This is a genomic window from Stenotrophomonas sp. 116085_Sma (assembly GCF_056479585.1).
Map to the genome: position 1 here is coordinate 4106504 of NZ_CM151057.1, position 56451 is coordinate 4162954.

General features: G+C 66.9%; 51 protein-coding genes (2 of these 51 only partly in view). 24 read left to right on the forward strand and 27 right to left on the reverse strand.

Annotation, left to right across the window (positions count from 1 at the left end; translation table 11 throughout):
* From fghA to ACZK0Z_RS19030, 4 genes are all read right to left on the reverse strand, one after another.
* On the reverse strand, positions 1–175 hold the 5' portion of the coding sequence (gene fghA, locus ACZK0Z_RS19015) for an S-formylglutathione hydrolase (RefSeq protein ID WP_197633249.1). 656 nt of this gene lie to the left of the window's left edge; the window shows 175 of its 831 coding nt (coding positions 1–175); its start codon is at positions 173–175; the stop codon falls past the left edge of the window.
* A gap of 49 nt (positions 176–224) precedes the next feature.
* The gene (locus ACZK0Z_RS19020) at positions 225–1334 is read right to left on the reverse strand and encodes an S-(hydroxymethyl)glutathione dehydrogenase/class III alcohol dehydrogenase (RefSeq protein WP_197633248.1); all 1110 of its coding nucleotides are present in this window, start codon (positions 1332–1334) and stop codon (positions 225–227) included.
* Between the two features lie 58 nt (positions 1335–1392).
* Positions 1393–1668, reverse strand: a complete 276-nt coding sequence (gene frmR / locus ACZK0Z_RS19025) for a formaldehyde-responsive transcriptional repressor FrmR (protein WP_005411009.1) — start codon at positions 1666–1668, stop codon at positions 1393–1395.
* A 71-nt stretch (positions 1669–1739) separates the two neighbouring features.
* On the reverse strand, positions 1740–2645 hold the full coding sequence (locus ACZK0Z_RS19030; protein WP_197633247.1) for a LysR family transcriptional regulator: 906 nt from the start codon (positions 2643–2645) through the stop codon (positions 1740–1742).
* Positions 2646–2773: 128 nt separating this feature from the next.
* Here ACZK0Z_RS19030 and ACZK0Z_RS19035 point away from each other — a divergent pair, with 128 nt between their 5' ends.
* Positions 2774–3877, forward strand: coding sequence for an alkene reductase (locus ACZK0Z_RS19035; protein ID WP_197633246.1), 1104 nt, complete (start codon positions 2774–2776; stop codon positions 3875–3877).
* A gap of 59 nt (positions 3878–3936) precedes the next feature.
* A complete protein-coding gene (locus tag ACZK0Z_RS19040; protein WP_049428243.1) occupies positions 3937–4353 on the forward strand; it encodes a VOC family protein in 417 nt (138 codons plus the stop codon).
* A gap of 12 nt (positions 4354–4365) precedes the next feature.
* On the opposite strand, the gene ACZK0Z_RS19045 is transcribed toward ACZK0Z_RS19040, so the two are convergent.
* On the reverse strand, positions 4366–5061 hold the full coding sequence (locus ACZK0Z_RS19045; protein WP_049428248.1) for a DAPG hydrolase family protein: 696 nt from the start codon (positions 5059–5061) through the stop codon (positions 4366–4368).
* Between the two features lie 74 nt (positions 5062–5135).
* Between ACZK0Z_RS19045 and ACZK0Z_RS19050 the strand changes: the two genes are divergently transcribed.
* Complete coding sequence (locus ACZK0Z_RS19050) at positions 5136–5798, forward strand: TetR/AcrR family transcriptional regulator (protein WP_049428251.1); 663 nt, start codon at positions 5136–5138, stop codon at positions 5796–5798.
* A gap of 18 nt (positions 5799–5816) precedes the next feature.
* Here ACZK0Z_RS19050 and ACZK0Z_RS19055 read toward each other — a convergent pair whose 3' ends face one another.
* On the reverse strand, positions 5817–6701 hold the full coding sequence (locus ACZK0Z_RS19055) for a LysR family transcriptional regulator (protein ID WP_049428253.1): 885 nt from the start codon (positions 6699–6701) through the stop codon (positions 5817–5819).
* A 107-nt stretch (positions 6702–6808) separates the two neighbouring features.
* Between ACZK0Z_RS19055 and ACZK0Z_RS19060 the strand changes: the two genes are divergently transcribed.
* Positions 6809–7867 carry an NAD(P)-dependent alcohol dehydrogenase gene (locus ACZK0Z_RS19060; RefSeq protein WP_049428257.1) on the forward strand — a complete coding sequence of 353 codons (1059 nt, stop codon included), beginning with the start codon at positions 6809–6811 and terminating at the stop codon, positions 7865–7867.
* Positions 7868–7956: 89 nt separating this feature from the next.
* On the opposite strand, the gene ACZK0Z_RS19065 is transcribed toward ACZK0Z_RS19060, so the two are convergent.
* On the reverse strand, positions 7957–9321 hold the full coding sequence (locus ACZK0Z_RS19065; protein WP_049428260.1) for a glutamate--cysteine ligase: 1365 nt from the start codon (positions 9319–9321) through the stop codon (positions 7957–7959).
* Between the two features lie 152 nt (positions 9322–9473).
* Here ACZK0Z_RS19065 and ACZK0Z_RS19070 point away from each other — a divergent pair, with 152 nt between their 5' ends.
* The 3 genes from ACZK0Z_RS19070 to ACZK0Z_RS19080 all read left to right on the forward strand — a co-directional run bounded on the left by ACZK0Z_RS19070 (position 9474) and on the right by ACZK0Z_RS19080 (position 12584).
* On the forward strand, positions 9474–10178 hold the full coding sequence (locus tag ACZK0Z_RS19070; protein WP_049428264.1) for a VIT1/CCC1 transporter family protein: 705 nt from the start codon (positions 9474–9476) through the stop codon (positions 10176–10178).
* On the forward strand, positions 10175–10999 hold the full coding sequence (locus ACZK0Z_RS19075; protein WP_197633245.1) for a helix-turn-helix domain-containing protein: 825 nt from the start codon (positions 10175–10177) through the stop codon (positions 10997–10999). The genes ACZK0Z_RS19070 and ACZK0Z_RS19075 overlap by 4 nt, the downstream gene beginning before the upstream one ends.
* Positions 11000–11609: 610 nt before the next feature.
* A complete protein-coding gene (locus ACZK0Z_RS19080) occupies positions 11610–12584 on the forward strand; it encodes an MBL fold metallo-hydrolase (RefSeq protein ID WP_197632772.1) in 975 nt (324 codons plus the stop codon).
* A 106-nt stretch (positions 12585–12690) separates the two neighbouring features.
* On the opposite strand, the gene yihA is transcribed toward ACZK0Z_RS19080, so the two are convergent.
* On the reverse strand, positions 12691–13293 hold the full coding sequence (yihA, locus tag ACZK0Z_RS19085) for a ribosome biogenesis GTP-binding protein YihA/YsxC (protein WP_111128274.1): 603 nt from the start codon (positions 13291–13293) through the stop codon (positions 12691–12693).
* A gap of 156 nt (positions 13294–13449) precedes the next feature.
* On the opposite strand from yihA, the gene ACZK0Z_RS19090 reads away from it, so the two are divergent.
* The 4 genes from ACZK0Z_RS19090 to ACZK0Z_RS19105 all read left to right on the forward strand — a co-directional run bounded on the left by ACZK0Z_RS19090 (position 13450) and on the right by ACZK0Z_RS19105 (position 16738).
* Complete coding sequence (locus ACZK0Z_RS19090) at positions 13450–14250, forward strand: c-type cytochrome (protein WP_197632659.1); 801 nt, start codon at positions 13450–13452, stop codon at positions 14248–14250.
* A gap of 106 nt (positions 14251–14356) precedes the next feature.
* Positions 14357–15007, forward strand: coding sequence for a thiol:disulfide interchange protein DsbA/DsbL (locus ACZK0Z_RS19095; RefSeq protein ID WP_099551128.1), 651 nt, complete (start codon positions 14357–14359; stop codon positions 15005–15007).
* Between the two features lie 106 nt (positions 15008–15113).
* Positions 15114–15947 (forward strand): thiol:disulfide interchange protein DsbA/DsbL, encoded by an 834-nt coding sequence (locus ACZK0Z_RS19100; protein WP_197632658.1) that lies wholly within the window; start codon positions 15114–15116, stop codon positions 15945–15947.
* A 53-nt stretch (positions 15948–16000) separates the two neighbouring features.
* A complete protein-coding gene (locus ACZK0Z_RS19105) occupies positions 16001–16738 on the forward strand; it encodes an endonuclease/exonuclease/phosphatase family protein (protein WP_005419292.1) in 738 nt (245 codons plus the stop codon).
* Between the two features lie 113 nt (positions 16739–16851).
* On the opposite strand, the gene ACZK0Z_RS19110 is transcribed toward ACZK0Z_RS19105, so the two are convergent.
* The gene (locus ACZK0Z_RS19110; RefSeq protein ID WP_197632657.1) at positions 16852–17727 is read right to left on the reverse strand and encodes an EamA family transporter; all 876 of its coding nucleotides are present in this window, start codon (positions 17725–17727) and stop codon (positions 16852–16854) included.
* A 72-nt stretch (positions 17728–17799) separates the two neighbouring features.
* Between ACZK0Z_RS19110 and ACZK0Z_RS19115 the strand changes: the two genes are divergently transcribed.
* From ACZK0Z_RS19115 to fhuE, 3 genes are all read left to right on the forward strand, one after another.
* Positions 17800–18282: an Lrp/AsnC family transcriptional regulator gene (locus ACZK0Z_RS19115; protein ID WP_197632656.1), complete on the forward strand. Its 483-nt coding sequence runs from the start codon at positions 17800–17802 to the stop codon at positions 18280–18282.
* A gap of 77 nt (positions 18283–18359) precedes the next feature.
* Positions 18360–18911: a peptidoglycan DD-metalloendopeptidase family protein gene (locus tag ACZK0Z_RS19120; protein ID WP_197632655.1), complete on the forward strand. Its 552-nt coding sequence runs from the start codon at positions 18360–18362 to the stop codon at positions 18909–18911.
* Positions 18912–19087: 176 nt separating this feature from the next.
* Positions 19088–21250: a ferric-rhodotorulic acid/ferric-coprogen receptor FhuE gene (gene fhuE, locus ACZK0Z_RS19125; RefSeq protein ID WP_197632654.1), complete on the forward strand. Its 2163-nt coding sequence runs from the start codon at positions 19088–19090 to the stop codon at positions 21248–21250.
* A 132-nt stretch (positions 21251–21382) separates the two neighbouring features.
* Here the strand turns inward: fhuE and ACZK0Z_RS19130 are convergent, their stop codons facing one another.
* Complete coding sequence (locus ACZK0Z_RS19130; RefSeq protein ID WP_197632653.1) at positions 21383–24244, reverse strand: TonB-dependent receptor plug domain-containing protein; 2862 nt, start codon at positions 24242–24244, stop codon at positions 21383–21385.
* A gap of 364 nt (positions 24245–24608) precedes the next feature.
* Here ACZK0Z_RS19130 and ACZK0Z_RS19135 point away from each other — a divergent pair, with 364 nt between their 5' ends.
* A complete protein-coding gene (locus tag ACZK0Z_RS19135) occupies positions 24609–24950 on the forward strand; it encodes a hypothetical protein (protein WP_139727656.1) in 342 nt (113 codons plus the stop codon).
* 9 nt (positions 24951–24959) lie between these two features.
* Here ACZK0Z_RS19135 and ACZK0Z_RS19140 read toward each other — a convergent pair whose 3' ends face one another.
* Entirely contained in the window at positions 24960–25367 is a 408-nt protein-coding gene (locus tag ACZK0Z_RS19140) for an ExbD/TolR family protein (protein WP_019338425.1), read from the reverse strand.
* Between the two features lie 151 nt (positions 25368–25518).
* Here ACZK0Z_RS19140 and ACZK0Z_RS19145 point away from each other — a divergent pair, with 151 nt between their 5' ends.
* From ACZK0Z_RS19145 to ACZK0Z_RS19155, 3 genes are all read left to right on the forward strand, one after another.
* Entirely contained in the window at positions 25519–27504 is a 1986-nt protein-coding gene (locus ACZK0Z_RS19145) for a transglycosylase SLT domain-containing protein (protein ID WP_197632652.1), read from the forward strand.
* Positions 27505–27623: 119 nt separating this feature from the next.
* A complete protein-coding gene (locus ACZK0Z_RS19150; RefSeq protein ID WP_049429401.1) occupies positions 27624–27860 on the forward strand; it encodes a hypothetical protein in 237 nt (78 codons plus the stop codon).
* Positions 27861–27915: 55 nt separating this feature from the next.
* Entirely contained in the window at positions 27916–29136 is a 1221-nt protein-coding gene (locus ACZK0Z_RS19155; protein WP_197632651.1) for a multifunctional CCA addition/repair protein, read from the forward strand.
* Between the two features lie 47 nt (positions 29137–29183).
* Here ACZK0Z_RS19155 and ACZK0Z_RS19160 read toward each other — a convergent pair whose 3' ends face one another.
* The 9 genes from ACZK0Z_RS19160 to ACZK0Z_RS19200 form a co-directional block, all read right to left on the reverse strand.
* Positions 29184–29618, reverse strand: coding sequence for an SseB family protein (locus tag ACZK0Z_RS19160; protein WP_049429399.1), 435 nt, complete (start codon positions 29616–29618; stop codon positions 29184–29186).
* Between the two features lie 49 nt (positions 29619–29667).
* Positions 29668–30003 carry a hypothetical protein gene (locus ACZK0Z_RS19165; protein WP_049429398.1) on the reverse strand — a complete coding sequence of 112 codons (336 nt, stop codon included), beginning with the start codon at positions 30001–30003 and terminating at the stop codon, positions 29668–29670.
* Positions 30004–30006: 3 nt separating this feature from the next.
* On the reverse strand, positions 30007–31044 hold the full coding sequence (locus tag ACZK0Z_RS19170) for a S41 family peptidase (protein WP_049429397.1): 1038 nt from the start codon (positions 31042–31044) through the stop codon (positions 30007–30009).
* Between the two features lie 230 nt (positions 31045–31274).
* Entirely contained in the window at positions 31275–34301 is a 3027-nt protein-coding gene (locus ACZK0Z_RS19175; RefSeq protein WP_197632650.1) for an autotransporter outer membrane beta-barrel domain-containing protein, read from the reverse strand.
* Between the two features lie 226 nt (positions 34302–34527).
* On the reverse strand, positions 34528–35595 hold the full coding sequence (locus ACZK0Z_RS19180) for a heparan-alpha-glucosaminide N-acetyltransferase domain-containing protein (RefSeq protein WP_197632649.1): 1068 nt from the start codon (positions 35593–35595) through the stop codon (positions 34528–34530).
* Positions 35595–36743, reverse strand: a complete 1149-nt coding sequence (gene nagA / locus ACZK0Z_RS19185) for an N-acetylglucosamine-6-phosphate deacetylase (protein ID WP_197632648.1) — start codon at positions 36741–36743, stop codon at positions 35595–35597. The genes ACZK0Z_RS19180 and nagA overlap by 1 nt, the downstream gene beginning before the upstream one ends.
* On the reverse strand, positions 36743–37771 hold the full coding sequence (locus tag ACZK0Z_RS19190; protein WP_197632647.1) for an SIS domain-containing protein: 1029 nt from the start codon (positions 37769–37771) through the stop codon (positions 36743–36745). Before ACZK0Z_RS19190 ends, nagA begins: the two co-directional genes overlap by 1 nt.
* A 7-nt stretch (positions 37772–37778) precedes the next feature.
* The gene (locus ACZK0Z_RS19195; RefSeq protein ID WP_049429392.1) at positions 37779–38846 is read right to left on the reverse strand and encodes a LacI family DNA-binding transcriptional regulator; all 1068 of its coding nucleotides are present in this window, start codon (positions 38844–38846) and stop codon (positions 37779–37781) included.
* A 39-nt stretch (positions 38847–38885) separates the two neighbouring features.
* Entirely contained in the window at positions 38886–40175 is a 1290-nt protein-coding gene (locus tag ACZK0Z_RS19200; protein WP_049429391.1) for a sugar MFS transporter, read from the reverse strand.
* A gap of 377 nt (positions 40176–40552) precedes the next feature.
* Here ACZK0Z_RS19200 and ACZK0Z_RS19205 point away from each other — a divergent pair, with 377 nt between their 5' ends.
* From ACZK0Z_RS19205 to ACZK0Z_RS19215, 3 genes are all read left to right on the forward strand, one after another.
* The gene (locus ACZK0Z_RS19205; protein WP_197632646.1) at positions 40553–41569 is read left to right on the forward strand and encodes a glucokinase family protein; all 1017 of its coding nucleotides are present in this window, start codon (positions 40553–40555) and stop codon (positions 41567–41569) included.
* Positions 41570–41712: 143 nt separating this feature from the next.
* Entirely contained in the window at positions 41713–44421 is a 2709-nt protein-coding gene (locus ACZK0Z_RS19210; protein ID WP_049429389.1) for a TonB-dependent receptor, read from the forward strand.
* Positions 44422–44532: 111 nt separating this feature from the next.
* Positions 44533–46887: a beta-N-acetylhexosaminidase gene (locus ACZK0Z_RS19215; RefSeq protein ID WP_197620007.1), complete on the forward strand. Its 2355-nt coding sequence runs from the start codon at positions 44533–44535 to the stop codon at positions 46885–46887.
* Between the two features lie 125 nt (positions 46888–47012).
* Here ACZK0Z_RS19215 and ACZK0Z_RS19220 read toward each other — a convergent pair whose 3' ends face one another.
* Both ACZK0Z_RS19220 and ACZK0Z_RS19225 read right to left on the reverse strand, forming a co-directional pair.
* Positions 47013–47405 carry a VanZ family protein gene (locus tag ACZK0Z_RS19220; RefSeq protein WP_049429387.1) on the reverse strand — a complete coding sequence of 131 codons (393 nt, stop codon included), beginning with the start codon at positions 47403–47405 and terminating at the stop codon, positions 47013–47015.
* Positions 47402–48586, reverse strand: coding sequence for an SAM-dependent methyltransferase (locus tag ACZK0Z_RS19225; RefSeq protein WP_197632645.1), 1185 nt, complete (start codon positions 48584–48586; stop codon positions 47402–47404). The genes ACZK0Z_RS19220 and ACZK0Z_RS19225 overlap by 4 nt, the downstream gene beginning before the upstream one ends.
* A 59-nt stretch (positions 48587–48645) precedes the next feature.
* On the opposite strand from ACZK0Z_RS19225, the gene ACZK0Z_RS19230 reads away from it, so the two are divergent.
* Positions 48646–49383: a pteridine reductase gene (locus ACZK0Z_RS19230; RefSeq protein ID WP_049429385.1), complete on the forward strand. Its 738-nt coding sequence runs from the start codon at positions 48646–48648 to the stop codon at positions 49381–49383.
* A 75-nt stretch (positions 49384–49458) separates the two neighbouring features.
* On the opposite strand, the gene folK is transcribed toward ACZK0Z_RS19230, so the two are convergent.
* Positions 49459–49944 carry a 2-amino-4-hydroxy-6-hydroxymethyldihydropteridine diphosphokinase gene (folK, locus tag ACZK0Z_RS19235; RefSeq protein ID WP_100443680.1) on the reverse strand — a complete coding sequence of 162 codons (486 nt, stop codon included), beginning with the start codon at positions 49942–49944 and terminating at the stop codon, positions 49459–49461.
* Between the two features lie 91 nt (positions 49945–50035).
* On the opposite strand from folK, the gene ACZK0Z_RS19240 reads away from it, so the two are divergent.
* The gene (locus ACZK0Z_RS19240; protein WP_049429383.1) at positions 50036–50776 is read left to right on the forward strand and encodes a proteasome-type protease; all 741 of its coding nucleotides are present in this window, start codon (positions 50036–50038) and stop codon (positions 50774–50776) included.
* 80 nt (positions 50777–50856) lie between these two features.
* On the opposite strand, the gene ACZK0Z_RS19245 is transcribed toward ACZK0Z_RS19240, so the two are convergent.
* The 4 genes from ACZK0Z_RS19245 to ACZK0Z_RS19260 form a co-directional block, all read right to left on the reverse strand.
* Complete coding sequence (locus tag ACZK0Z_RS19245; protein WP_049429382.1) at positions 50857–52368, reverse strand: ATP-binding protein; 1512 nt, start codon at positions 52366–52368, stop codon at positions 50857–50859.
* Positions 52369–52372: 4 nt separating this feature from the next.
* The gene (locus tag ACZK0Z_RS19250) at positions 52373–52813 is read right to left on the reverse strand and encodes a response regulator (RefSeq protein WP_005411057.1); all 441 of its coding nucleotides are present in this window, start codon (positions 52811–52813) and stop codon (positions 52373–52375) included.
* The gene (locus ACZK0Z_RS19255) at positions 52810–54627 is read right to left on the reverse strand and encodes a sensor histidine kinase (RefSeq protein WP_197620006.1); all 1818 of its coding nucleotides are present in this window, start codon (positions 54625–54627) and stop codon (positions 52810–52812) included. Before ACZK0Z_RS19255 ends, ACZK0Z_RS19250 begins: the two co-directional genes overlap by 4 nt.
* Before the next feature lie 232 nt (positions 54628–54859).
* Positions 54860–55243, reverse strand: a complete 384-nt coding sequence (locus ACZK0Z_RS19260; protein WP_049429380.1) for a BON domain-containing protein — start codon at positions 55241–55243, stop codon at positions 54860–54862.
* Between the two features lie 170 nt (positions 55244–55413).
* Between ACZK0Z_RS19260 and ACZK0Z_RS19265 the strand changes: the two genes are divergently transcribed.
* Positions 55414–56451, forward strand: the 5' portion of a protein-coding gene (locus ACZK0Z_RS19265) for an oxidoreductase (protein ID WP_197632644.1). It continues 6 nt past the right edge of the window; the window shows 1038 of its 1044 coding nt (coding positions 1–1038); it begins with the start codon at positions 55414–55416; its stop codon lies beyond the right edge, outside the window.

The following is a 56451-nucleotide window of genomic DNA, read 5'->3' on the forward strand; positions in this document are numbered from 1 at the left end:
AATTCTGCTCGGTGCAGGTCAGGCCGCTCAGCCAGTACAGCACCGGCAGCTTCCGAGTGGCCGCCTGCGGCGGCAGGTACACGGCGAACTGCATGTCGCAGCCCAGCGTCGCCGAGTGATGGCGGTAGACGTCCTGCCAGCCGCCGGAACAGGCGCGGTGTTCGATGCGTTCCATGGGTTCCTCCCGAGGGGCGGCAGGCCTCAAGCCTGCCACCCGGCGTGGCTCAGTAGTGGACCACCGAACGGATCGACTTGCCTTCATGCATCAGGTCGAAGGCGTCGTTGATCTTGTCCAGGTCCATGGTGTGGGTGACGAACGGGGCCAGTTCGATATCGCCCTTCATCGCATCCTCGACCATGCCCGGCAACTGGCTGCGGCCCTTCACGCCACCGAAGGCGGTGCCCATCCACTTGCGGCCGGTCACCAGCTGGAACGGGCGGGTGGAGATCTCCTGCCCGGCACCGGCCACGCCGATCACCACGCTCTGGCCCCAGCCACGGTGCGCGCATTCCAGCGCCGCGCGCATCACGTTGACGTTGCCGATGCACTCGAAGCTGTGGTCCACGCCCCAGGTGGTCATTTCAACGATGACCTGCTGGATCGGCTTGTCGAAGTCCTTCGGGTTGATGCAGTCGGTGGCACCGAACTCGCGCGCCAGCTCGAACTTGGACGGGTTGGTGTCCACCGCGATGATGCGGCCGGCCTTGGCCTGGCGCGCGCCCTGGATCACCGCCAGGCCGATGCCGCCGAGGCCGAATACCGCCACGCTGTCGCCTTCCTGCACCTTGGCGGTGTTGTGCACCGCGCCGATGCCGGTGGTGACACCGCAGCCCAGCAGGCACACGTGTTCCGGGTTGGCGTCCGGGTTGATCTTCGCCAGCGATACTTCAGCCACCACGGTGTACTCGCTGAAGGTCGAGCAGCCCATGTAGTGGTACAGCGGCTCACCGTTGTAGCTGAAGCGGCTGGTGCCATCGGGCATCACGCCCTTGCCCTGGGTCGCGCGCACCGACACGCAGAGGTTGGTCTTGCCGCTCTTGCAGAACAGGCACTCGCCGCACTCGGCGGTGTACAACGGAATCACGTGGTCGCCCGGCTTGACGCTGGTCACGCCCTCGCCCACGTCCACCACGATGCCGGCGCCTTCATGGCCCAATACCACCGGGAACAGGCCTTCCGGGTCATCGCCGGACAGGGTGAACGCATCGGTGTGGCAGACACCGGTGTGGGTGATCTTCACCAGCACTTCGCCCTTCTTCGGCGGGGCGACGTCGATCTCGACGATCTGCAGCGGCTGGCCGGGACCAAAGGCGACGGCGGCACGGGACTTCATGGTGGTTTCTCCAAAGACAGGCAATGACAGGATGGGCGGCGCCATGTTGCGCCGTCGTTTATTTCAAGTACGAGCGGATCAACGCGCTCATGTCGCGCACGCGTTCGGCGCGTTGTTCATCGGAGGCCGCGGGCTGGCCGAACTCCTCGCGCAGATGGGCCTCCATTACCTCGGACATCAGGCCGTTGACGGCGCCACGGATGGCAGCGATCTGCTGCAGCACCGGCCCGCAGTCGGCGCCGGCTTCCAGCGCGCGGTCCAGCGCATCGCACTGGCCACGGATGCGGCGCACGCGGGCCAGGACCTTCTTCTTCTCTTCGGGGGAGTGCGGCATGGCCAGGCTACCCAGGAACTATACTGGGGGATAGTATACAAGCCGGAACCACGAACTCAATCCCGGCCTGCTCAATCGAACAACCCCTCACCCGCCAACCGGGTCAGCTCATCCACCACGTAGCGCACCTTTGGCCGCAGATGACGCGTCGGTGGCCACAGCGCATGGATGTCGATATGCCGCTGCATGTGCGCATCCAGCACCGACTGCAGCGCGCCGGATTCCAGGTGGCGGCGCACCAGTGAAACCGGCATCTGGCAGATACCGAGACCGGCGATGGCCGCTTCAATCACCGCGTCGCCGTCATTGAGCTGATACGGCGCATTCGGGATGAACGTCCCTTCGTCATCCTCGCTGCCGATCCGCCACCAGACCGGCTGGCCATGACGGAAGCCGACGATGCTGCGGTGCTGCGCCAGTTCCTCCACGGTCGCAGGCACGCCATGCGCCTGCAGGTACTCCGGCGATGCGCAGGTGACCAGGCGCTGGCGCCCGAGCCGTCGCGCCACGAGGTGCTCGGCATGGTGCAATCCGCCGAAACGGATCAGCAGGTCGATGCCTTCCTCGACGGGATCGACGAAGTGATCGGTGAAGGTCATCGTCAACTGCAGGTCCGGGTACTGCCGGCACAGCCGCAACAGCACCGGCAGCACCACCAGCCGCCCGAACGAGGACGGCATGTCGATACGCAGTCGCCCACTGGGCAGCCCGGCCGACCCCAGGCAGGCCTCGGCCGCGGATATCTCTTCCAGCGCCGCCGCGCAGGAGGCGTAGTACGCCTCGCCGTCGCTGGTCAGCGCGATGCGCCGCGTGGTGCGATGGAACAGGCGCACGCCCAGTCGCGCTTCGAGCCGCGCGATGGCCTTGCCCACTGCCGACCGCGAAATGCCCAGCGCACTGGCGGCTTCAGTGAAGCTGCCCGAGCGTGCCGTGGTGACGAAGGTCACCAGGCCATTCAAGGATTCCAGTGGCAACATCCCTCACGCTCCATTGGGGACAAATAGTCCCGTTAAATGGGAAATCGAAGCGCTTTATGCACCTGCATGTCAACTCCATCCTGTGTGCATCGCGCCGCTGGCGCCTCCCCCACACCGAGATGACCGACATGACCGCCGCCCTCTTCCACCCCTTCGACCTGTCAGGTACCGCCCTGCGCAACCGCATCGCGATGGCCCCGATGACCCGTGCCCGCAACCCCGGTTCGGTCGCCAATGAGCTCACCGCGCAGTACTACCGGCAGCGTGCCAGCGCCGGCCTGATCATCAGCGAAGGCACCCCGGTCTCGCCACAGGGCCAGGGCTACATCGACGTGCCGGGTATCTGGTCAGCCGAGCAGGTGGCCGGTTGGACGCTGGTCACCGAGGCGGTGCATGCCGCTCAGGGCACGATCTTTGCCCAGCTCTGGCACGTCGGCCGCATGTCGCATTCCTCACTGCAGCCCAATGGTGGGCAACCGGTCAGCGCCGGCACGCGCCCGGTGGCCAGCGCACTGAAGAACACCTCGTTCGTCTATCTGGAAGACGGCAGCCGCGGCCATGCCGATCCCACCCCGGCACGTGCACTGGCCACCGACGAGATCCCCGACATCATTGCCGACTTCGCACGGGGCGCCGACAACGCGATCGCCGCCGGCTTCGACGGCATCGAGCTGCATGCCGCCAATGGCTACCTGTTCGAACAGTTCCTCAACCCGCTCATCAACCAGCGCGACGACCGCTACGGCGGCTCGCTGCCCAACCGCGCGCGGTTGATCCTGGACACCGTCGATGCGATGGCTCAGCGCATCGGTGGTCACCGCATCGGCGTGCGCCTGGCACCGAACAACCTCACCTTCGACATGCCGTTCTACCCCGACAACGAGGCCACCTATCTGTACCTGGCCGAAGAACTGGGCAAGCGCGGGCTGGCCTACGTGCACCTCAACGACAACCTGCAGCAGGGTGAATCGGTGCTGGGCAGCGCGTTCCTGAAGCAGTTCAAACAGGCCTACGGCGGCCCCCTGATCCTGGCCGGTGGCATGACACGCACGCGCGCCCTACAGCTGGTCGAGGACGGCACCATCGATCTGGCCGCGTTCGGCCAGCCGTTCATCGCCAACCCGGATCTGGTCGAACGCCTGCGCCACGACATCGCGCTGGCCACGCCCGACCGCAGCACCTATTACGGTGGCGGCGAGGCGGGCTACCTTGATTACCTACGCGCACAGTAGATCCACGCCATGCGTGGATGGGGGCATACACTGCCCACCCACATCCACTGGATCTGACCATGGATACGCCCACCGCAGCGTTCATCGTCAACCTCGACGTCCCCGACCTCGCCGCTGCCGAAGACTTCTACATGCGAGCCTTCGGCCTGCGCGTCGGCCGCCGTCTCGGGCCCGGTGCGGTGGAACTGCTGGGCGGCCCCACCCCGCTGTACCTACTGCAGAACGACCACGGCAGCCCTGCCACCGAGGACGGCGATGTGCGCGATTACGAGCGCCACTGGACGCCGCTGCACCTGGACTGGGTCGTGGATGACATCGAGGCCGCACTGACACGTGCGGTTGCGGCCGGGGCGACACTCGAGCAGTCCGTGCGCGAGCGTCGCTGGGGCCGCATCGCCGTGCTGGCCGACCCGTTCGGCCACGGCTTCTGCCTCATCCAGTTCAGTGGCGAAGGCTACGACGCGCTGGTCGAATGACCGGCGCGTCGTTCACCATGGCAGTGGCACGGCCTCGCCATTGGCGCGTTCGCCGTAGTACAGCGATGGCAGCAGACGCGAAAGGAAGCTGAACTCCGTATAGCAGTGCTTGAGCAGGCCAAGGCCGACCGCATCGCTGGCATCGCGGTGCGGATCGGCGCTGTCCAGGCCGAGCACGAAGCGGCTGCGCAGCACGCAGCCAAACGGCGTATCGCGCGCCACGTGCAGCATCTGCCCATCGCAGGGATCACCGTTTGCATCCAGGCGCACGTGGTCACCGAAGCCGATGCGCGCGGCGATCAGCGCCGACACGTCACCTGCATCCTGCGCCGCCTGCAGGCGCTCGGGCACCAGCAGCGTGCGCGGGTCGTGGAACTTCAGGCGTGCCGCCACCGGCGGAATATCGGCCAGCGATTCCACCGCGTGGATGCTGGCACCGTGGTAGCTGCGCCCTCGCTGCCAGGCCTCGTCCCAGCCGCGGTGCTCGACATGATCGACCGGGTGCCACCAGCGGATGTGCTGGCTTGTTTCAAAGAAGGTAAACCACCAGTCCAGCATGCGGCCCTTGCAACCGTGCAGATCGGTGCGCACTGCGACCAGCAGAGTGCCGTCTTCGCGGCGCTGGACGCCGGTCTCAAGGTGCATCGGTGCCGGGTCAAGCAGATCGTGGTGGTCCAGCCAGGCGCGGGCGTTCACAGCGGTATCCATGGGGGTCTCCTGGGGTTGGGAGATCCGACAATACGGAAACGTTCATCGTTTCGCAATTACTCGGGTGCGGTAAGATGGGTGTAATGAACAGCACCGCCCTGCCCGATCCCGTCGCCCCCGCCCGCCGCCGTGGACGCCCCGCGCGACCGGAAGCCGAAGTCCGCCACGCCGTGCTGCAGGCTACGCTGGAGCTGCTGCTGGCACAGGGTTACGAGGCCACCACGATCGAAGCGGTGGCGGCGCATGCCGGGGTGGCAAAGAAGACCGTGTACCGCCATGCCAGCAACCGCGAGGAACTGGTCGGGTTGGCGGTGCGTGAGTGGACCGACGGCTTCGCGCCACAGTTGCAGCGCGATGCGCGCGATGCCGACGAGGTGGTGCCGTTGCTGCAGGACATCCTGCAGGCGGTGTGCGCGCAGGCGCTATCGGCGCAGGCGGTGCAGGTGTTCCGGCTGCTGGCCACCGATTTTCCCGGCAAAGACGCGCTGCTGCAGGCCTATCTGGACAACGGCATCGAGCGCGGCCGAGCGCTGCTGGCCGACTGGCTGGCGCGGCAGCAGCAGCGTGGGCTGCTGCGTGAGGGGGATTCGGCGCGCATGGCGCGGCTGATCCTGGCGATGACGGTGGCCGAACCGCTACGCGAACGCGTGATCGGGGTGGCGGCCGAGGATGCGCCGGTGGATGCGCACCTGCGTGAGTGCCTGGCGTTGTTGGCGCCGGTGTTGCAGGGGCCGTAGGGTTGCCCCATCCACGATTCACTCGCGCAGCATGTCCACGAACGCGCGCAGCGCGCCGGGCATCTGCCGCTGCTTCGGGTAGTACAACGCGAATCCCGCGAACGGTTCGCTCCAGTCTTCCAGCACCGCCACCATCTGCCCCGATTCGATGTAGGGCCGTGCGGTGTCTTCCAGCACATAGGCCAGGCCGATGCCATCGAGCACCGCGCCGACCACGGTGCCCTGCTCGCCCAGCGTCAACCGCCCCGGCACGTCGATTTCCAGCGCCTGCCCAGCGCGCTCGAACTGCCACTTGTACAGATGGCCACTGGCGAAGCGGAAACGGATGCACTCGTGTGCAGCCAGGTCACGCGGATGCTGCGGTGCCGGGTGCCGGCGCAGGTAGTCCGGCGCACCGACAATCAGCCCACGCAGCGGCGGCCCCATCGGCACCGCCACCATGTCCTCGGGCACGAACTCGTGCAGGCGCACGCCGGCGTCGTAGCCCTCGGCGACGATGTCGACCAGGCCATCGTTCTCGGTCAGTTCCACCCGCACGTCAGGATGGGCGTGCAGGAAGCGCGCCAGCCTCGGACCCAACTGGGTCGCCACGGCAGCGCGCGTCGCATTGATCCGCAGCAGGCCGGCCGGGGCGGCACGGAACTGGTTCATCTCCTCCAGCGCGTCATGCACCTGCCCCAGCGCCGGCTGCAACCGCTCCAGCAGGCGCTGCCCGGCCTCGGTCAGGGCCACGCTGCGGGTGGTGCGATGGAACAGGCCCACGCCCAACCGTTCCTCCAGCGCGCGGATCGCATAGCTCACCGCCGAGGTCGACAGAGCCAGTTCGGCACCGGCACGGCGGAAACTGCGATGACGGGCCACCGCGGCGAACGCAGCCAGATGGGTGAGGTTGTCAGTGGCCATGATTGTGCAGTTTCACTTGATGAATCATGCCGATATCCGCGCTTCTTGCCGCTGGGAACGGGGCGTATTGTAAAACGCCTTTCGACAAACCCTGCCAAGGATTCCCCATGTCCCTCGCCCGTGGTTACGCCGCCCATTCACATACCGACCCGCTGGTTCCGTACGAGTTCGAACGCCGCGCGGTCGGCCCGGACGATGTGCGCATCGAGATCCTCTACAGCGGCATCTGCCACTCCGACCTGCACCAGGCCCGCGACGACTGGGGTGGCTCGATCTACCCGATGGTGCCGGGCCACGAGATCATCGGCCGCGTGACCGAGGTCGGCAGCAACGTCACCCGCTTCAAGGTCGGCGACCACGCCGGCGTGGGCTGCATGGTCGACTCGTGCCGCCACTGCGACGCCTGCGAGCACGACCTGGAGCAGTACTGCGCCGAAGGCGCGACCTGGACCTACAACGGCCGTGAACGCGAAAGCGGCGCACCGACCTACGGCGGCTATTCCGACCACGTGGTGGTCGAGCAGCGCTTCGTGGTGAAGGTATCCGACACCCTCGACCTGAAGGCGGCCGCCCCGCTGCTGTGCGCCGGCATCACCACCTGGTCGCCGCTGCGCCACTGGAAGGTCGGCCCGGGCCAGAAGGTTGGCGTGATCGGCCTCGGTGGCCTCGGCCACATGGGCGTGAAGTTCGCCAAGGCACTCGGCGCGCACGTGGTGATGATCACCACCACCCCGGAAAAGGGTGCCGACGCCAAGCGCCTGGGCGCCGATGAGGTGCTGGTCTCGCGCGATGCCGCGCAGATGAAGGCGCACGCCGGCAGCTTCGACTTCCTGCTCAACACCATCCCGGTTGGCCATGACACCAACCCGTACATGGGCCTGCTCAAGCGCGAGGCCACCATGTGCCTGGTGGGCGTGCTGACCGAACTGGACCCGCCGCTGACCGGCGGCAGTGTGATCTTCGGCCGCAAGCACCTGACCGGCTCGGCGATCGGCGGCATGGCCGAGACCCAGGAAATGATGGACTTCTGTGCCGAGCACGGCATCGTCAGCGACGTCGAGATGATCGACATCAAGAACGTCAACGAAGCCTGGGAACGCATGGCGAAGAACGATGTGCGCTACCGCTTCGTGATCGACATGGCGACGATGAAGAACGCAGCCTGATCCAAGGCAGGTGTGAAAATGAAAAACCCCGGCAATGCCGGGGTTTTTTTCATCGCGTGCCGACCAAGGTCGGCACCCACCCAACATCATCAATACGCGAACTCGCGGAACACCGGATCGACATCGCCGTGCCAGCGGCCATGGAACAGCGCCAGCTTGCGCTCGGCCGGGGTCAGCCCGGATTCGACGATCTCCTGCAGCACGTCCAGGAACTTGCTCTCGTCCTGGCCATCGGCATTGCGCGCAGCACGGCGCTTGAGGCCTTCCACCGAAATCTTCACCGCCTCGCGGGCCAGGTCGCGCACCGTGCCGTTGCGGAACGGCAGGTTCATCGCATGCTTCGGTACACCATCGCGCAGCGCATGGCGCTCGGCCAGGGTGAAGTCGCGCACCAGGTCCCAGGCGGCATCCAGCGCGGTGTCGTCGTACAGCAGGCCCACCCAGAACGCCGGCAGCGCACACAGGCGGCTCCACGGGCCACCATCGGCGCCGCGCATTTCCAGGTACTTCTTCAGGCGCACTTCCGGGAACGCGGTGGTCATGTGGTCCGACCAGTCACGCAGCGTCGGCAGCGCACCCGGCAGCACCGGCAGCTTGCCCTGCATGAAATCGCGGAAGCTCTGCCCGCTGGCGTCGTGGTAGATGCCATCGCGGTAGGAGAAGTACATCGGCACGTCGAGCAGGTAATCGACATAGCGCTCGTAACCGAAGCCCTCCTCGAACACGAAGTCGAGCATGCCGGTGCGATCGGCGTCGGTGTCGGTCCAGATGTGCGAGCGATAGCTCAGGTAGCCGTTCGGCTTGCCTTCGGTGAACGGCGAATCGGCAAACAGCGCGGTGGCGATCGGCTGCAGCGCCAGCGACACGCGGAACTTCTTCACCATGTCCGCTTCGGTGGCGTAGTCCAGGTTCACCTGTACCGTGCAGGTGCGGGTCATCATGTCCAGGCCGAGCGAGCCGACCTTGGGCATGTACGAGCGCATGATCTTGTAGCGGCCCTTCGGCATCCACGGCATCTCGTCGCGCTTCCACTTCGGCTGGAAACCCATGCCGAGGAAACCCAGCTGCAATTCGCCTGCCACCTGCGCCACTTCATTGAGGTGGGTGCCGGTCTCCACGCAGGTCTGGTGGATGGTCTCCAGCGCTGCGCCGGACAGTTCCAGCTGACCGGCCGGTTCCAGCGTCACCGACGCACCATCGCGCAGCAGGGCGATGGTGTTGCCGTTCTCCTGCACCGGCTCCCAGCCGAAGCGGACCAGGCCATTGAGCAGCGCTTCGATGCCACGCTCGCCCTCGAAGGTCGGCGGCCGCAGGTCGTCCAGGCGGAATCCGAACTTCTCGTGCTCGGTACCAATGCGCCACTGCGCACGGGGCTTCTCGCCGGAGGCGATCACCTCCACCAGCTGCGAGCGGTCGGTAATGGGGGTATCGGCGACGTGGCTGGGGCTCGACAAGGGGAAGGCTCGCTGGACAGTGGCAGGGGATGTGGGGCCCGGGGCCTTCCATCGCAAGGGCGCACTATAGCGTGGCACCCCGTTGCGTCATGCGACGGTGACGGGTTTCAGCATCCTACCGACGCCCTCTTGACCCTCGTACACTCAGGGTCATGAGCCGCCATTCACGACACCCCGAACTGCACCGCTCCGAGCGCGTCGGCTGGCTGCGTGCCGCCGTGCTGGGGGCCAACGATGGCATTGTCTCGGTGGCTGGCCTGGTGGTTGGTGTGGCCGCCAGCGGCGCTTCGGCCAGCACGATCCTGGCCACCGGTGTGGCCGGCACCGTGGCCGGCGCGATGTCGATGGCCGCCGGCGAATACGTCTCGGTGCAGACCCAGGCCGACACCGAAGACGCCGACCTGGCGATGGAAAAGCGCGAGCTGCACGAAGACCCGCACAGCGAGCTGGAAGAGCTGGCCGGAATCTACCGCCACCGCGGCCTGGACCCGGCGCTGGCACGGCAGGTGGCTGAGCAGCTCACCGCACACGATGCACTGGGGGCGCACGCCCGCGACGAACTGGGCATCACCGATACCCTGCGCGCGCGCCCGTTGCAGGCGGCGTTGGCTTCGGCTGGAGCCTTCACCTGCGGCGCCGCGCTGCCGGTGCTGACGTCCCTGCTCGCCCCGGTGGACAAGGTTGCGATGATCACCACCGGCAGCACCCTGCTGGGCCTGTGCCTGACCGGTGCGATGGCGGCCCGCGCCGGCGGCGCACCGCCTGTCCGCGGGGCGATCCGGGTGATGTTCTGGGGTGCACTGGCAATGGCCGCCGCTGCAGGCGTCGGACGCCTGTTCGGCGCCCACGTGGCATGACCGGCATGCTGCCGCCAGTTGCCGCGCTGCTGGCCGAGATGGCCAGCCTGGCCGGCTGCGAACGCGCCGAAGGCTATGCCTGCATCACCGCACGCCGCGAGCACGGCGCCAGTTCGGTGGAGATTCCGCAACCCCAGTTCGCGATCCTGCTGGAAGGCCGCAAGCAGGTACGCACCGCGCACCAGTCACTGGAGTTCGTGCCCGGCGACATCCTGCTGCTCACCCAGCGTTGCCGCATCGATGTGGTCAACACCCCCGACCGGCGCAGCGGCCGCTACCTCAGTGCCATCGTGCCGCTGTGTGCTGAAGTGCTGGCGGCGGCGCGCACGCTGTGGAGCGAAGCACTGCCCAGCGCAGGCACGGCGATGGCGCGCCTGCCGTTGATCGAACATGGCGTGGTGCTGCGGCAGTGGCGGCAATCGCTGCAGGACGGGCGTTACAGCGAAGCACGATTGGCGCTGGCGTCGTTGGTACTGACGCTGTGCCGGCAGGGGCATGGCAGCCTGCTGCTGCCGCAGGCCCCGAGCCTGGGCGAACAGATCCGCGACCGCATCGCTGCCGAACCCGCACGCGACTGGCAATCGCGCGATGTCGAGGAACAGTTCGCGCTGAGCGGTGCAACCCTGCGCCGCCGTCTTGCCGCCGAGGACACCAGCCTGCGCCAGCTGCTCACCGAGGCGCGGCTGGCGCATGGCATGCAGCTGCTCTACACCACCGACCTGCCGCTGAAGACCGTGGCAGCGCGCGCGGGCTACCGCTCTGCGGCCAGTTTCAGCAGGCGCTTCGCCGAGCAGTACGGGCTGGCTCCCACAGACATCTGAGGGGGTTCGGCAGGGCTTGCAGCCCTGCACCTGCAGAGGCAACGGCAACAGCGAAAGCAACAGCAACAGCGGCTATCCGTGGGATGGCGAGGCGGTGTCGGAGTGCGGGGACGCCGCAAGTACGTCCCTGTAGGCTTGGCAGCCGCATCCATGCGGCTGACACCCCGCACTCCGACACCGCCCCACCTTCGACAGGTTCACTCGGCTGTTGGTAGGTGTCGACCTTGGTCGACACGTCTGTCAAAGATCGAATGTATTTCTGGGGTCAGATCCGTTTTCCTGCGGGAAACGGATCTGACCCCAAGGGCATTCCCAACAGATCGCAGGAATCTGTCGAAGGCGGGGTGGGTCCGGTTGCGGGGGCGTGAGCGCCATGGATGGCGCGACCGAGCCTACAGGGATGTATTTACGGCGTCCCCCGCAACCGGACCCGCCCCGCCATCCCACGGATAGCCCGCTGTTGCTGTTGCCGTTGCCTCTGCGGGTGCAGGGCGCAGCCCTGCAGACACCCCCTTCCCTGAGCATTCCACGCAGTGGTTTGAGCGACGTGCGCACGCCGGCCACGGCACGCTAGGCCAACGGAACCACCCGTCATCCACCGAGAACCGCCATGACCCTGCGTCCCCTGCCGCTGCGCACCGCACTGCTGCTGGCACTGTCCTCCCTGCCGCTGGCCGCGCTGGCCGAGGCCACCTCGCCCGCCCCCACCCAGCAGGTGCCCGGCGTCTACCACCAGCGCGTCGGTGCGCTGCAGGTCACCGCCCTGTTCGACGGCGTGGTCGCACTCGGCAGGCAGGAAGTGGTGGACGTGCCGCCGACGCTGGTCAGCCGCCTGCTGGAAGGCCGCTACGTACCCGAAGACAAGAAAGGCCTGCAGACCGCGATCAACGCCTTCCTTGTACGCCAGGGTAACCATCTGACCCTGGTCGATACCGGCACCGCGCAGTGCTTTGGCCCCGGCCTGGGCCAGGTGCTGGGCAATCTGCGCGCCTCCGGCGTGGACCCGGCCGAGGTGGATGAGGTGCTGCTGACCCACGCCCATCCGGACCACCTGTGCGGCGTACTCGACGCGCAGGGCAAGCCGGCCTACCCCAATGCCACGGTGTGGCTGTCCAAGGCCGATGCCGATTACTGGCTCAACCCGGCCAGCGAGGCCACCGCGCCGAAGGGCGTGCGCTTCGCCTTCCCGCTGGCACGCAATGCGGTCGCGCCATACCAGGCCAGCGGCCACCTGCGCACCTTCAGCCCCGGCGACGCCCTGCCCGGCGGCGCAGTGGCGATGGACACCCATGGCCACACCCCCGGCCATGTCTCCTACCGGTTCGACAGCCAGGGCCAGTCACTGCTGGTATGGGGTGATGTGCTGCACTTCCATGCGGTGCAGTTCGCGCACCCGGAGGCGGCATTCGAGGCCGATTCGGACCGCACAGCGGCGATCGCCAGCCGTCGCGGGCTGCTGCAGCAGGCCACCGCCCACGGTTGGTGGGTGGCCGGCGCGCACCTGCCGTTCCCCGGCCTGGGCCACGTGCGCAGCGAAGGCCAGGCATATGCCTGGGTGCCGGCGGAGTATTCGCCGTTGAAATGAGCCAATGAGCCCTTGTAGAGCCGAGCCCATGCTCGGCTACCGGGGCCTGGCCGCGCTGCGCGCGGCAGCCGAGCGTGGGCTCGGCTCTACAGGAAAACCGGAAGCCTTACTCCAGCCCCAGCCAGCCGCCGATCACGCCACGGGCTTCGTCCACGCCGGTGCGGTCCTCGCCGGAGAACACCTGCACGCTGACGCTGTCGCCGTAGGCCGAGTGCAGTTCCTTGCGCACCTTCTGCAGGGTCTGCATCTGCTGGCTGCGGCTGAGCTTGTCGGCCTTGGTCAGCAGGGCGTGCGCCGGCATGCCGCGCTGTACGGCATAGGACAGCATCTGCCGGTCGTAGTCCTTCAGCGGGTGGCGGATGTCCATCACCACCACCAGCCCCTTCAGGGCCTCGCGGGTGCGGAAATACCGGTCGATGAAGGCCTGCCAGTGCGCCTGCAGGTCCAGCGGCACCTTGGCGTAGCCGTAACCGGGCAGGTCGACCAGATGGGCTTCCGGGGTGATCTGGAAGAACACCAGCTGCTGGGTACGGCCGGGGGTCTTGGAGACACGGGCCAGGGCATTCTGGCGGGTCAGCGCGTTGAGCGCACTGGACTTGCCGGCGTTGGAGCGGCCGGCAAAGGCCACTTCGGCCCCTTCATCGGGCGGCAGCTGCCGCACGTTATGGGCCGAAAGGTGGTAACGGGCGCGTTCGATGAGCAATGACATGTGCCTAGGATCGCATGTTGCGGCGCCGCGCGCCCGTGCCGGCGGCCGTTGCGGGCATTTTGCTGCACTGCTGCGTTGACCGTGCGCGGAAACGCCGTTGATAATCCGGGCGATGCCGGCGGCCACCGCCCGGCCCGGTCCATACGGAGCTTCAGCATGCGCCACGCTCGCGTTCTTGCCGTATCCGCCCTTGCCACTGCCGTAGTCGTTGCCGCTGCTGCGTTCGCGCAGACCACGTTGACCCCGCTGCCCGACAACGGGCCGATCAACACCGCCTCGCTGGAGGTGGACTTCAGCAAGACCCACTGGGGCGATGCCAAGGCTGGCCAGACCAAGGCTTCGGCCTGTGCGGCCTGTCATGGCGCCGACGGAAATGCCACGGTCGAGATGTATCCGTCCATCGCCGGCCAGAGCGAACGCTACGTGGCCCAGCAGATGGCCCTGATCGCCAACGGCCAGCGCAGTTCCGGCGCGGCGGTGGCGATGGTCCCGTTCGTGCAGAACCTCACGCCGCAGGACATGCGCGACATCGGCGCGTTCTTCGCCACGCAGAAGGCCACCGCCGGTATCGCCGACGACACGGCGGTCACCGACGGCCCGTACAAGGGCATGAAGTTCTACGAGATCGGCCAGCAGCTGTACCGCGGCGGAGACGCCAAGCGCGGCCTGCCGGCCTGCATGGCCTGCCACGGTCCCAGTGGTGCCGGCAATCCCGGGCCGGCCTACCCGCACATCGGCGGCCAGCACGCCAGCTATGTCGCGCGCCGCCTGCAGGAATACCAGGCCGGCCAGACCAACGAGACCGACAAGGCGCACTTCCAGATCATGGCGACGGTCGCGCAGAAGCTGAGCGAGCAGGAGGTGCAGGCGCTGTCGAGCTACCTGCAGGGCCTGCACAACAAGGCCGACGATGTGGCCACTGCCACCCCATCGGCGCAACCGGCTGCCGCCCCCTGACCGCCACTGGTCGGCCCGGGCCGCCACCACGGCCCGCGCCTGCGGTATGTTTCCTTCACGCCGGCGACTGCGCCGGCGTTGCTTTTTTCAACGGAGATGCGTGTCGATGAGGTTGATTTCCCGCCTGCTGTTGTCCGTGCTGGTGCTGCTGCCGCTGGCAGCCTGCGCTGCTACCCCCGCCAATGCCCCGCTGGTCGAGGGCAAAGACTACGAGCGCATCGCCCAACCGGGCCCGTTCCAGCCGCTGGCCGGCAAGATCGAGGTGGTCGAGGTCTTCGGCTACACCTGCCCGCACTGCGCCCACTTCGAGCCACAGCTGGCGGCGTGGGCGGCCAAGCTGCCGGCCGACGTGCGCTTCACTCCGGTCCCGGCCGCTTTCGGTGGTGCATGGGATGCCTGGGCACTGGCGTACTACGCCGCCGACGAAGTCGGCGTGGCCAAGCGCAGCCACGCGGCGGTCTTCAAGGCACTGCACCAGGATGGTTCGCTGCCCATGCAGAACGTCTCGGCTGATGAGCTCGCCACGTTCTACAAAGCCTACGGCGTGACCCCGGACCGTTACCTGCAGGCCCTGCGCGGCGATGCCGTGCAGAAGAAGGTCGACGCCGCCCGCGCCTTCGCCCAGCGCACCAAGGTGCCGGGTACCCCGGCCATCATCATCAATGGCCAGTACCTGGTGCGCGGCAACAGCTTCGACGACCAGCTGCGCATCGCCTCGGCGCTGATCGCCCAGGCCCGCGCGGCGCGCGGCCGCTGAACCAACACCCACCACCGACACGGCGCTGTCGCCGCCGCGTGTCATCATTTCCCCTTGGCCGGCGCCTGACGCAGGCCCCACCTTTCCAGATGCTGGAGACGTTTCCATGAAGATCCGTTACGCCCTCGCCCTCGCAGCGCTGCTGCCGATCCTGGCGGCCTGCAAGGCCGACGACGGCAGCACCAACACCACCGCGGCCCCGGCTGAACCGGCTGCAGCTCCGGCGACCACCGAGCCGGCCGCTCCGGCCGCGGGTACCGAAGGCACCGCTCCGGCGGCTGCCGAAGGCGAAAAGGCCCCGACCGAAGCTGCACCGGCTGCCGCCGCACCGGCTCCGACCACCGCCGCGCTGACCGGCCCGGCCCCGGTGGAAGGTGCCGACTACCAGGTGATTCCGAACGGCCAGCCGTTCCAGCCGGCCGCCGGCAAGATCGAAGTGACCGAGATCTTCGGCTACGTCTGCCCGGCCTGCGCCGCGTTCCAGCCGCTGGTTGGCCCGTGGAAGGCCGGCCTGCCGAGCGATGTGAACTTCGTCTACGTGCCGGCCATGTTCGGCGGCACCTGGGATGACTACGCCCGTGCCTTCTACGCCGCACAGACGCTCGGCGTGCAGGAGAAGACCCACGAAGCGCTGTACGCCGCCATCCACTCGCAGAAGACCCTGAAGGGCGAGCGTGGCCGTGATTCGGTGGACGACATCGCCAAGTTCTACGGTGCCTACGGCGTGGATCCGAAGCAGTTCGCCGCCACCATGGGCAGCTTCGCGGTGAATGCCAAGACCAACTCGGCCAAGCAGTTCGCGCAGCGCAGCCAGATCAGCGGCACCCCGTCGATCATCGTCAACGGCAAGTACCTGGTGAAGGGCAAGAGCTTCCCGGACATGCTGCGCATCGCCGACCACCTGATCGCCCGCGAACGCGGTGCGGCCCAGGCTCACTGATCCAAGAGAAGCGTTTCCCGGCCGTGAATTCCCCCCGTACACGGACCCTGCGCTTGCTGACGGCCAACATCCAGGCCGGCTCAAGTACCCGCCGCTACAGCGACTATGTGACCCGCAGCTGGTCACATGCGCTGCCGGCGGGTCGCAAGCGCAGCAGCCTTGACGCGATCGCCACCCTGGCGCGCGAACATGACATCGTCGGCCTGCAGGAGGCCGATCCGGGCAGCCTGCGCTCGGGCTTCACCAACCAGACCCACTACCTGGCCCAGCGCGCCGGCTTCAATTACTGGAGCCACCAGCCCAACCGGCGCATGGGCGGGGTCGCCTCCAGCGCCAACGGCCTGTTGAGCAAGCTGGAACCGGTTGAAGTGCAGGATCACGCCCTGCCCGGCCGCATCGGCGGGCGCGGCGTGCTGCTGGCCAAGTTCGGCGACGGCGCCGACGGCCTGGCAGTCGCAGTGGCGCATCTGTCGCTGGGCGCGGGCTCGCGGATGTCGCAGCTGGGCTTCATCGCCGAGCTGCTGTCCGACCACCCGAACGCGGTGCTGATGGGCGACTTCAACTGCCTGGCCGAGCGCCCGGAAATGCAGGTGCTGTACCAGAAGACCCGGCTGCAGCCGCCAGGTTGCATCGTGCCGACCTTCCCCAGCTGGCGCCCGGACCGCGCCATCGACCACATCCTGGTCAGCAGCGGCCTGCAGACCCGCACCGTGGAAGCCGTACCGGCCGCGTTCTCCGATCACCTCGCCCTGGCGATGCAGATCGACGTCCCGGCCGACGCCCTGCGCTGACCGCACCCGGCAGGTGCCAACCTTGGTTGGCTTGTTGCCCAAGAGCTGCGGACAGCCGCTCTTGTGGGTGCGGACCGTTGGTCCGCACGCTCTCCGCCGGGCATGGCCCGGCGCTACCCGGCCTGCGCGATCGGCCCCTTCAAGCGCCTTGCCATCATCGTGCTGCCCACCGAGGCGAGCACCGTGCAGCCGATCGCCAGCCACTGCAGCCCGTGCAGGTGCTCGTGCAGCAGCAGCATCGCCCACAGCGCGGCCACCGCCGGTTCCATGCTGATCAGGATGCCGAAGGTCTCCTTCGGCAGGCGCTTGAGCGCCATCATCTCCAGCGACATCGGGATCGCACTGGACACCAGTGCCACCAGCAGGCCCGTCGCGAGGATCTTCGGATCGAGCAGCGCGGCACCGGCATGCACCACGCCCACCGGCACCACCACCAGCGACGCGGCCAGCAGCCCCAGCGAGACCGAGTGCCCGGCATGCAGATGGCCGGCACGCTTGCCGAACACGATGTACAGGCCCCAGCAGGCCGCCGCGCCCATCGCGTACAGCACACCGGCCGGGTCCAGCGCCGGCCCGCCGCCGATCGGCAGCAGCAACAGCAGCCCCAGCGCCGCGCACCCCACCCAGAGGAAATCGATCGGACGTCGTGATGACAGCATCGCCACCGTCAACGGCCCGGTGAATTCGATGGCCACCGCGATGCCGAAGGGAATGGTGCGCAGGGCCATGTAGAACAGCAGGTTCATCAGGCCCAGAGTGAGCCCGTAGCGCAGGATGGTGACGGCATCCGGGCGGCTGGTCTTCCAGCGCCATGGTCGCCAGAACAGCAGCAGCAACAACGCGGAAAAGCCCACGCGCAGCGCGCTGGTGCCTTGCGCACCGATCAGCGGGAACAGGTGTTTTGCGTAGGAAGTGCCGATGGCCAGCGAGGTGACCGAGCCGAGCACCGCCAGCGCCGGCAACATCGGCGCGAGTCGTGAGGTCTGCATGCGCAAAGTCTATTGCGTCACCGCCGAGCACTTGGCTCAATTGACAGCCTGTTCGTGCAACTTCTGCTCGCCATGGCCACCGCTCCCGTGTTCGACAGTTTCGACCGCGCCATCCTCGACCTCCTGCAGCGGAACAACACCCTGCCGCAGCGCGAAATCGCCGAGGCCGTGCACCTGTCCACCCCGGCCGTGCAACGCCGCATCAAGCGCCTGCAGGACAGTGGCGTGATCGCCGCCAACGTGGCGGTGGTCGCCGCAGCCAAGGTCGGGCGGCCGCTGACCATCATCGTCGAGGTGCGCGTGGTCAGCGAGCAGCGCGAACGCGTGGCGCCGTTCAAGCGACGCGTGCAGAACGACCCGGCGGTACAGCAGTGCTATTCGATCACCGGCGACGGCGATTTCCTGCTGCTGCTTTCGGCCGCGTCGATGGAAGAATACGAGGCGATCACCGAGCGGTTGTTCGGCGGCGATGACAACATCGAGCGCTTCCGCACATCGGTAGCACTGGGCACGCTGAAGCGGAGTTTCGAGGTGCCGCTGCTGCCGGTGCCGTAGCGTCGAGCCATGCTCGACGGCCTTTTGACCGCAAAGCTGAAGCAGTCGAGCATGGCTCGACTCTACACTCCGAAACCATGAGCACATCGCCCTCCCCCGCCCACCGCCTGCGCCGCTGGCTGCTGCGCGGCCTGTGGCTGGCCATTGCCGTCGTTGCGATGATGGCGTTGTGGAACAGTCCCTGGGCCGCCGCACCGAAGATGCTGTGGGCACTCTCACGGATGCCGCCAGCCGCCGAGCTGCCGGTACCGGTGGACGGCGTGCGGCCACGCCAGATTGCCGATACCTTCGGTGCGCCGCGAGGCCGTGACCGCTCCCACGCCGGCATCGACATCTTCGCCAGGCGCGGCACGCCAGTGCGCAGCGCCACGGTCGGTGTCGTCGCGGATGTCAGCGAACGTGGGCTCGGCGGGCGCCAGGTGTGGGTGATCGGGCCCGGACGCGAGCGCTACTACTACGCGCACCTGGAACGCTGGGCCGAGGACCTGGCGCGTGGCCAGGTGGTCCAGCCCGGCGACCTGCTCGGGCATGTCGGCGACAGCGGCAACGCCAAGGGCACGCCGCCGCACCTGCACTGGGGCATCTACGGCACCGACGGCGCGCGCGATCCACTCCCGCTGCTGCGCTGACCCGGCCCGCACCCGGATCACCGGGTCGATTCGTTCATGATTTGTAAATAGGAATAGTTCGTATTACCATTTCTTTCGTTTCCGGTAGCGCCAGGACGGCCTGCCCGCCCTCTCCCTACCCGTAGCGCCTCGCCTCCTGGATGCCGGCCGATCGCGCGTGCTCGCCCAGGACCCCCATGACCCGTTCCGCCTTCCGTACCCCGCAGCCGCAACGGCTGTCCGTTGCCGTGCTCGCCGTTCTCTGCGCCGTGGCCCCGGCCGCCTTCGCCGAAACCGCCGCCGATCCGACCACCCTCGACAAGGTGGTGGTGAAGGGTGAGCGCGCCGAAGGCTATTCGGTGCGCCGCACCTCGGCCGGTACCCGCTTCGACCTGGCCCCGCGCGAGATCCCGCAGTCGATCAGCATCATCAGCCACCAGCGCATCGAAGATCAGAACCTGGACGACATCATCGACGTGCTGGCCAATACCACCGGCGTGACCAGCACCCAGTCCGACAGCGAGCGCACCGAGTTCTACGCGCGCGGTTTCTACATCGATGCCTACCAGTTCGATGGCCTGCCCACGCAGATGGTGCAGAACTGGAGCTATGGTGATTCCGGGCTGGACCTGGCGCTGTACGACCGCGTTGAAGTGGTGCGTGGTGCCACCGGCCTGCTCAGTGGTGCCGGCAATCCGTCCGCATCGGTGAACCTGATCCGCAAGCACGCCGACAGTGCCGAACTGGCTGGCAGCGTGTCGGTGAACGTCGGCAGCTGGGGCCGTACCCGCACCACCGTTGACGTGGGCAGCGCGCTGAACGCCAGCGGCACCGTGCGCGGCCGCGTGATCGGCAGCTACCTGGACACCGACGGCCAGATGGACCGCTACAACCAGCGCAAGACACTGGGCTATGCAGTGATCGATGCTGACCTGACCCCGGACACGCAGCTGAGCGTGGGCTACGACTACCAGCAGAAGCGCGCCAACGGCGCCACCTGGGGGGGCTTCCCGATGCTGTATTCCGACGGCTCGCGCACCGGCTACGACGAATCGTTCAACGCCAGCCCGAACTGGACCTACTGGGATACCACCAGCAAGCGCGCCTTCGCCACCCTGCAGCATGCCTTCGGCAATGGCTGGAAGTTCAAGGTCGGCGCCACCCACGATGAGACCAGGGCCGACGACAAGCTGTTTTACCCGGCGTACAACGACTGGACCACGGGCGCATCGAACTTCGACAAGACCACCGGCGCGGGCATCTCGCCCTCGGCGGGCTTCTACAACACCGAGCGCAAGGTCACCGGCGCCGATGGCTACGTTGATGGTCCGTTCCAGCTGTTCGGCCGCGAGCACCAGTTCATGGCAGGCCTGAGTTACAACAAGCGCGAGTACGCCAACTACGGCGACTATCAGGTCGGCGGTGCCGGCCAGACCTGGGATCCGTTCGCAAGCTATCTGAACTGGACCGGCAACATCAGCGAGCCGAACTGGAACCCGCTGGCACTGGCCAGCGAGGGCACCATCACCCAGAAGGCCGGTTACGCGGCCGCACGCCTGTCGCTGGCCGATCCGCTGAAGCTGATCATCGGTGCCCGCTACACCGACTGGAAGAGCGAAGGCGAAGGCGCCGACCGCGCGCACAAGGTCACCACGCCGTATGCCGGCCTGGTGTTCGACATCAGCGACACCTACTCGACCTACGCCAGCTACACCGAGATCTTCCAGCCGCAGACGCTGAAGGATCGCAACGGCAGCTATCTCGATCCGGTCGATGGCAAGAGCTACGAAGTGGGCGTCAAGGGGGCATGGTTCGACAACCGCCTGAACGCCTCGCTGGCAGTGTTCCGCATCGAACAGGACAACGTCGGCCAGTCCACCGGTGAGCCGGTCATCGGCGGTACCGGCGGCGAAACCGCCTATCGCGCCGCACGTGGCACGGTCAGCCGTGGCTTCGAGTTCGAGCTGAACGGCGAACTGGCACCGGGCTGGAATGCCACCTTCGGCGCATCGCGCTACGTGGCCAAGGACATCAACGGCGCCGACATCAACACCAACCTGCCACAGACCGCTCTGAAGCTGTTCACCAGCTACACCCCGCAGTCGCTGCAGGCACTGACCGTCGGTGGCGGTGCCAACTGGCAGAACCGCATCTACTACCCGGTGCCGGCCTACGGCCGCATCGAGCAGAGTGGCTATGCACTGGTCAGCGCCTTCGTGCGCTACCGCATCTCGCCGGAGTTCAGCGTGCAGGCCAACCTCAACAACCTGCTGGACAAGCAGTACCTGTCGCAGATCAACGGCTACGGCGCGTACGGCGACGGCCGCAACGGCTCGCTGACGTTCACCTGGTCGTTCTGAGCAGGCACGGGGCACGATCGCCCCGCACTTGTAGAGCCGAGCCCATGCTCGGCTCAGAGAATCAGCCGAGCGTGGGCTCGGCTCTACACCAGCAAGGCAGCGCCGGAACTGACCGGCGCTGCCACCGTCACATCAGAACCGCAGATCCGCGCGCAGGTACCAGTAACGGCCACGCGGGATGTCGTACGTCGAAGCGTCGTAACCATTCAACGAGCACGACAGGCAGATCGGCGGATCCTTGTCGAACACGTTGTTCAGGCCGGCCGTCAGCTGCAGCCCCTTCATCCAGTCGATCTTGTAGCCCACCTGCATGTCATGGAAGGTGGTGGCCGACAGCGTGTTGGTGCCCGCAGCCTGGTTGCTGCAGACCGGGAACACGGAGGCGTCACCGCAGTTTTCGGTCAACTCGGAGATATGCCGCACGGTCCAGTTGGCGCTCCAGCGATCCAGCGTCCAGCCGATGCTGGCATTGCTGGTCCATTCCGGAATCGAGCTGTCGGCCACCTCCACGCCCGGCTTCTGCGGCTGCTTCTGGCCCGCCGCACCAGTGGCTTCGTAGCGACCCACGAAGGTGTTCTTCCAGCCCAGCTTGAACTGGCCGATCGAGCTCTGCGGCAACGTCCAGAACAGGTCCACATCCCAGCCATCGGTCTTGATCGAACCCAGATTGGTCAGGCGGTTGTTGAAGCTGCTGACCGCGCCGGTGCTGGCACGGCTGATACCGTTGCAGTAGATCGGGTCCAGCGTATCCACGCACAGGTCCAGCTGGGTCTGCGCGTTGATTGCCTGGATCGCGCCGTCGATGGCATGGCGGTAGAAGGTCACTTCCACATCGAAGCGCTCCGACCACGAAGTGTTGCTGCCAAACCATGGGCTCCACACGAAGCCTGCGCTGAAGCTGCGCGAGCGTTCCGGATCCAGCTCGCGGTTGCCGCCGGTGGTCACCGAGATCTGCGAGTTGGCCTGCTGGAAGCCGGCCGGCACGCCCAGCGCGGCGCAGTTGGCCGCGCTGCCACGTGGCGGCGTACCGCCCAGGCCCACCGAGCAAGGATCGAACAACTGCAGGTCTGCACGTGCGGCCGAGCCGTACAGTTCACCGATCGACGGTGCACGGAAGCCCTCGGCGTAGGTGGTGCGCAGCACGAAGTCGTCGGTCACCTGCCAGCGCAGGCCGTACTTGGGCGTGAACTCGCCACCGAAGGTGGAGTAGTCCGAATAGCGGCCGGCCAGGCTCAGGTCCAGCTTCTTGCCGAACGAGGAGTCGGCGAAGATCGGCACGCTCAACTCCAGGTAGGCCTCGTTGACGTCGTAGGAACCGGAGGTCGGTTGCGACGGCACGCCGTTGTAGTGGCCGATCACCGTCAACGGATCGGGCTGGTAGGAGCCCTTGTACTTGCGGTACTCGAAACCGGTGGCGAAGGACACCGGGCCGGCCGGCAGCGAGAACAGCTCGCTGGACAGGTTGGCGGTGAACAGGCTCAGCTCGTTCTGGCTGCGGTCGCGCACCACCGGCTGGATCCACTTCAGCATGTCCGGGGTGATCGAACCGACGCCGCCGAAGATGTTCAGCGGCACGCAGCCCGGCGTGGCCGCGCACACCGCCGGGTCGCCCAGCGCCATGTTCACCTTGTAGATGTCATAGCTGCCGTAGTTGGTCTGTTCGGCCTTGTTCTTGCTGTACATGCCGTTGACGTCCCAGTACCAGCTGCGGTCGGCGGCGTGGAAGTCACCCACCAGGCCGGTGGCGAAGTAGGTGGTGTCCACCTTCTGCTTGAACACGCGCGCACCGCCTTCCACCGGGCGACGACCGATCAGGCTCATGTTGTCGCCGGAAACCAGATCGAAGCCGAACGGGTTGTAGGGGTTGAGTGCGGAGACGATGATGTTGTCGGCCAGCGGATTGCCGGTGGCGCCATCGGGTCCGAAGAACAGCGGCTCGGGACCGGCCTGGTTGGTCGACTCGCGGCGGTTGCCCAGCGCCTTGATGTACCACTGCACGTTGTCGGTGATGTCGAAGCGGAACTGGCCGAACAGGCCTTTGCGCTCCGACGGCGTCAGCACCATGTTGTATTCGGCGAAGTTGAAGCGGTCGGCGGTGGTGAAGCAGTGGTAGTCATCCGTGCGGCTGCAACCGGCACTGCCGTCGTAACGCGGATTGCTCACGCCGGTGTTCGGCACGATGTTCTGCACCGCGCCGGTGTTCGGGTCTGTGAACATGAAGCGGCCCTGCGGGATGCCACCGCTGCCGAACGCCAGGCCGGTACCGGGAATCGGGAAGCGCGACTGCTCGCGGTCCTTGGCGAACACCGGGTCCTGCTTGGTCCAGCTGGCACCCAGGAACAGGCTGAAGCGATCGCCGCTCTTGCCCCAGGCCAGGTCCACGCCCTTCTGGGTGCCGTCGCCCTTGCTGTACTCACCGTAGTTCAGCGTCACCTGGCCGCCATCGAAATCGCGGCGGGTGATGATGTTGACCACGCCGGCGATGGCATCGGAGCCGTACAGCGACGACGCGCCGTCCTCCAGTACCTCGATGCGCTCGACGATGGCCAGCGGAATGGTGTTGAGGTCGGTGGCCGAGCCCACACCGGACGCCGACGATTCATTGACCCAGCGGATGCCATCGACCAGCACCAGCACGCGCTTGGCACCCAGGTGGCGCAGATCGACCTGCGCTGAGCCGGCACCCACGCCGCTGCCATCGGGCGGGAAACCAAAGTTGCCGGACGAGTTGAACTTGGCGTTGAGCGCGGAGCCGGAACCGGTGAGCTGCTGCAGCACCTCGCCGATCGAGGTCAGGCCGGTGCGTTCGATATCGCCGCGCGTCAGCGTCTGGATCGGCACCTGGCCCTCCACCTCAGCGCGCTTGATGCGGGTACCGGTGACTTCCACCGCATCCAGGTTGGTGGTGGATTGTGCAGCGGCACCCAACGGTGCCAGGGTCATCACGCACAGCGCGACGGCAACCGCCAAAGGGCGGTGGTGCAGGTGATTCATTCGCTCTCTCTCCAAAGGAATGTCGGGACATGGGCCGCCGCACTCCCTCCCTGCATGGCGGCGCCGTCTCCTTTGTAAACAAGTGGTAAAAATCGCGGCGTGATGATCGACACTCTTTCACGCGGAATTGACGAAATTGCAGGCCGATTGCGTCAGATAGCTGCAGGTTATGACCGGACGATACTGTTCACCGCAGGCAGCCTTGATGCAGGCTGCGACAGCGCGCGCCGGTAGCTTCTGCATTCACGGAAAAGGCCTTTGCCGGACCGTTTCAGGAATAGTTTGAAAATTCCTTCATTCAGGAGGCCCCACCAGTCGACCCAGCGCAGACTCGCACCTCCAGCCATTCGCGGGAGGGCCGAACATGAAAGCAGTGACTGCCGTGCCGGGCGTCACGATGGTGATGACGCTGCTTCTTTCCCTGGCAGGTGAATCGAGAGCAGGCGGCGTGATCGAGTGCAACAACTGTCCCTCTCCCAGCGATGCGGCCTTGGCCTCGGGAGAGGGACTGACGGTTGTGGTGGATTTCGAGAGAGCCGAGTTGACTGCTTTCCACGTTGAACATGACCCTGAGCGCAGAAAGTGGCGAGCACATCCGACCCAGGTTCCAGTGCAGATTGAAATGGCTTTTCTGCGGATCCTGGATGCGACGCTGTCAGCAGGGCAAGCGCCGCTCATGCAGCAATCACCGCATGAGCAGCAGTGAGACAACGCTCTATCGCACGAAGGCAATGCGCTCCATGCCAGTGGCTTCGGCCGCAGCCAATATCCGCGCCATGCCTTCGTACTCGGCCGCCGGATCGGTGGCGATGCGCAGCTCCGGCAGGTTGCCGGCATGTTCACCCGCCTGTGCCTGCAGGCGCGCCTGCAGTTCGCCGATCGCCATCGGCTGGCCATTCCAGCTGAGCTGGTTGGCAGCGTCCAGGCGCAGCTCGATCGGCGGTGGCGGTTCGGGACGGTCGACCACCCGATCGGTGGCCTGCGGCAATTGCACGGCAATCGGCCGGGCCACGATCGGCGCGGTCACGATGAAGATGATCAACAGCACCAGCATCACATCCACCAGTGGCGTGACATTGATGTCCGCCAGCGGGCCGCTTCTTCCTGCGCTACTGAACGCCATGTGCCGCTCCATGCAGCCGGGCCGTTCGCCCAAGGCCGACGTTACGACGCCTCCCATCCGCTGCGGCAGTGGCCTGCGCGGGGTCATTCAGCTGTCGTTGCCGATGCTCGGCGTGCACGCAATGCGAAACTGAATTCAGCCATCGCCCGCTATGCTGGTCGCCATGACCCGACGCACTTCAACTGCCCTGTCCCTGCTGCCCTTGGCCACCACGCTGCTGATCGGCTGCGCCAACGCCCAGTCCCTCGACGCCCAGAACGCGCAGCTGAAGGCTGCGATCGCGGCCGCCGAACGCGGCCAGTTCGATCCCGGCCAGGCCGCTGCACTCAGCCGCCATCCGGCTTACGGATGGCTGGAGTACGCCAACCTGCGCCGCAACATCGACACCGTTGATACCGCGCAGGCACAGGCCTTCCTCAAGCGCTATGACGGCCAGGCCGTGGCCAACACGTTCCGCAGCGTGTGGCTGCCCTCGGTCGCACGCCGCCAGGACTGGCCCACCCTGCTCGCCAACTGGGTGCCCACCGACAACGCCGGCCTGCGCTGTGCGCAGCTGACCGCGCGCCAGGTGACGGGCAAGGTCGATCCGCAGTGGATCAGCGAGGCGCAGGACCTGTGGCGCAAGAACGGCAAGTCGCTGCCGGACGGCTGTGATGCCGTTTTCGCCGTGCTGCAGGCGCAGGGTGGCCTGAGCGACGCCCTGCGCTGGGAACGCATCGATGCCGCCGCCGACGCCCAGCAGCCGGCCGTGATGCGCAGCGCCGCACGTGGCCTGCCTGCCACCGACCTGGCGCTGGCGAACAATTACGCTGCCTTTGTCGACAAGCCCAATGCCAGCGCGTTGAACTGGCCGCGCAACGAACGCAGCCGACGCATCGCCACCGATGGCCTGGCCAAGCTGGCCAAGGCCGACCCGGCCGCCACCGAACAGCAGCTGCCGCAGTATGCCCAGGCGCTGGGCCTGAGTGCCGAGCAGCAGGGCCAGGTGCTGTACCAGATCGCATTGTGGACGGTGGCGTCCTATCTTCCGGATTCGGCGCGCCGCCTCAATGCGGTACCCGAATCGGCCTATGACGAACGCCTGCACGAATGGCGCGTGCGCGAAGCGATGTCGCGCGGCGATTGGCCAGCGGCACTGACAGCGATCCGCAAGATGGCCAGCAAGCAGCGCAGCGACCCGCGCTGGCGCTACTTCGAAGGCCGCATGCTGGAGAAGACCGGCCAGGCCCAGCAGGCGCAGCCGTTGTTCCGCGATGCGGCGCGTGCCCCCACCTTCCATGGCTTCCTGGCCGCCGACAAGCTGCAGCAGGGCTACACGCTGTGCCCGTGGAAGCCGAATGACAGCGCGCAGGCACAGGCAGTAGTCGCGCGCGATCCGGCCATCCAGCGCGCGATGGCGCTGTACCAGATCGACCGTGCCGGCTGGGCCGTGGCCGAATGGAACAGCGCGCTGTCGCGCTTCGATGACACCCAGCGCCGCCTGGCGGTACGCGTGGCGCAGGACAACGGCTGGTTTGATCGCGCCGTGTTCGCACTGGGCAAGCAACCGCAGGAGCAGCGCCTGTACGACCTGCGCTTCCCGCTGCACCACGACGCCACCATCCGCCGTGAATCAGCACGCAATGCGATCGACCCGGCCTGGGTGGCCGCGGAGATCCGCGCTGAAAGTACCTTTACCCCGCGCGCGCGCTCGCCTGCCAATGCCATGGGCCTGATGCAGGTGCTGCCGGCCACCGGTGCCAGCGTGGCCAAGTCCATCGGCCTGACCGGCTATGGCGGCGCCGACAGCCTGTACGACCCGGACACCAACATCGCCATCGGCACCGCCTACCTGCGCCAGTTGATGAACAAGTACGACGGCCTGCCGTACGTGACCATCGCCGCCTACAACGCCGGCCCGACCCCGACCGCGCGCTGGCAGGGGCAGCGCCCGGGCTTTGAGCCGGATCTGTGGATCGAGACGATCAGCTACAAGGAAACCCGCGAGTACGTGGCCCGCGTGCTGGCCTTCAGCGTGATCTACGACTGGCGCCTCAATGGTGATGCCCTCCCGTTGAGCGACCGCCTGATGGGCCGCCTGGTCGACAAGCGCAAGAGCTTCAGCTGCGCCGCAAACGCCGACCAGGGCGGCGATTGATCGCACTGCATCTGTAGAGCCGAGCCCATGCTCGGCTGCGGTTCTTTCCGGTCGCGTTGCCACACGATGAGCCGAGCATGGGCTCGGCTCTACACGATCGCCCCGGGGAGGGGAACGCAATGAGCCTGCTGGCCTGGATCGGGATATTCGCCGCCTGGAGCCTGTTCGCCACCTGGGTGCTGCGTTGGGGTGGCGCGGCCTGGATGGAAGGCTGGAAGTCGCTGGCCTTCGTCGACAGCTGGGGCAGCCTCTGGGACGAAGCGCAGATCAAGCTGTACTTCCTCTGCCTGTGGATCGTCTACGGCCTGTGGTTCCTGGCCGGCCTGTTCGTGCCGGAGTGGCGCGGCCTGCCGTGATGCCTCTGCATCGGTCGTGCCGGAACATCTGCGCCGGCCATGCGATCATCCCCCCATGAAGATCTATCTTGTCGGCGGCGCCGTACGCGACCGCCTGCTGCAGCGCCCTGCCGGCGACCGCGACTGGGTGGTGGTTGGCGCCACGCCCGCGCAGATGGAAGCGCAGGGCTACACCGCCGTCGGCCGCGATTTCCCGGTGTTCCTGCATCCGAAGACGGGTGAGGAATACGCGCTGGCGCGCACCGAGCGCAAATCCGGCCGTGGCTACCGCGGCTTCGTGGTCGATGCCGATCCGGCGGTGACGCTGGAAGAGGACCTGCAGCGCCGTGACTTCACCATCAACGCGATTGCCTGCGACGAAGACACCGGCACGCTGGTCGATCCCTACGGCGGTGTGCGCGATATCGAGCAACGCGTGCTGCGCCATGTCGGCCCTGCGTTCGTGGAAGATCCGCTGCGCGTACTGCGCGCGGCCCGTTTCATGGCGCGGTTTGCATCGCTGGGCTTTACCGTCGCCGATGAGACCATGGCACTGATGCGCGAGGTCGCCGCCAGTGGCGAGCTGGACGCGCTGGTGCCCGAGCGCGTCTGGCAGGAGCTGCGCAAGGCGCTGGTCAGTGAGCGGCCCTCCGCGTTCCTGCGCACACTGCACGATGCGCAGGCGCTGGGTCCGATCCTGCCCGAGCTGGAAGCGCTGTACGGCGTGCCGCAGCGTGCCGAATTCCACCCGGAAGTCGACACCGGCATCCACCAGGAAATGGTCAGCGACATGGCTGCCAGGCTGGCGCCGGGCGATGACCTGGTCGGCTTCGCTGCCCTCACCCACGACCTCGGCAAGGGCCTGACCCCGCCGGAGGAATGGCCGCGCCACATCATGCACGAGCAGCGCGGCATCAAACCGCTGAAGGCATTGTGCGCGCGGTTGAAGATTCCCACCGAGCACCAGCAGCTGGCCGAAGCGGTGTGCCGCGAGCACTTGAACGTGCACCGCATCGACGAACTGCGCGATGCCACGGTGCTGGAACTGCTTGGCCGCTGCGATGCGTTGCGCCGCCCCGAACGCGTGGCGCGTATCGCGCTCTGCTGCGAGGCTGACAAGCGTGGCCGCCTCGGTTTCGAGGACGCCGACTACCCGCAGGGCGAGACGCTCAAGCGCCTGCACCAGGCGGCACTGTCAGTGCAGGCGCGGGATCTGGATACCACCCATCTGAAGGGCCCGGCCATCGGCGAAGCCCTGGCCAAGGCACGGGTGAAGGCGATTGCCGCTGCCCGCTGAAGACCTGGTAGTGCCGGCCGCTGGCCGGCAACCAGACAATCGCTGGATCAGTGCGCCATGCCGCGGGTAATCGCCGCAGCACGCTGCTTCAGCTGCGCCACGGCATCGGGAATCATTTCCATGCCCACGTCCAGGCCCGGGTTCAGCACCAGGCCGACGCCGTCGCCGATCCCGGCCAGCAGCGCGTGCACCGCGATCGGCATGGCGTGGGCGAACTGCGGCAGCTGCTCATGCCACAGGCCGGCGCGCTCGGGCGCGGTGAACACCGCGAACATGGGCTCGCCGCTTTCGCTGGTCAGCACCAGCGGCGAGATGCTCTCGTCCCAGGCACCGTCTTCGCCGATGGCCTTGTCCAGCAACACGAACGCCGTCGAGGTCAGCAGGCCGTCGAGGAACTGCGACGCGGTCAGCGTGCCGTCCTGGGCCTGCAGCAGGCGCACCTCGAGGTCGTTGAGGGGGTCGAACGGGGTGTCGTGGTCCATGGTCGGTTCCAGTACGTGATTGCAGGGCAGACTTTAACAGGCCAGGTTCTCAACCGATGTATCCGTGCCGCCACATCCACCCGGCGCACGCCAGCGCGGCCACCCCCACCAGCATCAATGGCAGGCCGAAGCGGTGCCGCCACGGGATCGGCACCCCGCCCAGCTGCTGGTCCATGGTGTCGGTATCCAGCACCCAGCCGTGTTCGCAGCGGGTGCAGGCCAGCTCGTAGCGGCGCTGGTAGGTGAAGCCGAACAGCAGGTCGATGCGCGCCATCCTGTAGCGCAGCTGGGGGGCAAACTCGGTTTCCGTCCCGCAGCGCAGGCAGTGGTGGGCTTCGGTGGGGCCGACGATCAGCACCTGTTCCTGTTGGCCGATCAGGATCATGGATCAGCGACCCTGGCAGGCGGGCTGGGCCAGCAGCCATTGCTGGGCGGCGGCAAGGGTGGCCGCATCGCCGTCCGTGCGCTGGTCGGGCTCTATCTTGAGCCCGTCGCCGCGGCCGTTGCGGTCGTGCATTACGGTCATGGTCAACAACAGGCGACTGCCATCGGCAAGGGTGTGGACGACATTGCCGGTGGAGACACCCGCGGTCGGCTGGCCGAAGCTGCGCGTCTGCGCGCGACCACGGAACGCCAGCACCGAGGCCTCGCCCGAACTGCCGGTGCGCGGCCCGAACAGCACCGCCACCGGCGCGCCAGGCTGCCGCAGCACATGGCCGGACTGGCCAAAGTCCAGCACCGGCTTGCCTGCATGCTGCACGGCGGTCGCGGTCAACGTCCAGCGCTCCGGCCCCTGTGCGGTTTCGAAAGACCCCACATCTTCGTTATTCACCACCGAGGTGCGCAGCAACGGCGCCATGCCCAGCAGCATCGGCCACATGTTGCCACCGCTGTTGTCCCGCAGGTCGACGATCCAGCCACAGCGCATGCCGTCGTCCTTGCTGCGGATGATCTGCTGCCACCGCGCGGCGCGCTGGATGTTCTGGCGGAATGCTTCCTGCGGGGTCGCGCCGGGCGTAGGGGCATAGCCCTCGATGACCACCCAGCCGATGCGCGCATCCACCGCATCGGCGGCTTTGGCCCGGTCCACGGCGGCAGCGCCGGCCTGCTGCGCGCGCTCTGCAGCCTCGCGCATGCGTGCAACCGTCATCCAGACGCCATGCCCTCCGGTGCTCTCCACGATGATCTCACGCAGGGCGGTCTGCAGCGCACCGGGGTATGACTGCAACGAGGCCAGTCGTTTACGGGCGGCAGGCCAGTCCACCTTGTCCTGATACAGCGCCTCATGCTCGAGCATGTCGAGAATCTGCGCCTGTGCTTCCGGCGATGGCACCTCGGCGGCCGGCGTGGATGCCGCCATTGCATCGGCAGCCAGCATGGTCATCATCAGCGCGCCAATCCGGCGCGCGCCCCTGCGAAACTGCATGCGACATGTCCTTGTCGTTTGATCAGGGCTGCAGCATAACCGGGCGCCGATCGGCTTCGCCATCGCGTGGACGAAGTACTCGATCGGATGCAGGTCTGCTGTAGAGCCGAGCCGATGCTCGGCTGCTTCTCGGCCGGAGGGAAAGCCGAGCATGGGCTCGGCTCTACAGTCGCCCTCCTCCGGTGGGATCCGTGTCGACCAAGGTCGACACCCACTGGAGCCCGCAGCCGTCACCAGTCCGCGCGCAGGCCGATGTTGCCTTCGATGATGCGGCGCTTCTCGTTGCGGTCGCCGCCCAGTTCGCGAGTGTAGTCGGCCACCGCATAGGCGCTTATCGTGCGGTTGAAACGCCCGACCACGCCCACACCGGCTTCCAGCGCGCGCGAGCGCTGCGAATTGACGATCACGTCGTCGTCGAAGCGGATGCGGTCTTCGCCGGAGCGGCCATGCCAGTAATTGAGCTTGAAATACGGTTGCCAACCGTTGTCGGCCAGCTGGTAATCGCCGGCCAGGCGCAGGCCGATGCGGCCGGTCCAGGCGTTGTCGTTGTCGAAGCGCACGCTCGACACTTCATCGCGGCGGTCGTCCAGCGAGGTGCGTTGCAAGATCACCTGCACCTGCGGTTCCAGCCACCATGCGGACTGACCGAAGCGCAGCAGCGACTTGCCGGCTTCCACCGACACGCTGGTGCCGTCGCCGCTCAGGCCGAAGCCGAGCCCGCGCGAGGAGCGCACGCGGCCGTCGTAGCGGCTCTGCATCGCCACAGCATCGATGTAGCCGCCACTGCTGTCGGTGAAGGTCCAGTACAAGCCCACGTGCTTGTCGTCCAGGCGGTTCTGGCCCACCTGCACGTTCTCCCAGCCCAACGCCAGGCCGGTGGTCCTGCCCTGCGCGCGGGTGCGGCCGACGAACACGCCGATCTGGTTGCGATGGTTGTCGGACGCTGCCGCCCACACATCGAGGCCAGCCTGCAGCCCCATCACATCGCCATCGAAGCCGGGCTGTGCATCGCCCTTCCAGTAGATCTCGCTGCTCTGCCCCACCAAGCGCCCCCAGGCGGTACGGAATGCGCCCTGGTTGTACAGCAGGCGCTGCTCACCCTGGCGTTCGTGGAACGTGCCGAGGCTGGCCAGCGAGGTCTCGCGCAGCAACGGAGGCACCACGGCATAGGTAGCGGTTTCCACGCGGTACAGCGGCACCACCACGCCTTCAGCCGGACGTGCATCAGAGGTTGGCGGTGCGCCGGTGCCGGGCAGTAAACCACCGGCCACCGGTACATCCGGCACCGCCGGGTCACTGGGCGGTGCCACCGGTGCGGGTTCCGGCGGTGGTGGAGGTGGTGCAGCCTCACCGGCGGTCAGGTCGGGATCAACCGGATCTTCCGGCGGCGGTGGCGGCGCCGGGATAATGGGGGGCGGTGGTGCCACCGGCGGCGTCAGCGGCGGCGGGGTGGCACTGCCACCACCGTTGGGTGCCGGCGTCGGCCCGGTCACCAGGGTCGAGCGCAGGTACCAGTTCTCGCTGGTGCCGGCACTGACACCGCCCTTGAACAGGAAGTACTCGTAGGCACCTGCCGCAACCGGTGCGAACAGCGAGAACGCGCCCGGCTCGGTGCGGCCACCATTCAAGGCCTGCACCACCAGGATGCCATCGGCCAGCGTGGCCGCGCCGCTGCCGCCGGCGTTTAGCACGCCGATGCCGGTGGTCCCGGTGGCGGTACCGCCATCGATCACCAGGCGGTCGCTGCTGGAATTGTCCGCGCCCAGCACGGTGCGCAGGTACAGGCCACCGCCGTCACCACGATAGTTGCCACGCACGGTGAACACGTCGCCCGCGCCGGTACCGGTCAGGTCGATGCGCCCGGCATTGACCATCTCCACCAGTGCAGCGCTGTTGAACGGGCGGATGGCATGTCCCCCACTGCCCGCGTACACGGTACTGGTGTCATCCACCGTCAGCGTGCCGGTGCCGGTAACGCTGTCGCCCAGCACCAGGTCGCCATCGAGGGTCAGCTCGGTGCTGTTGGCCAGGCGGATCGACTCCCAGTTCTGGAAACGGCCCACGCCTGCGGTCTTGACGTTGCTCAGGTTGAGCTGGTCGATGCCACTGCCGCCGTCGAACAGCGGCACCGCCCCCAGGTTGCCCTGGTTGAGGTTGCTGAGATTGGCCACGTCGTCGTCCGGCCCCATGTCGATCGCGCCATAGACGATGCCACCGCCATTCCAGTTGAAGGTGTCATTGCCGGTACTGAGCAGCACCTGCCCGCGCACGGTGCCGTCGGTGATGGTCACACTGTCGTTGCCGCCGCTGACGCTGATGTTGCCGCCGATATAGGCCGTGCCCGAGATGATGATGGTGTCGGTGTCGAAGCCGGTTACCACGTTGCCGTCCACGGTGCCGCCGGACTGGTCCCACAGGTTCTTGTCCAGCTTCATGTTGACGCGGCCGATGCGGCCGCCGGTCATCCACGCCTGGTCGCCATCCTCGAACGCGCCGATGATGCGGCCACCGCTCATGCGGAAGGTATCGATGTTGTCGCCCTGCTGCAGCGCGCCGATCGTGCCGCCGCTCATGATGAAATCATCGCGACCACTGCCCTGTGCCACCAGGCCGGTAACGGTGCCGCCGGTGACGGTCATCTGGTCATCGCCGCTGCCCTGGTCGACGCTGTCGATGGTGCCATTGCCCAGCAGCAGCACGTCGTTGCCATCGCCCTGCAGGACACCGCCGCTGATGCTGCCGGCCTGCATGTCCAGGCGGTCGTTGCCGGCACCGAACTGCACGCCGGTGCGCCCGCTGATCGTTCCGCGGTTGACCAGCACGCTGTCGCCCGCGCCGACGAACTGCAGGGCGGTGTTGTTGCCGGTGCTGATGCTGCCGGCGTTTTCGACGCGGCTGCCACCACCAAGCTGGACCGCCACGCCACCCACCGAACTGATCGTGCCGAGGTTGGACAGCAGGTGCCCGCCGGCCCCGACCAGCGAAATCGCACTGCCACCACCGCTCTGTTGCAGTTGTGCCGTGCTGGCGACATTGACGGTGATACCGGCCGCGCCAGTGGCAGCGACGGGAACGGTCTGCGGATTCGGCGCGCTGGCATCGCAGGTGACCGTCTGGCTGGCAGTCGGGGTGGCATTGTCACAGCCGGCCCAAGCGACACTGGCGGTCAACAGCATGACGGACGGGACAGCCAGGGCCTGAACCACGGAAACAGTGAGGCGGCGCGGACGGAAAGCGCGCGGGACGGCACGGGACATACAGCACTCCTGGACAGGGGATCAGGAACTGCGGATATGCGGTACTGCGAGCGAAGTCTGCGCCATGGTGAACGGTTTCGACAGGTGAATTTGCGTGCCGATCATCACAGTTCAGATGCGAACTTGATGGGGCATCACCTCGCCTTTACGCGGCTGAAACCGTTCATCATGTGGGTGATCGCGCGCCACGCGGAGAGTATCCACGCATGGCGTGGATGAGGTGCCATCAGATCTTCAGATAGATTTTCCGCCGGTCCAGCCACCAGGCCACGCCCCACCACAGCGCGACAAACACCAGCGCCTGCAGCATCGATGCCAGCTCGAGCGACTGCGGCATTGCGGTGGCCAGCTGTTGCCAGATCCAGCTCCAGGCACCGCTGGCCATCAGCACCACCGACATCACCGATGCGCCCAGATACGCCGTGATCGCATTGACGCCGAAGCGCCGGCCCAGCGCCGGCCAGCCCTTCTGATCGATCAGCCAGTGCCCCAGCCATAGCGCCAGCGCCGCCAGGCCGCCCGTCCACAGCACGTAACTGGGCGTCCACAACTGCTTGTTCAACGGCAGCACCATCGCCAACAGCAGGCCCAACACCGCAGTCGCCACACCCAGCCCGGCCAGCGCCACGGCACGTCCGCTGCGCAGCAGGCCTCCGGCCAACAGACCGAGCACGGTGCTGGCCAGCGCGCCCAGCGTGCTCAGCAACCCTTCCGGGTCATGGCCCAGCCCGGTATCGGCGTGCCATTGGTAGATCCACGGGGCGAACAGCGTGGTATCCAGGCGGCTGGCGGGGTTGGTCCATGGCGCCAGATCACCGATGCCCAGCAGCAGCACGGTGTACCCCACCAGCAGCGCGATCAGAGCGCTCACCTGCACGCGTGGCCGCGCATAGACCGCCAGCACGCCCACCAACGCCGCACACACCGCGATCCGTTGCAGCACGCCCCATATGCGGAAGTGATGGGTATCCAACGCCCACCAGATCAGCAGGTGCAGCAGCGCACCGGCCAGCAGGATGCGCAGCGCGCGCTCCAGCACGCCGCGCGCCAGCGCCGGCCGTGCAGCGGCATCCAGCGCGCGCGGTGCCACGCTGAAGGCCATCGACACGCCCACCAGGAACAGGAAGAACGGGAACACCAGATCGGTGGGCGTGCAGCCATGCCATTCCGAATGGCGCAGTGGTGCGAACACCGCACTCCAGTCGCCCGGATTGTTGACCAGCAGCATCGCCGCCACGGTGATGCCGCGCAGGGCATCGATCGAGCCCAGCCGGCGTGGCGGCGCACTGTTCATCAGGCGGCCTCGTACTGTCCGGCAATCCAGGTACCACGCACCTGCAGGGCATCATCCAGCAGCACCAGGTCGGCCTGGTAGCCCTCGGCGATGTGGCCCAGGCGATCATCGACGTTGAGGAACTGTGCCGGATAGGTCGAGGCCATGCGCGCGGCTTCCGCCAACGGCTGGCCGAGCAGCTGCACGGTGTTGCGCACGGCGGTGGCCATGTCCAGCGCCGAGCCGGCCAGCGAACCGGCAGCATTGCGCACCACGCCGTCGATGGCGGTAATGGTTTCGCCATACAGCACGTAGCTGGGATCGTCGGCGCCGACCGGCGGCATCGCATCGGTCACCAGCAGCAGACGGCCGCGCGTCTTGGCTGCCAGCGCCACGCGCAGGCTGGCCGGATGCACATGCACGCCATCGACAATGATGCCGATCCAGCTGTCGCGGTCTTCCAGCGCAGCGCCCACCGCACCGGGCTCACGGCCCTGCAGCGGCGACATCGCGTTGTACAGATGGGTGAAGCCACGCACGCCAGCATCCAGTCCCGCACGAATCTCTTCGTACGTGCCAGCAGTGTGGCCAGCAGCAACGATCACACCACGTTCGACCAGCGCACGGATGGTCTCCAGCGGCACGCGTTCCGGTGCCAGTGTCAGCAGCGTCACGCCGTTGTCCAGCGAGGCGGCCAGTGCGATCTCTTCTTCGTCAGGCACGCGGAACTTGCTGGCATCGTGGGTGCCCTTGCGCGCCGGCGCGATGTACGGGCCTTCCAGGTGGATGCCGATCACGCCGGGCACGCCCTGCGCGATCGCCTCGCGCATCGCGGCGATCGCTTCGCGCATCACGCCCACATCGTCGCTGATCAGCGTGGGCAGCATCGCGGTAGTGCCGAAGCGACGGTGCGCCTGCGCGATGGTGCGCAGCGAGGCGACATCGGGCGTGTTGTTGAACAGCGCGCCGCCGCCACCATTGACCTGCACGTCGATGAAGCCCGGCAGCAGCCAGCCGCCGCCCAGATCCACCTGCTCATCGGCCTGGCCCAGCTGCGGTGCGGCGTCGGGCAACAGGGCGCTGATCTGCCCGTTCTCGATCACCAGCGCCAGATCATCGCGGAAGTCGTCGCCCGCCAGGATGCGGGCATTGCGCAGCACGGTCACCATTACACGGTCTCCGTCACCTTGTTCAGGTGCGGCGGCAGATCCGGGTTGAAACCACGACGCAGCGCCAGCGCGTTGATCGCGCGGTAGAAACTCTGCACGGTGAGCAGCGGTGCGCAAAGCGGGTGCGGCGCGGCAGCCACCGGCAGGTTGCCACCGGCACCGGCCAGCCAGACCTGCGCGCCACGCGAGGTGAACTCATCGACCACGGCACGGGTACCGGCGCCGGTCTCATCGGGCTGGGCAAAGGCCAGCACCGGGAACCCACGGTCAACCAGCGCCATCGGGCCGTGCTTCACTTCGGCCGAACTGTAGGCCTCTGCATGCAGACTGCAGGTTTCCTTGAACTTCAGCGCAGCTTCCTGCGCCGCGCCCAAGCCCAGGCCGCGGCCGAGCACGAACAGGTTGGTCGCCTCGACCAGGCCTTCGGTCACCGCACTCCAGTCACACTGCCAGGCCTCGCGCATCGCGTCCGGCAGCAGGTCCAGTGCGTTGCGCAGGCTGCTGTCCTGCTTCCAGTACGCGGCCAGCTGCAGCAATGCGGCCAGCGAGGCCAGGTAGCTCTTGGTCGCGGCCACGCTCTTCTCGGCACCGGCATGCAGCGGGATGACCGTGTCGGCCAGCTGCGCCAGCGGCGAATCTTCGACGTTGACCAGCGCGACCACGCGTGCGCCGGCCGCCTTGGCGGCTTCGGCGTTGCGCAGCAGGTCCGGGCTCTTGCCCGACTGCGAAATGACGATGAACAGTGCACCGCGCAGCTGCAGCGGTGCGGCATAGACCGAGCCCACCGACGGCGACGCGGAGGCGACCACCAGGCCCAGCTGGGTTTCCAGCAGGTACTTGCCGTAGGTGGCGGCGTGGTCGGAACTGCCGCGTGCGCAGGTGACAACGAACGGCGGCGGTGCTGCGCGCAGGCTGGCGGCCAGGGTTTCCATGGTGGCGTGGTTGCGCGAGAACTGGCGGGCAACCACGTCGGCCGCTTCAGCGGCCTCGGCGAACATCAGGGTGGCGGTGGGGTCTGACAGCGACATGGCAGGCTCAGGCAGGATCGGGAGGAAGGGGGCGTGCGCCGGCCGGGCGCATGGGCGCGGTCGAACCGCGCACCACCAGCTGCGGCACGAAGCCCTGGTTGTGCAGTGGTGCCGGCGCGTCGTCGTAGGCGTCGCTGCGCAGCTGTGCGATCAGCAGGCGCGCGGCATGGCGGGCAATGTCTTCGGTGGCCTGTTTGGCGGTGGTCAGCGGCGGCCACGACTGGCGCGAGAACGGGCTGTCCTCGAAGCCGGCGATGGACAGATCGTAGGGCACGTTCATGCCGGCCGACTTGGCGGCGGCCAGCACGCCAGCGGCGATTTCGTCGTTGGAACCGAAGATGGCGGTGGGCGGCTCGCGCAGCGCCAGCAGGCGGCGCGCACCGCGGAAACCGTCGTCGAAGGTGTAATCGCCCTGCACCACCAGGTGCTTGTCCACGGTCATGCCGTAGTCCTTCAGCGCGGCTTCGTAACCGGCGTAGCGTTCGCCCGACGAGCGGTGCGAGCTGCCGCCCCAGAGGAAGCCGATGCGCTGGTGGCCGAGCTGGATCAGATGCTCGGTGATCTCATATGCAGCCTCGCGGTCATCCACGAACACGCAGGCGCCGTCGGCCGGGTCTTCGGTGGCGGCGATGATGCGCACCAGCTTGATGCCGCGCGCGGTCAGCGCCTGGATCAGGTCGCGGCGCTCGGACATCGGCGCGGTCAGCACCAGCCCGGCCAGGCGCGAACGCTGCACCCAGTCGGCCAGTTCATCGGCCAGCAGCGGCGAGCTGGAATCGCAGGGATGGATCTGCAGCCCGAACCCGGTCTCGCGGCAGGCGGCGAGCACGCCGTTCTGCACGCCGATGATGTGGTACGGGTTCGGGTTGTCGTAGACCAGCCCGATCACGAAGGTTGTGCCGCTGCGCAGGTTGCGCGCGGACGGATCGGGTTCGTAGTCGAGCTCGGCAATGGCACGCAGCACCCGCGCACGGGTGGCCTGCATCACCGAAGGCTCGTTGTTGATCACCCGCGAGACTGTCTTCAGCGAGACCTTGGCCTTCTCCGCAACGTCCTTGATGGTCGCTCTGCGCATGGGTTTTCCCTGGGGTTGGCTGCCGTCCATCATCGCCGATCAGGCCTTGTCCTGCGGCAGGCCAGCGCGATGGCCGATCACCGAGTAGAACAGGATGTACAGGTAGCACGGCACCATCAGCAGCACGAACACCAGCTGGAAGTCGATGTGCTGCTTGAGCACGGCGAACAGCTGCGGAATGATCGCGCCACCGGCGATGCCCATCACCAGCAGGGCCGAGCCGGTCTCGGTGAAGCGGCCCAGGCCGCGGATGGCCAGCGGGAAGATCGCCGGCCACATCATCGCGTTGGCAAAGCCCAGCAGGGCCACGAAGGCCACCGACACGTAGCCGTGGGTGGCCCAGGCGCCCAGGCAGAACACAACGCCCAGCACGGCAGAGAAGGTCAGGTAGCGCGACTGCGACACCACGTTGGGAATCACCAGCAGGCCGACCACGTAGCCGATGAGCATGGCGAACAACGTGAACGCCGTGAACATCTTGGTCTGGTCCAGCGGCAGGTCGAAGCCGTGGCCGTAGGTACCGATCGCATCGCCGGCCATCACCTCCACGCCCACGTAGACGAACAGGCACAGCACGCCAAGCCACAGGTGCGGGAACTGGAAGATGCTGCGACGTTCGGCGGCACCGGCCGCGACCGGCGTGGCATTGGCTTCGGACGACTTGATTTCCGGCAGCGGCGAGAACAGCACGCCCACCGCCAGCAGCACCAGCAGGCCGGCCATGGCCAGGTACGGCGCGTGGATCTTGGCGGCGAACTCGTTGAGCAGCTGTGCCTTGGTCGCCTCATCGGCGGCGGCGACCGTTGCCGAGAGATCGCCGATGCCATGCAGCACCACGGTACCGATCACGATCGGCGCCAGGATGCCGGCGATCTTGTTGCAGATGCCCATCAGCGCGATGCGCCGCGCCGCCGTTTCAATCGGCCCCAGGATGGAGATGTAAGGGTTGATGGCCGTCTGCAGCAAGGCCAGGCCGCTGCCGATCACGAACAGGCCGCCGAGCGCGCCGGGGTACCAGCGCTGGGTGGCGAACTCGCCGAACAACGCGGCACCACCGGCCATCACCAGCAGGCTCAGGCTCAGGCCCTTCTTCATGCCGGTGCGGCGCAGGATCCATGACGACGGCAGCGCCAGGAAGAAGTAGGACAGGTAGAACACCATCAGCACCAGGAAGGCGCCGACCTCGCTGAGTTCGAAAGCGAGCTTGACGAAGGTGATCAGCGGGCCATTGAGCCAGGTGAAGAAGCCGATCAGGAAGAACAGCACGCCGACGATGGCGATGGAGGTGGCCACATTGGGGCGCACGCTTGCAGCGGAGACGGCGGACATCGGGAAGGGCTCCTGCGGCGACGGCCGCAGAACGCGGCGTCGGAGAGTGGCTGGGAACAACGTTGTCACATTCTTTCGATGGACAACCGCGGTTTGTCAACTTCCCTGCGTGGCCGCGTGAACCTCGTGCTGCACTGCGCAACCCGATCGCAACGGATCGTGCTGAATGCGCCACAGCCCTTGAGCCCCGTGCAGCAACGGTTCCAGCGTGAAACCCATGCTCACGCCATGTAAACGTTTACTGCACACCACATTCGTTGCGACGCAGCAACGAAAGTGTCACGAACTCGTTGACATCGTTGTCAGCGGGGTTACAGACTCCGCCCCAATCGCTGCCCCCGAACCCGGGGCCGGCCCCACCTGCAGCAGGAGCCCGCGTGACCGCCAGCCACCCCGCCCCGGCCCATGTCCTGTCCCGAGTCGCGCCCTCGTTCCTGGCTGCCGACGTTGGTGGCACCCATGTGCGCGTGGCCCTGGTCCAGGCCAGTGGCGACGCCTCCCATCCGGTGCAGGTGCTGGAGTACCGGAAGTACCGCAACGCCGACCATGGCGGCCTCAGCGCGATCCTGTCCGATTTCCTGGGTGAAGGCCCACGGCCCACGCACTGCGTGGTCGCCAGCGCCGGCTATGCCCGTGAGGACGGCACGGTGATCACCGCCAACCTGCCGTGGCCGCTGTCGGCCCGCCAGGTGGAGGCCGATGTCGGCCTGCAGCGGGTCTACATCGTCAACGACTTCGAAGCCGTGGCCTACGCCGCCGCGCAGGTGGACGCCAGTGGCGTGCTGCACCTGTGCGGGCCGGAGACCGCTGCGCGCGGCCCGACGCTGGTGGTCGGCCCCGGCACCGGCCTTGGTGCCGCGCTGTGGATCCCCACCGCGCACGGCCCGGTGGTACTGCCCACGGAAGCCGGCCAGCCGACCCTGGCAGCGAGCACCGGACTGGAAATGGCCATCGTCCGCCACATGCAGCGCGACCGCGCCCATGTGTCGATCGAGCATGCGATCTCCGGCCCCGGCCTGATGAACCTGTACCGCGCGGTGTGCGCGCTGCAGGGACAGGTGCCGACGCTGGCCAGCCCTGATGCGGTGACCGCCGCCGCCATGGCCGATACCGATGCGCATGCGCGCCAGGCGCTGGATGTGTTCTGCGGCCTGCTCGGCAGCACCATCGGCGACATGGCCCTGTTCTATGGCGCCCATGGTGGCGTCTACCTGGCCGGCGGCATCCTGCCGCAGATCCGCGAATACCTGCACGCCAGCACCTTCGTCGAACGCTACCTGCAGAAGGGGCCGATGGGCGAAGCACTGGCACGCATCCCGGTGAAGGTCGTCGAGCACGGCCAGCTGGGCGTGGTCGGCGCTGCCAGCTGGTACCTGCAGCAGTCGGCCGCCTGACACCGCAACAGGCTTCAACGCAATCGCAGCACGCAGTACGTGGCACGCCAACGCACGGGACTTCGCCGCCGCCCCGCGCATGTCTTCGCAACCGTAACCGAACACCGCCGCCGGCATCCAATCGAGTGATGAGGAGAGACATCATGAACACCCGCAAGACCCTGCTTTCGGCCGCCATCGTCAGCTGCATCGCCTTCAGTGCGCATGCGCAGCAGGCCGCCCAGACCGCCACCGACCTGGATACCGTGCAGGTCACCGGCATCCGTGGATCCATGGAAAAATCGCTGGACACCAAGCGCGAAGCCAATGCGCGCGTGGAGGTGGTCACCGCCGAAGACGTGGGCAAGCTGCCCGCGCACAACGTGGCCGACACCCTGCAGCGCCTGCCGGGCGTGAACATCAGCTCGTCCAGCGCCGACGAAGGCGGCTTCGACGAAGCCGACCGTGTCAGCCTGCGCGGCACCAGCCCGAGCCTGACCCAGACCCTGATCAACGGCCACACCGTCGGCACCGCCGACTGGTTCGTGCTCAGCCAGGGCAACAACGTCGGCCGCAGCGTCAGCTACTCGTTGCTGCCGTCGGAACTGGTGCGCTCGGTGGAGGTGAACAAGTCCTCGCAGGCCAAGCTGCAGGACGGTGGCACCACCGGTACCGTCAACATCCTCACCCGCAAGCCGCTGGAATTCTCCAAGCAGCTCACGGCGGAAGGCTCCATCGGCATGGTGCGTTCGGACCAGGCCAAGTCCAACGACCCGCAGCTGTCGGCACTGTTCAACTACAAGAACGACGAAGGCAACTTCGGTGTGATGGTGCAGGCCTTCAGCCAGAAGCGCGAACTGCGCCGCGAAGCGCAGGAAATCCCGGGCGGCTTCTTCCAGATCGATCCGAATGGCACCGTGGCCAAGTCCAACCCGGACCTGGCCGGCGTGTACGCGCCGGGCCTGCTCGGCTCGACCCTGTTCGAACAGACCCGCGAGCGCAAGGGCGGCCTGATCTCGCTGCAGTTCAAGCCGATGGACAACCTGACCCTGGGCCTGGAAGGCTTCAGCTCGGAACTGAAGGCGAACAACTACAACCGCAACTTCATGCTGTGGGGCGGCCGCATCCTCAACGACCGCACCGTTGAAGATGCCAATGGCAACAAGATCCTGATTCCGGGCCAGGCCCCGAATCCGGGTTACGTCGTCAAGGATGGCGTACTGTCCAACGCCACCTTCGCCGGCCAGGCCGACCGCGACTACGCGGTGTACGACATGATCTACCGCGAGTCGAAGGCCAAGACCAACTACATCACCTTCGATGCCGACTGGCAGATCAGCGACAACCTGGGCATGAAGTTCCAGGCCGGCAGCACCAAGGGCACCGGCGAAACGCCGCGCCAGTACATCGCCGAAGTCAACCTGGCCCGTGGTGGCGGCGCCACCTGGGCAACCCATGGCAACGGCTCGCCGATCGACTGGAACGTCGGTGGCAACATCGGCCCGAGCGGCGTGACCGACTTCGGCACCTGGGGCAACCAGCAGGTCACCGCGATCGACAAGGAAAAGTGGGCTACGCTCGATTTCAACCAGTACTTCGCCGACGCTGGCGTACTGAACTCGATCGATTTCGGCGCCCGCTTCGGCGACCACAAGCGCGAGGCCAAGTCGCCGGAAGGCGCAACCCCGGGCGCGATCTGGAATGCGCTGAAGAACGGCGCTACGGCCAACTTCCCCGGCGGCTTTGCCAACGGCATCGGTGGCAGCTTCCCGCGTGACCTGTGGTACTTCACCCCGGGTGCACTGAAGGAAGCGGTGACCAACAACTCCACCTGGCTGTCCGGCAATGACGGCCCGACCGGCCGCCACAACTACGGCGCCGAGTGGAAGGTGTCCGAGAAGAACTTTGCCGCATACGTACAGGGTAACTTCAGCGGCGACCGCTGGAGCGGCAACGTCGGCCTGCGCTACGTCAGCATCAAGCAGGATATCGATACCTACGCCGCCGCCACCGGCTCGACCGTGCCGGACGTGAGCAGCCTGTTCGGCGCGTGGACCCGCGAAGCTTTCGAGAACAAGCACAACCGCGTGCTGCCGAGCGCCAACTTCAAGTACGACCTGCGCGACGACCTGGTGCTGCGCGTGGCCGCCTCGCAGACCCAGACCCTACCGGACTTCTCGGCACTGGGTGCCTCGTCCTACGGTTCGGACCTGAACCGGACAGGCGGCGGCGGCAATCCGAAGCTGAAGCCGGTGGTGTCGACCAACTTCGATGCCAACCTGGAGTGGTACTTCATGCCGCGCGGCATGTTGTCGATCGGTGCCTACTCGATGCGCCTGAAGGACTACGTGGCCTTCAGCACCGAAAAGGAGATGCTGTTCAGCGAGCTGACCAACCGTCTCGAGGAATACAACATCTCCCGCCCGCGCAATGCCGACGGCAAGGTCCGCGGTATCGAAGTGGCCTATGAGCAGCCGATCGGCGAGTACTTCGGTGTCAATGCCAACTACACCTACGCCGATGGCAGCACCGACCACACCTGGGCCGACGGCAGCGACAACCTGCTGGGTACTTCGAAGAACACCTACAACATCGGTGCCTACTTCGAGAACGATACCTTCGGTGCACGCGTCAGCTACACCCGCCGTTCGTCGTTCCTGATCGGCCTGTCCGGTGCCAACCCGTACTACCAGGATGACTTCGGCACCCTGTCGGCGTCGCTGAGCTACAAGGCCACCGACTGGCTGAGCATCAGCTTCGATGCGCTCAACCTCAACAACCCGACCTACAAGTACTACCAGACCGCGGCCATCCCGACCTCGTTCTACAGCAACGGTCGCCAGTACTACCTCAACTTCCGCTTCAAGTACTGATCCAGCGGCGGCAATATCGCCGAGTCGTGCACGCACGCCGGGCCTGGGTCATTCCGGGCCCGGCGTTTTTCATGTATAGCGTTCATCGCACCGTTCCAAGGAGTCGTACCGATGGTCAAGCCTTCCCGCGCCCGGATGCGCAGCGCAGTGCTGCTGGGCAGCCTGCTCGCCCTGTTGCCGGCGTTGCCGGCACTCGCCGCCGATCCCACGCCCGCCGCTGAAGCACCCGGCCCACAGCTGCGCGCCGGCAGCCTGATGCTGATTCCGGCCCCGGCCACCGTGCAGCGCGGCCAGGGCAACGGCATCACCGTCCGCGCCGACACCGTGCTGCAGGCCGAAGGCGAAGCCGCGCAACGCGTCGCCAACCAGTTCGCCGACCTGCTGGCCCGCAGCGGCGGCCCGCGCCTTGCGCCGGCCAAGGGCACGGCGGCAGCCAAGTCGGGCAGCATCCGCTTCGAGATCGTGCCCACCTTCCGCGACAGCGGCGAAAGCTACACGCTGGAAAGCACCGCGCAGGGCGTGATGATCCAGGCCGGCAACGAAACCGGTCTTTTCTATGGCGCGACTACCCTCGCCCAGCTCGCCACCGGCGGCAGCAACGGGGTGCTGCCCGCGGTGCAGATCCAGGACGCGCCGCGTTTCAGCTGGCGCGGCTTCATGCTCGATTCCGCCCGGCACTTCCAGAGCCTGGACGAGATCAAGCGCGTGCTCGACGCGATGGCCGCGCACAAGCTCAACACCTTCCACTGGCACCTGACCGATGACCAGGGCTGGCGCATGGAGATCAAGCGCTACCCGAAGCTGACCGACGTGGGCAGCTGCCGGCTGCCCGCCGGTGATGGCGGCATTGATCCGGTCAGCGGCCAGGAGCATCCCTACTGCGGCTTCTACACGCAGGACCAGATCCGCGAGGTGATCGCCTATGCGGCCAAGCTGCATATCCAGGTGATCCCGGAAATCGATGTGCCCGGCCATGCCACCGCGGCGATCGCCGCGTATCCGGAACTGGGCTCGATCAATACCCCGCTGAAGCCGATCAGCGAATGGGGCGTGTTCCCGAACCTGTTCAACACCGAAGACAGCACCGTCACCTTCCTCGAGAACGTGCTGGAAGAAGTAATCGCGCTGTTCCCGGCGAAGTACGTGCACGTCGGTGGCGACGAGGCAGTGAAAGACCAGTGGAAAGCCTCCAGGCAGGTGCAGCAGCGCATGCGTGCGCTGGGCATCAAGGATGAGATGGCCATGCAGAGCCACATCATCAAGCGACTGGAGACCTTCCTGGAGGAGCACGACCGGCGCCTGATCGGCTGGGATGAAATCCTCGAAGGCGGCCTGCCGCCGCAGGCCACGGTGATGTCGTGGCAGGGTACCGAAGGCGGCCTGGCCGCCGCCAGCGCCGGCCATGACGTGATCATGTCGCCGGTCGGATACCTCTATCTGGATTACCTGCAGACGGCCTCGCCGAACGAGCCGCCGGGCCGCCCGACCCAGGTCAACCTCGGCAAGCTGTACAACTTCGAACCGGTGCCGGCCGAGCTGGCCGCCGACAAGCGCGGGCACATCCTCGGCCTGCAGGCCAACATGTTCACCGAGCACACGCGCACCTACGCACGCCTGCAGCACAACCTGTTCCCGCGCCTGGCCGCCGTGGCCGAGACCGGCTGGAGTACACCGGAGCATCGCGACTTCCGCGATTTCCTCGCACGCCTGCCCTCCCAGCTGCAGCGCTACCGCGCCTGGGGCCTGGCCTACGCGCAGACGCCGTTTGAAGTGGGTGTGGACTACACCGACAACCGAGCTGGCAACACCGTGACCGTGTCGCTGGCAAATCCGCTGGGCTATGAGGTGCGTTACAGCACCGACGGCCAGGCGGTGAGCGCGCAGTCGCCGCTGTACCAGCAGCCATTGACCGCGACGCTGCCCGCCACCGTGCAGGCCGCCGCGTTCTACCAGGGACGGATGCTGGCGGCGAAGCCGACGGTGGCGGCATTCACCACGCAGTCGCTGCTCAGTCGCCGCAGCGATGAGCTGCTCAGCTGCGTGGGCACGAAGGGCCTGGTGCTGCGCCTGGAAGACGACGGCCCGCGCGAGGGAACGCGTGCGGTGTTCAATGTCGACATCTTCCAGCCGTGCTGGCGCTGGCCGCAGGCACAGCTGGACGGCATCGGCAGCGTGGAGGTCCGCGCGGGCCGCATTCCGTACTACTTCCAGCTGGCCCACGACGAACCCAAGCGTCGCTTCGAGAAAGCCAAGCGGGCGCATGGCGAAATGCTGGTGCGTCGCGGCGACTGCAGCGGCAAGGTGCTGGCTGAAGTACCGCTGCCGGCCAAGCCGGATGCCGATGGCTTCGTGACCCTGAAGGCCACGCTGCCGAAGGGCACGCAGGGCACCGGTGACCTGTGCATCAACTTCACCGGCGACACGCGCCCGGCGATGTGGGTGCTGGATGAGGTGACGCTCAGGTAGGTGCCAACCTTGGTTGGCGCTTTGCGGCCGGATCCACGCATGGCGTGGATCTACTGTAGAGCCGAGCCCATGCTCGGCTGCATTTCAACCGGAAAGCCGAGCATGGGCTCGGCTCTACAGGAACCTCACCCGCGCCAGCGCAGCAGCAGGTCGCGCAGCGGGGTCAGGGCCGTGGTCATGCCGACCAGCACGCCAATAGTGTTGGCAATCGCATCCATCGGGTCGGCGGTGCGGTTGGTGGTCAGCGCGCCCTGCGCGAACTCGATGCCGATCCCCATCAGCACCAAGCCCACGCCTACCCACAGCAGCGGACGCCCGCGACGGAACAGCTGTACCGCACTGCCGGCCAGGATGAAGTAGGCGAGGAAGTGCTCGCCCTTGTCGCTGTTTTCCGGCAGCGGAATCGGCGGTGGTGGAATCAGGCAGACCACGACCACCAGCAACACCGCCAGCACCCACAACACGGTCCACAGCCGCGGCCGCCGCAGCGGCTTGATCACCGGCAACGCACTGCTCACAAGCGCCAGCTCAGGTCACCCAGTTCGAAGGCCGGCTCGAAGTCGACGCCACGCTGCAGACCGATCGCCTGGAAGCGCTCGCCCATTTCGGTGGGCAGGGTCAGCTTCTTCACCTGGTCGCGCAGCTGGATGCGACCGACCTCATCCGTACGCTCTTCGGCCAGCAGCAGCACCTGGTCCAGGCCGTTGCCGAGCAGGAAACTGGCCTGGCTGCAGTAGCCGGCCAGCTCGAAACCACCGTGCATGCCCGCCTCGGCCATCGCGGTGAAATCCACCGATGCGGTGATGTCCTGCAGGCCCGGCCAGCGATGCACGTCGTTGTGCACGTGGTGGCGGTAGAAGGCACGCACGGTGCCGTCGTCGCGATCGTGCTGGTAGAACTCGCCGCGGTTGTAGCCGTAATCGACGAACAGCATCGCGCCACGCTGCAGGCCGCCGGCCACCGCCTGCAGCCAGTACGGCAGCTGCGGCAGTACTTCGGAACGGTAGCCCTCGGCGAAAGGCTTCTCCAGATAGCGCTCGATGTGGCGCACCGCGCCATTGAGCAGGATGTCGGCCGGCTGCGCGCCGCGGATGAAATTGCCGTCGCCATCCAGTTCAACGGTTTCCTCATAGACCTCGCCATCCCGGATCAGGAAGCGCGGGGTCGGCAGTGCGTCGATCACTTCATTGGCGAACACCACGCCTTCCCAGTCCTCTTCGAACGGGCGGTCGACCCAGTCCACACGCGAGGCCAGTTCGGCCGGCAGGTTCTGCTGCAGGCGCTGCTGCTGGCGCTCGCGCAGGTCGGCGCTGGGTTCAAGGATGGCGTAGCGCGACGGCAGCGCGTCCAGCTCGGCCAGGCGCAGCAGTACCGCCTCGGCGAAGGCGCCGGTGCCGCCGCCCAGCTCCAGCATCCGCGCCTGCGCACCCAGCTGGGCGAACACCGGGGCCAGCGCATTGGCCACGCTGCCGGCGAACAGGCTGCCGAGCTCGGGCGCGGTGGTGAAGTCGCCACTGCCACCGAACTTGCTGGCGCCGGCGCTGTAATAGCCCCAGCCGGGGGTGTACAGGCACAGCTCCATGAAGCGGGAGAACGGCATTGCCCCGCCCTGCGCAAGGATTTCGGCGCGCAGGGCGGCAGCCAGCTGGTCGCTGTGGGCCAGGGCATCGGCTTCGGGCAGGGGGAAGGTGGGCTGCATGGCGTCTTCGAATGCGGTGACAATGGTGCACAGGATAGCCGAGCCTTGGAGGACCCTCGATGAGCGATACCCACCCCGTGGTCCTGATCACCGGCAGCGCGCGCCGGATCGGTGCGGCCATCGCCCGCCAGTTCCACGCCTGCGGCTGGTCGGTGGTGCTGCACGCCAACACCTCCAGCGCGGAACTGCAGCAGGCCGCGTTCGACTTCGACAACGTGCGCCCGGGCAGCGTGCTGGCGCTGCAGGCCGATCTGCGTGACGCCGACGCCCTGCCCGATCTGGTGGAACAGGCCGTCACCCACTTCGGCCGCCTGGACGCGCTGGTCAACAATGCCTCCAACTTCTATGCCACCCCGCTCGGCCAGGTGACCGCCGAGGCGATGGACGAGCTGTATGCGGTCAATGCGCGCGCGCCATTGCTGCTGTCACAGGCCGCCGCGCCCTACCTGCGCCGCCAGCAAGGCTGCATCGTCAACCTGACCGACCTGCACGGCACCGACCCGATGCGCGACCACATCGCCTACACCATGGCCAAGGCCGCGCTGGAAATGGCTACCCGTTCGCTGGCGCTGGAGCTGGCGCCGAAGGTGCGGGTCAATGCGGTGGCGCCCGGCGCGATCCTGTGGCCGGAACAGGGCAAGGACGATTTCGCCCGCGAGGCGCTGCTGGCGCGCACGCCTCTGGCGCGGATCGGTACAGTCGAGGAGATTGCCGAAGCGGTTTACTGGCTGGTGGCCGAAGCCGGCTTCGTCACCGGCCACACATTGCGCGTGGATGGTGGGCGCACGGTCAGTTGACACCGGGCAGGACGGACGACGGGGTCAGATCCCTTTTCACTGCGGGAAAAGGGATCTGACCCCAACGCAACCTGATCATTCCAGATCAACGATCTCAAACGCTTCGCCATGCTGCCGGTGCGCGCGCCACAGCGTGGCCAGATCCTGCCCACTGACCGGGTCGATGAAATCCGGCGCGATGTCTGCCAGCGGCTTCAGCACGAAGGCGTGTTTCAGCTCCGGGCGCGGGATGCGCAGATGGCCGGGGCCTTCCACCACCAGGTCACCGTAGAACACCACGTCGATGTCCAGGGTCCGGTCCGAGAAGCGTGGCCCGCTGCGGTCGCGGCCGTGCGCGTCTTCCAGCGCATGCAGCCAGTCGTCCAGTTCCTGCAGCGGCAGGTCGGTGTCGATCGCCACGGCGTTGTTGAGGAAGGCCGGGCCGTCGAAGCCGACCGCGGCGGTACGGTAGGCGGGCGACACCTGCAGTGCGCCGAAGCGCTCGCGCAGGGCCGTCACCGCGGCGTGGAGGTAGCGGCGGGGCTGGACGTTGCTGCCCAGGCTCAGGAGCACGGTGGTCATGCGGTTCAGGTGACGGCACTTGGGGGGCGTGGACATGCCGTCGTCACGGCGGCCTGCCTACAATCCGGGACGCACATGATAGGGCACCGACATGACCTATTGCGTTGGAATCGAGGTGGACGAGGGCCTGGTCTTCGCTGCCGACACCCGGACCAATGCCTCGCTGGACGATGTGCGCGTGCACCGCAAGCTGCACGTGTTCGAGTACCCCGGCCAGGCAGCCTACGTACTGATGGCGGCCGGCAACCTGGCCACCACCCAGCTGCTGGTGTCGCGCCTGGGGCGCGACGCCGACGAGAGACGCACGCCCAACCTGCGCGACATGACCCACCTGTTCGAGGCTGCCGAGTATGTCGGCCAGCTGCTGGTCGACAGCCAGGTGCACAGCAGCCACAGCGAGCACGGCCATGACGGGGTCAACACCCAGGCCACGCTGATCTTCGGTGGCCAGATCGCCGGCGAGCGGCCGGGGCTGTACATGGTCTATCCACTCGGCAACGCCATCGCTGCTTCGCCGGAGACGCCCTATCTGCAGATCGGTGAGTCCAAGTACGGCAAGCCGATCCTCGACCGCATCCTCAGCCCGGCCACCCGCCTGGAGGACGCGGCGCGCACGGCGATCGTCTCGTTGGACTCGACCATCCGTTCCAACCTGTCGGTGGGCCTGCCGATCGACCTGGCGCTGGTGCGCGGCGGTGAGCTGCGCATCGGCCAGCAACTGCGGCTGGGTGCGGATTCAGCGCTGTATGCCGATATCCACCAGAACTGGTCACGGCGCCTGGAACAGGCGGTGGACGCCCTGCCACGCTTCCCGTGGGAAACCGCCCTGTAGAGCCGAGCCCACGCTCGGCTGTCGAGGTCAATGCGAACAGCAGCCGAGCATGGGCTCGGCTCTACAGAACCCCAGCGGCATCACCCCAGCGCTTCGGCGACCGCGCGGAACACCTGCTGCATCTGCAGCGGCTTGTGCAGCACATGCACCTCCACGCCATCCGGGAATGCATCGGCCGCGACGGGCACTGCAGGGTCCTCCAGTACCAGTGCCGGGCCGCGATAGCCCAGCGTGGCCATCTCGCCCAGCAGCTGGCTGGCCGGCAGCAGCTTGGAGCCTGCATCGGCGATCACCAGCGCAGGCATCGCCTCCTGCTGCATCCAGCGCAGCGCGGCGGGGCCGTCAGAGGCCAGCTGCAGCTGGTAACCCTGGCTGGACAGCGCATTGCCCAGCAGCGACAGGCGCGTGGCTTCCCCATCGACCACCAGGATCGACTGGCCGCTGCCCAAGGCCACCAGCTGCTCGATGGGCTCGCCGCCGTCGATGGCTTCGTGCATCGGCAGGCGCAGTTCGAAGCAGGTGCCCTGCCCCGGCTGGCTGCTGACATGAATGCTGCCGCCGGCACCTTCGACGATGCGCTTGCAGGAAATCAGCCCCAGCCCGGTGCCATCGGCCTTGGTGGTGAAGAACGGATTGAACAGGTGCGACAGCGTGTCCGCATCCATGCCGATGCCTTCGTCGGCCACGCGGATATGCATCCAGTCCACGCCATCGCGTTGGCCTGCATGGCTGGCGGTGAGGCTCAGGCGGCCGCCCTTGGGCATCGCCTGGATCGCATTGAGCGCCAGGTTCAGCATCACCTGCTGGAGTTCGGTGTAGTTGGCATCGACCACCAGGCCTTCGTCCTGCACCTGCAGCTCCAGGCGCACGGCGTCGGGCACGTTGCTGCGCAACAGCAGAGCCACCGCATCGAACAGGCCGTCGATCTCGATGCGCTCGCTCGGCTTGCGCGAACCGCGCACGAACGACAGCATCGATTCGGCCATCTCATGGCCACGGCGACCGCACTCGGCGATGACATCGGCCAGGTGGTGCAGCTGCGGATCGTCGGTACGCGCCTTCAACAGGTCCGGCATGATCAGCAACGGCTGCAGGATGTTGCGCAGGTCGTGGCTGAGGCCAGCCGCGAGCAGCGACAGGCTTTCCAGGCGCTGTGCACGCATCAGCTCGGTTTCCACCCGTGCGCGCTCGATCGCACTGCGTGCATCGCGGATCGCACGCGCCACCGCCGAGGGCAGGCGCGCCGGCAGGTGCTTGATGATGTAGTCATTGGCACCCTTCTGCAGCGCCGCCACCGCGTTCTCCTCACCCATGGTGCCGGAGACGAAGATGAAGGGCACTTCCGGCGAGGTCTCGCGCACGATGCGCAGCGCATCGTCACCGGAGAACCCCGGCATGCTCAGGTCGGACAGCACGATGTCCGGCTGGAACGCGGCCAGCGCCTGGCGCAGCTCGGCCTCGCTCTCGACACGCTCGAAGCGGGCCTCCAGGCCCGCCTCGAGCATCTGTTCGGACATCAGCTCGGCATCTTCCGGTGAGTCCTCCACCAGCAGGATGCGCAGCGCCCCCAGGGCGGGACCGGTCAGGGGCATGGGCTCACTCGAGTTCCGGTGCCTGGTTGATCAACGCCCAGAACTTGCCCAGGGTCTGCACCGCACCAAAGAACTGGTCGACGTCCACCGGCTTGACCACGTAAGCGTTCACGCCCATGTCCCAGCTCCGGGCCAGATCGCTTTCCTCGCGCGAGGACGACAGGATCACCACCGGCAGGCGCTTGAGCTCTTCGTGCTCGCGGATCTGCCGCAGCACTTCCAGGCCATCCATGCGCGGCATCTTGATATCCAGCAACAGCACCGCCGGCAGGCCTTCCTCACGGTTGGCGAAGGCGCCGCGGCGCAGCAGGTAGTCCATCACTTCCACGCCATCCTCGACGTGCACGATGGGGTTGGCCAGACGCGCCTCTTCCAAGGCATCGATCGCCATCTCGGCATCGGCCGGGCTGTCTTCGGCAAGAAGAATGGTGCGCAGAGTCGTCATGCAGAGGGACCTTGTTTGTCCGCGTCGATCGCGGGAGGCAGGTAGAAGTGGAAGGTGGCGCCGACGTCCGGTTCGGCCTCGGCCCAGATACGGCCGCCATGGCGGGTCAGCACGCGGCGCACGCTGGCCAGACCGATACCGGTACCGGGGTAGTCGCTGGCCTTGTGCAGGCGCTGGAACACGCCGAACAGTTTCCCGGCGTACGCCATGTCGAAGCCTGCACCATTGTCGCTGACCGTGAACTGATGACCGCCATCGGGCTGCGGCTGGTAGTCCACGCGGATCTTCGCCGGCTCGCGGTTGCCCGAATACTTCACTGCATTGCCGAGCAGGTTCAGCCAGACCTGGCGGATCATGTTCTCGTCGCCCACCACGATCGGCAGCGGCGCGATGCTCCACTCCACCTGGTGCGCATGGCCGCTGTTCTCGGCCTCGGCCTGCAGGTTGGCATCGAGCATGGCGCGGGTATCGGCCACCAGCGACTGCATGTCCACCGCCTGCTGGCGCATCGCCGCGCGGCCCAGCCGCGAGTAGACCAGAAGGTCGTCGATCAATGCCGCCATGCGCCGGGCCGAACTGGAGATCACGTCCAGGTAGTGGCGGCTCTTGTCATCGGCCTGGTCGCCGAGGTGGCGCGACAGCTTGTCGGAGAAACCGGCCACGTGGCGCAACGGTGCACGCAGGTCGTGCGACACCGAGTAGCTGAAGGCCTCCAGCTCACGATTGACCTCCGATACCTGAGCGACCTTGCCTTCCAGCTGGCGGTTGAGCTCTTCAACGCGCAGCTGGACTGCACGTTGCATGGTGACATCGCTGACCGTCATCAGCACCACTTCGTCATCGGTATCGGGCAACGGCATGCGGCGCGCGTTCAGCAGCATGTAGCGCGCCATGCCATCGGCAGTGCGCTGTTCGTGCTCGAAATCCCACAGTTCGCGACCGCGCAGCAGCACGTCGGACAGGCGCTGGCGCACTACGGCGTCCTTCCAGGCGCCGTCACCGACGGCTTCCAGCAACAGGCCATCGGCACGCTCGTCCTGAAGCCCGTACAACTCGGCGAAGGCCGGGTTATGCAGCTGCACGCGCAGGTCGCCGTCGAGCAGCACGATGGGTTCACGAACGGTCTGCAGCACCGAGGCGGCGCGTGCGGCCGAGCGCAGCGACTGCCGTTCGGCATGCAGGCGGCGGCCGATCTGCCGCTGCAGCAGCCACAGCACGAGACCAAGCAGCGCCAGCTGCACCACCAGCGAACTCCACGACACCAGCTCGGTCTGCTTGCGCTGGCGCGCGGCCTGCTCGGCACGCAATGTCAGCAGTTTCTGCTCGCTGTCCTGCAGTTCTTCAACCAGTCCACGAATCGGGTAGCGCGTGCTGAGATCCTGCACCAGTTCGCGCTGGTCGCTGTTGGGCTCGGATCTGGCGAGCTCACGGGCAAGTGCCATGCGCCCTTCCAGCATCGATTCGATGCGGCCGATCCGGATCAGCTGGTCGGGATTGTCGCGGGTCATCCGGCCCAGCTCCGCCAGGCGCCCGGGGATGTCGTTGGCCCTGGCCATACGCTCGCGCAGGCCCGGTGCGTCCACGCCCTTGGACAGGGTCAGCGCCGCCGACTCGACGTCACGCACATCGGCCTGCAGCTGCTGCAGGGCCACACTCACGGCCTGGGTATGGTTCACCCAAGCCATCGCCTGCTCGTTGTCCTGCTGCAGTTTGCGCAGGGTCAACCACGGCACCGCGATGATCGCGGCAGCCGCCAGTGCCAAGGCCGGCAACCGCCAGCGGTCCCAGATGTCGTCACTGAAAACCAGCGCCATAGTTCCTCTTCAGCACGGCCGCGGAGCGTCGGCCGGGACCTGCCCAGCTGCGGCGGAACCGGCAATATAGCGCAGGCGGTCACAACACTGGGCTTTCCGGCCCGGTTGGCTGAACGGGTTGGCAATCACACCTGTAGAGCCGGGCCCACGCTCGGCTCGAACCCAAAGGCAGCCGAGCATGGGCTCGGCTCTACATGGCGGCGGGCGCCCCGCTTGGGGCGCCCGATAGGGCTCAGCGCTTGGCGGCAGCGCTGACCTTCAACGCGGCAGCATCAACGCGGGTCACGCCCTTGATGCCCTTGGCGGTGGTGACCGCCTTGTCCTTCTCTGCCTGGGTGGCCACGGCACCGCTCAGGCTGACCACGCCGTTCACCGTTTCCACCTTGATTTCGGTGCCCGGAACGTTGCTGCTGGCAAGCAGGTCGGCCTTCACCTTGGTGGTGATCCAGGTATCGGTCACCGGCTCGTTGGAATCGTGGCGATCAGCATGGGTCGCCGGATGCGCACTGGTCGGCGGGCTCTTTGCAGCCGGATCCTTGGCGAACGCGGCCGAGGAGGACAGCGCCAGGCCCAGCGTCAGGGCAGAAGCAATCAGCGTGCGGGTGGTATTGCTCATCGTGTCGTACTCCTTCGGAATGTGCTGCCAGTCTGGACAAGCAGACGTGGAGCAGGCGTGGCGTTGCGGTCATGCCGCCGTGAATCGGGGCATCGGCAACGACAACCGTTCAGCTTGGGCTCGTGACCCCGCGTCGTTTACCCTGCCCTTCCCACTCCCGAAGCTCTGTCATGCGCCCCGACCTGCAACTGGCCCTGATCGGCTACGGCCTCGCCGGCCGTGTCTTCCACGCACCGCTGATCCAGCACACACCGGGCCTGGCACTGCACAGCATCGTCAGTTCGCAACGCGACACGCTGCTGCGCGCGTTCAGCGACGTGCACGTGCGTGCCACGCCGCAGGAGGTGTTCGACGATCCGGCCGTGGATGCCGTAGTGATCGCCACGCCGAATGAACAGCATGCGCCGCTGGCAATCGCGGCACTGGCTGCGGGCAAGCATGTGCTGGTCGACAAGCCGTTCGCGCTGGACGTGGCCGAAGCGGAAACGGTATTGGCTGCGGCACGCGATGCCGGACGCATCGCCACCGTGTTCCAGAACCGGCGCTTCGATGCCGACTTCCTCACGCTGCAGGCGCTGCTTGCGGACGGGACGCTGGGCGACATTGCCGAGTGCCATGCGCACTTCGATCGCTACCGTCCACAGGTACGCGACCGCTGGCGCGAACAGGATGGTCCCGGCAGTGGCCTGTGGTACGACCTGGGCCCGCACCTGCTGGACCAGATGCTGGTGCTGTTCGGCTGGCCCGAAGCGATCGACGCGGACCTGGCCGTGCAGCGCGATGGCGGCAGCGGCATCGATTACTTCCACGCCGTGCTGCACTACCCACGGCATCGCGCGATCGTGCATTCCGGTTCTCTGGTGGCAGCGCCCACACCGCACTTCAGCGTGCATGGCAGCAAGGCCAGTTGGATCAAACATGGCCTGGATGTGCAGGAAGCGCAACTGCGCCGTGGTGTTGCACCCGGTGCACCCGGCTGGGGCATCGACCCGCGGCATGGCGAGCTGGTGCGCTGCGACGCCGAAGACAACGTGCAGCGGACAACGATCGACAACCTCCCGGGTGACTACCGGCGGCTGTATGCACAGTTCGCCGCGGCGATGCACGGCGACGGCGAAGCGACGGTCAGCGCGGTGCAGGCATTGCAGCTGATGCGGCTGCTGCAGGCTGGCATGGACAGCGCGCGCGAGGGGCGGCGGATGCAGTTG

Excerpts from the sequence above, each read along its gene's own strand:
- ACZK0Z_RS19090 (WP_197632659.1), top strand. The coding sequence starts at position 13,450 with ATGCGCCACGCTCGCGTTCTTGCCGTATCCGCCCTTGCCACTGCCGTA.
- ACZK0Z_RS19115 (WP_197632656.1), top strand. The coding sequence starts at position 17,800 with ATGGCCACCGCTCCCGTGTTCGACAGTTTCGACCGCGCCATCCTCGAC.
- ACZK0Z_RS19165 (WP_049429398.1), bottom strand. The coding sequence starts at position 30,003 with ATGATCCTGATCGGCCAACAGGAACAGGTGCTGATCGTCGGCCCCACC.
- ACZK0Z_RS19135 (WP_139727656.1), top strand. The coding sequence starts at position 24,609 with ATGAAAGCAGTGACTGCCGTGCCGGGCGTCACGATGGTGATGACGCTG.
- frmR (WP_005411009.1), bottom strand. The coding sequence starts at position 1,668 with ATGCCGCACTCCCCCGAAGAGAAGAAGAAGGTCCTGGCCCGCGTGCGC.
- ACZK0Z_RS19175 (WP_197632650.1), bottom strand. The coding sequence starts at position 34,301 with ATGTCCCGTGCCGTCCCGCGCGCTTTCCGTCCGCGCCGCCTCACTGTT.
- ACZK0Z_RS19150 (WP_049429401.1), top strand. The coding sequence starts at position 27,624 with ATGAGCCTGCTGGCCTGGATCGGGATATTCGCCGCCTGGAGCCTGTTC.
- ACZK0Z_RS19215 (WP_197620007.1), top strand. The coding sequence starts at position 44,533 with ATGGTCAAGCCTTCCCGCGCCCGGATGCGCAGCGCAGTGCTGCTGGGC.
- ACZK0Z_RS19100 (WP_197632658.1), top strand. The coding sequence starts at position 15,114 with ATGAAGATCCGTTACGCCCTCGCCCTCGCAGCGCTGCTGCCGATCCTG.
- ACZK0Z_RS19190 (WP_197632647.1), bottom strand. The coding sequence starts at position 37,771 with ATGTCGCTGTCAGACCCCACCGCCACCCTGATGTTCGCCGAGGCCGCT.
- ACZK0Z_RS19230 (WP_049429385.1), top strand. The coding sequence starts at position 48,646 with ATGAGCGATACCCACCCCGTGGTCCTGATCACCGGCAGCGCGCGCCGG.
- ACZK0Z_RS19145 (WP_197632652.1), top strand. The coding sequence starts at position 25,519 with ATGCTGGTCGCCATGACCCGACGCACTTCAACTGCCCTGTCCCTGCTG.
- ACZK0Z_RS19020 (WP_197633248.1), bottom strand. The coding sequence starts at position 1,334 with ATGAAGTCCCGTGCCGCCGTCGCCTTTGGTCCCGGCCAGCCGCTGCAG.
- ACZK0Z_RS19225 (WP_197632645.1), bottom strand. The coding sequence starts at position 48,586 with ATGCAGCCCACCTTCCCCCTGCCCGAAGCCGATGCCCTGGCCCACAGC.
- ACZK0Z_RS19120 (WP_197632655.1), top strand. The coding sequence starts at position 18,360 with ATGAGCACATCGCCCTCCCCCGCCCACCGCCTGCGCCGCTGGCTGCTG.
- ACZK0Z_RS19210 (WP_049429389.1), top strand. The coding sequence starts at position 41,713 with ATGAACACCCGCAAGACCCTGCTTTCGGCCGCCATCGTCAGCTGCATC.
- fhuE (WP_197632654.1), top strand. The coding sequence starts at position 19,088 with ATGACCCGTTCCGCCTTCCGTACCCCGCAGCCGCAACGGCTGTCCGTT.
- ACZK0Z_RS19030 (WP_197633247.1), bottom strand. The coding sequence starts at position 2,645 with ATGTTGCCACTGGAATCCTTGAATGGCCTGGTGACCTTCGTCACCACG.
- ACZK0Z_RS19040 (WP_049428243.1), top strand. The coding sequence starts at position 3,937 with ATGGATACGCCCACCGCAGCGTTCATCGTCAACCTCGACGTCCCCGAC.
- folK (WP_100443680.1), bottom strand. The coding sequence starts at position 49,944 with ATGACCACCGTGCTCCTGAGCCTGGGCAGCAACGTCCAGCCCCGCCGC.
- ACZK0Z_RS19140 (WP_019338425.1), bottom strand. The coding sequence starts at position 25,367 with ATGGCGTTCAGTAGCGCAGGAAGAAGCGGCCCGCTGGCGGACATCAAT.
- ACZK0Z_RS19045 (WP_049428248.1), bottom strand. The coding sequence starts at position 5,061 with ATGGATACCGCTGTGAACGCCCGCGCCTGGCTGGACCACCACGATCTG.
- ACZK0Z_RS19130 (WP_197632653.1), bottom strand. The coding sequence starts at position 24,244 with ATGAATCACCTGCACCACCGCCCTTTGGCGGTTGCCGTCGCGCTGTGC.
- ACZK0Z_RS19050 (WP_049428251.1), top strand. The coding sequence starts at position 5,136 with ATGGGTGTAATGAACAGCACCGCCCTGCCCGATCCCGTCGCCCCCGCC.
- ACZK0Z_RS19260 (WP_049429380.1), bottom strand. The coding sequence starts at position 55,243 with ATGAGCAATACCACCCGCACGCTGATTGCTTCTGCCCTGACGCTGGGC.
- ACZK0Z_RS19240 (WP_049429383.1), top strand. The coding sequence starts at position 50,036 with ATGACCTATTGCGTTGGAATCGAGGTGGACGAGGGCCTGGTCTTCGCT.
- ACZK0Z_RS19070 (WP_049428264.1), top strand. The coding sequence starts at position 9,474 with ATGAGCCGCCATTCACGACACCCCGAACTGCACCGCTCCGAGCGCGTC.
- ACZK0Z_RS19080 (WP_197632772.1), top strand. The coding sequence starts at position 11,610 with ATGACCCTGCGTCCCCTGCCGCTGCGCACCGCACTGCTGCTGGCACTG.
- nagA (WP_197632648.1), bottom strand. The coding sequence starts at position 36,743 with ATGGTGACCGTGCTGCGCAATGCCCGCATCCTGGCGGGCGACGACTTC.
- ACZK0Z_RS19195 (WP_049429392.1), bottom strand. The coding sequence starts at position 38,846 with ATGCGCAGAGCGACCATCAAGGACGTTGCGGAGAAGGCCAAGGTCTCG.
- ACZK0Z_RS19255 (WP_197620006.1), bottom strand. The coding sequence starts at position 54,627 with ATGGCGCTGGTTTTCAGTGACGACATCTGGGACCGCTGGCGGTTGCCG.
- ACZK0Z_RS19155 (WP_197632651.1), top strand. The coding sequence starts at position 27,916 with ATGAAGATCTATCTTGTCGGCGGCGCCGTACGCGACCGCCTGCTGCAG.
- ACZK0Z_RS19035 (WP_197633246.1), top strand. The coding sequence starts at position 2,774 with ATGACCGCCGCCCTCTTCCACCCCTTCGACCTGTCAGGTACCGCCCTG.
- ACZK0Z_RS19110 (WP_197632657.1), bottom strand. The coding sequence starts at position 17,727 with ATGCAGACCTCACGACTCGCGCCGATGTTGCCGGCGCTGGCGGTGCTC.
- ACZK0Z_RS19055 (WP_049428253.1), bottom strand. The coding sequence starts at position 6,701 with ATGGCCACTGACAACCTCACCCATCTGGCTGCGTTCGCCGCGGTGGCC.
- ACZK0Z_RS19160 (WP_049429399.1), bottom strand. The coding sequence starts at position 29,618 with ATGGACCACGACACCCCGTTCGACCCCCTCAACGACCTCGAGGTGCGC.
- ACZK0Z_RS19200 (WP_049429391.1), bottom strand. The coding sequence starts at position 40,175 with ATGTCCGCCGTCTCCGCTGCAAGCGTGCGCCCCAATGTGGCCACCTCC.
- ACZK0Z_RS19075 (WP_197633245.1), top strand. The coding sequence starts at position 10,175 with ATGACCGGCATGCTGCCGCCAGTTGCCGCGCTGCTGGCCGAGATGGCC.
- yihA (WP_111128274.1), bottom strand. The coding sequence starts at position 13,293 with ATGTCATTGCTCATCGAACGCGCCCGTTACCACCTTTCGGCCCATAAC.
- ACZK0Z_RS19245 (WP_049429382.1), bottom strand. The coding sequence starts at position 52,368 with ATGCCCCTGACCGGTCCCGCCCTGGGGGCGCTGCGCATCCTGCTGGTG.
- ACZK0Z_RS19095 (WP_099551128.1), top strand. The coding sequence starts at position 14,357 with ATGAGGTTGATTTCCCGCCTGCTGTTGTCCGTGCTGGTGCTGCTGCCG.
- ACZK0Z_RS19250 (WP_005411057.1), bottom strand. The coding sequence starts at position 52,813 with ATGACGACTCTGCGCACCATTCTTCTTGCCGAAGACAGCCCGGCCGAT.
- ACZK0Z_RS19170 (WP_049429397.1), bottom strand. The coding sequence starts at position 31,044 with ATGCAGTTTCGCAGGGGCGCGCGCCGGATTGGCGCGCTGATGATGACC.
- ACZK0Z_RS19180 (WP_197632649.1), bottom strand. The coding sequence starts at position 35,595 with ATGAACAGTGCGCCGCCACGCCGGCTGGGCTCGATCGATGCCCTGCGC.
- ACZK0Z_RS19060 (WP_049428257.1), top strand. The coding sequence starts at position 6,809 with ATGTCCCTCGCCCGTGGTTACGCCGCCCATTCACATACCGACCCGCTG.